A 55,263-nucleotide genomic window follows, 5' to 3' on the forward strand; every position below is an offset into this window, starting at 1 on the left:
CCAGCCCAGTCTTGTGCCGACAGGCCATGGGCGCGGCAATGCCGGGGATGTCAGGCTTCCACATATCGGCGCACTGGGCTGCGATCGCCTTTGATCTCAGCTCGACATGTCCGGAATGTAGCGGGCCCCGGGGCCTTCCTTGCCCAGCCTATCATCGGGATTGGCCAGCGCGCAGCGCTCGACGCTCAGGCAGCCGCAGCCGATGCAGATGGCCATTTTGTCCCGCAGCGCCGTCAGGGTTTCGATGCGTCGGGTGAGGTCGTCATGCCAGATATCGGCAAGACGTGCCCATTCCGCCGTGTTCGGCACGGTGTCCATGGGCAGATGCGACAAGGCCTTCTCGATCTCGGCCAGTGTGAGCCCCGCGCGCTGGGCGACTTTCACGATGGTCACCCGGCGCAACAGTTCGCGGCGGTAGATCCGGTGGTTTGCCGCATTCCGCTCCGACGCGATCAGACCCTTGCGTTCGTAAAAATGCAGGGTCGAGATCGGCACCCCGCTGCGGTGGCTCAGCTGTCCGATACTCAGATACGTCGCCGGCATGGCATCTCTTCCCAATTCATTGCTTGACCTCAACCAAGGTTGAGGCCGTATCCGAGGGCGAGTCAAGCAATCCAAAGTGCCGAAACCGGCCATATGGGCGAGGGTGGGCATGGTACTGCAAACGGGTCTTCTCTTTGTTCTCGGGCTCCTCTGGAGCCTCCGGTTGTCGGCCATCAAGGCGGCGGGCATGTCTGGCATTCCGGTGCATGTGGTCGTGACCCTCTCGGCTCTTGGCATAGCCCTGTTCTTCACGGGAGTGGCCCTGTTGCGTCGCGACTGGCCGCCGCTGGATCGCGGAACGCTCGGGTTTTACGGACTGAGTGGGCTGCTCGGCTTTCTCGCGCCCCTTGTCCTGGAAACGGCGGTTGGCCCGCACCTGCCAGTGTTTGTCTTCGTCGTCATCATCGCAACGATGCCCCTTTTCACCTTCGGTCTGGCGGCGCTTGTCGGACGCGAGAGGATGCGGGCCGGGCCCCTGATGGCCATCGCGCTCGGCTTTGTCGGCGCGGTGGCGATCCTGTGGGATGTCTCGCGCGGATCTTCTGTCGGCGCAACGCGGGGCGGATGGATCCTGGCAGCGTTCGGGGTGCCGCTCCTTTATGCGCTGAACACGGTGTTTGTCGCCACGCGTTGGCCGCGCCATGCAAGCCCGGTCAATGTCGCCCAGGCTCAGGCTCTGATCGTGGCTTTGGCGGCACTGATGGGGAGTGTTGCCGCAGGTACGACCGGCGCCTGGACCCTGGCGGGGCTGAACGCTCCGGCGCTGCTTCTCATCGTGATCGGCGAGGGCCTCGCGCTTGTGGTCTATCTCAGGATCACGCGAGATTACGGGGCCACCTACGTCTCCTTTGCCAATTACGCATCCATCGGTTTCGCGGCGGTCTTCGGGGCCGTGTGGTTCGGGGACCACCTGTCCGGGCTGACGGGGCTTGCTGCTTTGGCGATCATCGGATCCATCATTCTCTACCAGCGGCAGACCCGAGGGCCGGACAGCTCGGACCGCCCCGTGGCCGAGCGCGGGCGCTCCGATGGATAATCAAGCGCATCCCGACCCGGCAGAGGTCATCCGGGCGTGGCGAGAGAACCGCTGGCACCTCCTGTCTCAGGGCGCGCGGCAGGCCCGGTCCCGTGACTTCGTGCGCCTGTTTCTCTGGACCGCCCTGCCGATCACCGCGCAGGCGCTCATGGCGTCGTCCCGCACGGTCTTTGATGTGTTCATGACCTCCAGCCTTGGCGCCGAGGAGGTCGCGGTCGTGGGCTATGGCAGCCGGATCGTGTTTATCCTGATCCTGCTGGTGCTGGGGATTTGCAACGCGCGGGCGTAGTCATCGCGCAGTTCCACGGAGGCGGCGCGCGCGCGGGCCAAACACGCGGTCGGGACCACCATGCTGTTGTCCTTCGCGATCTCGCTTTTGGGCCTTGGCCTGATCATCCTGCTGTCCGGGACGCTTGCGCTCTGGTCGAGCGATGATCCCGCGCTCCAGAGGCTGACGCTGGACTATCTGCTGCCCGCCAGCGCCATGGTGCTCCCTTTCTCGGTCGGATTTGCCATCGCGGTGGGGCTGCGCAGCATCGGGCGGCCCGGTCTGGCAACCTGGGCGTCGGTCATCGGTCTGATCAGCAATGTCGTGCTGAACTATGCGCTGATCTTCGGCAATCTGGGCGCGCCCGCCCTTGGCGTGAGGGGGGCGGCCTATGCCTCGGCGCTGAGTTTCGTGATCGAGGCTGGGGTGGTCGCGGTCTGTGCGGTGCGGTTCTACGACCGCCACCTTTTCGCGCCGCGCAGGATCGCCGCCTACCTGAACAGGGACACGGTGCGGAAAATCCTGCGCATCGGGGTGCCGATTGCGCTTGGCTCTGCGGTCTGGGCCATCGGTATCTTCGTCTACAGCATCGTCTCCGCCATGGCGGGCACCGTGCCGCTGGCGGTGCTCGCGCTTGTGCTCTGGACCGCAATGGCGTCGCTCGCGATGAGCCTGCTGTTACTGGCCCTGACGCCAGCGCTTCTGACGCTCTATGCCGGTGCCGGGCCCGACGTCCTGAACGTGGCAGAGAGCGTGTTCACGGTGCTGGCGGCGGTCCTGATGTTCCGGGCGCTCAACGTCACGATGGTGGTGGGGATCCTGCGCGCTGGCGGCGACACGACCTCGCCCATCCTCATGGATCTGGCGGCGCAATGGTTTGTCGCGATCCCGCTCTCCTATGCTTGCGTCGTGGTGTTCGCGCTGCCCTTCCCATGGGTGTTCCTCGCCTTCAACAGCGAGGAAATTGCGCGACAGGCGATGGCTCTGGTCCGACTGCGCCAGTTCAAATGGCTGGCGCAAATCAGACCGAATCGATAGCGCAACGACCGGGTCCACGCGCCGGGCAGGCGGTCTCAACCTCTGCGCTGGGGCCGCTGTCGGCTGGTCTGGCCACCCCCGGCGAAACCTGGGATGCGACCCGCTCAGGGCGGCGTGCCGACCTGTGCGATCGGCGTGACCTTTGCATCCTCCCGGGCCCGGACGCGCCACTGACTGGGCGCCAGGCCGGTTTCCCGCAGGAACGCCCGGTTGAAATTCGACTTGGTGTTGAAACCGCTGTCCAGCATCGCCTCGGTGACGCTCGCCCCGGCGTCGATCAACGTGCAGGCATGCCGGATGCGCCATGAATTGATGTAGCGCGACACGTTGTTCCCGGTGGCCCGGTTGACCGCCGTGGACAAGCGCTTTTCCGGCAGATGCAGGCGGCGGGCGAGGCGGGCCAGCGTCAGGTTGGGGTCGAGATGCAACGGTTCCCGCCGAAGGAAGGCCTCCAGACGTGCGACAATCTCCACATCTTCCTGCTGGGTTTCGCGGGGGGGCGCTGCCGCGTCGGGCGCGGCGTCCCGCTCTGGGCCCTCCGCACCAGCGGCGGAGGGGCTGCCGCTGAGCATGCCCACAAAGAGCAGCACAAGAGAGTAGGACGCCGTGATCATCCAGCCCGCCCAGCCCGCATGGCCGGTCGCGAAGGCGATGGCGATCAACACATCGCTGATCGCCGATACGTTCAGCGCCCAGCCGAGGACCTGCCAGATCACCGCTGGAACGCGCTCGGCCTCGAGGCGCGCAAGGGGCATATCCGAGGTGCCACGCAGCTGGGCGAGTATCGCGATGCCGTAGCCTGCGAAGACGAGCGGCACCACGACGTCTGTGGTCTCGGGCGCGAAGACGCGGCAGAACAGGGTGAAGGCGGGCGCCGCCCCGTGAAACGCCATGGCGCGCGGCGAGAGGCGGCGAACCAGCGCATCCTGAAACGTGATCCAGGCCAGCGGCGGAATGAGGGTCGCACTGACTGGCAGGATCGGGCGCAAGACATCCAGACCATACCCCCCGACCAGGGTGACGAGACCGGATTGCACAGCGCAAGCCGCCAGAAAGGCCACCAGCAGAGGGCGCCTCCCGGACAGGAAGGAGCGCAGGGCAAGATAGCCAAGCACGAGGGCCACGAAAGCAGGGATCGGAAGCATGGGCATCTGGCGAGTATTGTCCGAAATCCCGATCGTGACGACCTGAATCCCGAAAACAGGACGCGGCAAGACGCATTTTCCAGCACCCGTTCCCCCAGCGTTCAAAAACGGAGGTTCCCATGAAACGCCTTGCTCTTCTTTCCCTGATGGCGGTGTCCCAGGCCGTTCCCGCAGCGGCAGACATGCTGCCCGGCTATGACCGGTTCGACCTGAGGGCCGACCATCGGGCGCGGCCCATCGCCGCCTCGATCTGGTATCCGGCAGCCGCCCCCACCTATCGCGCCCCGGTCGGCGATGGCCCGGTCTTTGACCCGAGCTTTGCCTATGTCGGTCCCGCGGTTGCCGAAGGTGCGCATCCGCTCGTGCTGCTGTCCCATGGGTCGGGCGGCAATGCCGATAGCCTCGGATGGCTCTCCAGCGGGCTGGTGGCGCAGGGCGCGATGGTCCTTGCGGTCGATCATCCCGGGTCCACCAGCGGGGACAGCTCACCGCGACGTTCGGTGGATCTCGGGGCGCGGGCGCAGGACCTGTCGGCCGCGCTTGACATGGTGCTTGCCGACCCGTCTTTTGCGCGCTTCGTGGATCGCGACCGGGTCTCTGTGGTCGGGTTCTCTCTGGGGGGGACGACGGCGCTGGGCATGGCAGGCGTGCGCTTTGACGGTGCGGTTCAGGATGCAAACTGCGCGACGGGCCCGGAGGCCGCGGATTGCGTGTTCTTCTGCCTTGGGGGCGTCCGGTTCGCGGATCATCCCGGATATGAGGCCGATGCGCGTGATGCCCGGATCACCCGGTCCGTGGCCATTGATCCCGGCTTTGGCGGGTCGGCTGACCCCCAGAGCCTGGCAGAGGCGCTGGCGGGGATCACGCTGATCAATCTCGGTGATGCTGACCGTCTTGGCGCCGCCGATGTCGGGCCCGGTGGCAACGCTCTGGCGCAGCGCCTTCCGGAGACGACCTATGTCGAGCTCGCACCGGCCAACCATTTCACCTTTCTGGGCACCTGCAAACCGGGGGCGGTTGCCCTGCTGGAGGAAGAAAGGATGACCCGATCTGCACTGATCCCGAAGGCGTGGATCGCGCAGCCATCCATGATCAACTGGTCGCGGCCATCGCGGCGGGCCTGAACCTTTGAGGGGCGTCGGGCACGCGGTCCGAACCTCGCGACCTCCGGACCGCGCGCCCGGAGGTCGCGGGAGCAGCGACCGATCCTCAGCCGCGCCCCGGCCCGTCAGCAAGGGTGCTCTGCCCGGCGACTTCCCTCCGGCGCGGGGCCCGAGATGGCTGGCGCTAGGACGGGGGGCTGTCCTGAGCGTTGGACTTTTCCATCAGACGTTTCTTCAGGGTGCCGATGACTTTCAGCGTGGTCGCGATGTCCTCCGCCGACATGCCCTCAGAGATCTCGTTCACCCAGGGAACCTGCAGGGCGACGGCATCCGCGAAGAGCTTCTGCCCCTTGGGAGTGAGCACGACGAGCTGGGCCCGCTTGTGATGGGGGTTCGGGCGAAACGCGACGATCTCTTCTTTCTTGAGCTCGTTCACGATGCGCTGAACCCCCTGTCGGTGAACCCCCATGGTGCGGGCATGCCAGGCGACGGATTCCGGTTGGTCCGCATAGGCGATCGCCCCCAGGATCTGCCAGCGGGCGCTGGTCAGGCCAAGCCCTTCGACGAGCCGATCACCCTCGAGTTGCAACCGGCCACTCAGTCGGAAGACATCCAGAATGAGCGTGGTCACCGCTGCGCCTGCCTCTGTCCACTGCTCTTCAGCCATGTCTGATCCATCTTTTATTTGACAATGTGTTGTCAAAGTGGTCATTTTCCGAAATTGACAACATGTCACCAATTATTGAGCTGCCCACGGAGCAAGACAGATGGTCACCTTCGAACCTCTCGATCCCGAGTTTCCGATCGAACACCAGCTGAGTGTCGAGACCGGTCCGGTGGTCCTGATCAACCTGTTCACCATTGATCCCGCCGATCAGGAGGCTCTGCTCGAGGCCTGGAAAGCGGATGCGCTCTATATGAAAAAACAGCCGGGCTATATCAGCACGCAGATGCATAAGGCTGTCGGCGATAGCAGCATGTACCTGAACTACGCCGTCTGGGACACGGTTGCCGACTTTCGCGCAGCGTTCTCGAACCCAGAGTTCAAACAGGCCCTCAGCCATTACCCCTCAAGCGCTGTCACGGCGCCGCATCTCTTCGAAAAGGTGGCCGTTTCCAATTGTTGCACGGCCTGACGTTGCCTTTTGCGAAAGTTCAGTCCTGAGGGTTCCTAGATGAAAACACGTATTCACGCAATTGCAGGCGGCATCGGCTTTGTGATGATCCTGCTGTTCTGGACAGCGACCGCGATCACCGAGCTCTTCGCACCCCACGAGACGGTCGCGGCGGTCAAGGCGCTTATACTGCAGGGCATGGTCATTCTCATTCCGGCCATGGTGATCGCGGGGGGCAGCGGCACCGTGCTGGGCAGGCACCGGACGGATGCCCTTGCGAGCGCCAAGAAAAAACGCATGCCCCTGATCGCGGTGAACGGATTGCTGATCCTGTTGCCCTCTGCGTGGTTTCTGGCGGGTAAGGCCGCCGCCGGAGAGTTCGACCGTGCGTTCTATCTGGTCCAGATCGTGGAACTGGTCTGTGGCGCCGCCAACCTGACGATGATGGGCCTGAACATCCGCGACGGTCTGACCATGACCGGACGGATTGGCGGAACGCGGGCCCGGTCCGCCGGGCCCGAGGATCCCGTCATCGAGGAGCGGCCTGCCGGACCGCTTGTGGCCAAGTCCGTTCCGAGGCTGACAAGCGTCGAGGGCGCCGAGATCGCGCCGCGCGCTGTCATGGCGCTCTGCCGTTGCGGGCTGTCGCAGAACAAGCCCTTTTGCGATGGCTCTCACACGGAGATCGCGTTCGACACCGAGCCCAGCCCGGATCGCACGCCGGATGGGATCAAGGTCTTCGAAAGCCAGCAGATCCATGTTCATTACAACCGGCTCCTATGCTCCCATGCTGGCGAGTGCGGGGCCCGTCTGAATTCTGTTTTCGACACCCGCCAGCGTCCCTGGATCACCCCCGACAATGGCACGCCGGATCAGATCAGAGATGTCGTGCGAGCCTGCCCCTCTGGCGCCCTGTCCTGGAGCCCACCCGGCAGCGCGGTGGCGCGGCACGAAATCGGCACAGATCCCGGCATCACCATTGAGCGCAACGGACCCTACCGTGTCACCGGTCTCCGGCTGGCCAGCGGTGCGCATGGCGAGGGCGCGTCGCCCGACAAGTATGTGCTGTGCCGCTGTGGTGCGTCCCGAAACAAGCCGTTTTGCGACGGATCCCACACAGAGGTCGCCTGGTCCGACAAGGCCGACCCCAAAGCCCCGAACACCCACCCGACATCCCAGGAGAGACCAAAATGAAGACCCTTGCCGCCATCTGTGCGTCCAACCTCTTGCTTGTGGCGCCCGCCTTTGCGGACATGCAGGAGATCGGACCAGGTCAGGAACTGGCCAAGCTCGTCTTTGGTTCGATCGAAGCCAGACCCAACGGGCTTGCCGATATGGGCGAGTTCACGGCATTCGGCAATGACATCTTTGTCTCGATGGATGCGGATGGAAGTAACACCATCACCTTCGATGAATTCACGGATTGGGACTTCGGCTTCACCTTCATTGCCGAGGACGAAACGCAGCAGCGCGCCTATGAAACCGCGCAAATGATCCTCTTTGCCTTCTGGGATCGTGATGGGGACGGCGAAATTGACAGCTCGGAATACCACAAGTCGATGATCGCGGATTTCCGAAGTGCCGATATCAATGGCGATGCCTTTCTGAGCGAGGAGGAGTTCCTCACAGGATACATCGTCAACCGGGCGTATCGCGCAGCATTGGCCGGAAAGTGACCTCGTTCAGGATCAGGCCGGCAGAGGCTCTGTCCGCCTGATCTTGCACGCGCCAGCAAATGGGCATCGCAATGAAAAGCACCTCGACCAGATACGGCACTGTCGCGATCACCATGCATTGGCTCTGCGCAGGTTTCATCCTTGTGCAGCTCGGCTCCGGGTTTCGCGCGGCCGCCTCCCTCGACGACGCGGCGAAAGAGGCGCTGCTGACACTGCACGCGCCCCTCGGCATGGTCATTCTGGTTCTGATGGTTGCGCGGGCTGTCTGGTGGTGGCTGGTCGACACCAAACCCGCGCCGGTCTCCGGTGACCCGCTATGGCAGACCGTCTCGGCCAAGGCGGTCCATGTGCTGTTTTACGTTGTGGTCATCGGAATGGGGCTGAGCGGACTGGGCCTGATGGTGGTCTCCGGTGTCGGGGCAATCCTGTCCGGACAGAGTGCTGCACCGCTCCCCGACTTCTCGCAGTTCCCGCCCCGCATGCCTCACGGGCTCGGGGCGCGTCTGATGCTTGGGCTCTTGGCGCTGCATGTCGGGGCGGCGCTCTATCATCACCTCGTCAAGCGGGATGGGCTGATCTGGCGGATGTGGTACGGCAAGGGGTAAGGGCGACTGTCCGAAACCCCTGCGGCGCGGGCCCTTGGCCTCGGGCGCGCCATCGCGCAGATGGGGACCGGCGCGACGCGTCACGCCACGGCGCCACCGCGGATCAGATCAGGAGCCGGGCGCGCGGTTATAGGCGATCTCGGCCCTGCGGCACTGGTCCCGGTCTTCTTCGAGATGCGCCTTCAGGCGGTCCATTGCATCCGCAGGCAGCCGCCGGCCCGCGCCCAAATGGGCGAGACACGCCGGGTCGTAATAGCGCACCGTATTCGACAGAACGAAAAGCTCGTCCATCAGGTCGAGTGTTCCCGCCGGTGAGGTGATATCGCAGACATTGTCTGTCCCGAGCCGCACAAACACACCCGCCGCCAGCAGGTCGAGCACCCGCGCGATGGAGTTATGGGTCGGCGCGGCGACCGGGCGGATCTGGCGCATGCTGATGGCCGCGGACGGGCAGCAGATCACGCCGATATTCAGCTCCGCGAGGTCTCGCGCTAGGCGATCGAACCGCGCGTCATCATAGGCCGAGGGAGAGATCACATGGATCAGCCAAATCCTCGGCTCGGCCCCGTCATGACCCCAGTGAGCCTCGCGAACGATCTCGATGACGCGCTCGGTCTGGTGCTCGCGGCTGTGGTTCTTCTGGTCGACATGGATGTGGACCTGTTTGTTCAGGTCCCGCGCCAGCGCGATGATGCGCCGGCAACAGGTGTCGAACCCGATATGCTCGGGGTAGTCGGCCACATCATCCCGCTCGGGCAGGGCACCGAGGAAATCCGCCTGCTGGGCAGCGGCCTCGATCAGCGCCCAGCGATCCGGATCGTCATCGCGAAACCCCAGTGGGGAGTAGGCGCCCACCCGGAAATCGATGCGCGGTCGCGTCCGGTCGCCGATCCGCAACAACCGCTCCATCGCCGACGTGCCGACGCGGTCCGTGGTCACGTCCACGACGCTATGGGCGTGGGTCGTGCCCAGGGCGGCCATCTTCATCACACAGCCTTCGACCCGCTCTTCGAGCGCGTCCGGATCATAGCAGGCGCTGTCATGGATCAGCGGGATCAGCGCGTGCTTTTGCGCGATGGCGAGCGCGGAATCCGACCCGGCCCCCAGAGCCCGCATGATCTCGAGCGTCGGTTGCAGCGTCTCGGCGCGGTCCAGATGGAGATGGGCGTTGAACATCCCACCCAGAGCCATGATCTCGGCATGCAGATCCGATAGAAAGGAGGTCTTGAAGTCTCTGTCCAAATCACTGTGTCCTTGATGGCCCCGCGCGGCTTGCCGGAGATGTCTCGTTATGCCCGTCGCGCGCGGTCTCATGGCTGAGGGGGCGCCGGGGGGGCTAGTGGCTCCATTTCTCCCAGAGGGTTTCGAACTCTCCGCGGTCCTGCGCCTCCGGAAGGATGTTCTTGCCCGCATGCGGATACCGGATCCGGGCGGCATGGGGGATCAGCTCCCCGATCATGTCGGCGCAGTCCTTGTGGCGGCGGCGGCGGCCATGGATCAGCTTGACGCTCTGACGATCCGGATCATGCGCGGCGCCCATCTCGGCAAAGAGCGGACGCCATTCCGGGTGCTTGATCAGACTGGAGGGGTCCACGGACACGATGGCATCGAAGGCGGCGCAATGGCCGGCATAGAGCACCGCGAGAGAGCCGCCACTGACGCCGACACCCGTCACGCGCTGATACCCGCGCTCGCGCACGAAGCGTTGTATATACGCGGCCATGCAGGGCACGTCCTCTCCGATGCCGGGTACGCCATGCAGGAACACGCGTTGCGAATAGTCCATGAACATCAGCAGATCCGTGCGCGCCACGTCCATCCCGGCGAGGAACCGATAGGTCGGCATGGACAGGCGCATCCGGTTGCCGGCGAACCCGACGATCAGGGTCTTGCCCTCGGGCGGGACCGTCGGGTCGCTGAAATAGAGGGCTGACGGCACGAGCACCTCGCGCTGCCAGCGGTTGATCTGCGCGTTGAGGTCGAGATAGCCCTTGGTATTCGTGAGCCGCTCCTTGAACTCGGCCTTCATCCGCAACCGCTCGATGAAGCCGAGGGTGCTGTGCGTCTCGTCGAGGTTGAGCTGTTCCAATGCCTCGGCGAGGGGCAGGACGTCTCCGGGGGCCAGATGGGTGAAGACGAAGTCGAGCTTGAGCTTGAGGTCCGAGCGCCCCTTCGTCTCGGAAATGAGTTGCCGCGCCTCGTCGAAATCGCCCGAGAAGATGAACTGCTCTGACAAAACGGCGCGCGTGACCTGATCCGCCTCGGTGTCGCGCGGCTCATCCTTGGGGACGAGCCCGTGATCCTCCAGCCGCTGGGCGATGTCGCGGATCGTGGTGAAATTCTCCACCACATCATCGGGCATCTGCGCATCGAGCACGGATTCCAGTTCCACCATGACGCGCACCGCAGACAGGGAATCGCCATCGAGGCTCGCGAAATCATCGTCGATGCCGACAGAGACCAGAGAGAGCTCCCGTTTCCAGATCTCGGCCAGCAGCAGTTCGAGCGGGGTTTGCGGGGCGCTTTGCGCCACGGGTTCCGCCATCTCGTCCTTTGCAGCCAAAGCGGCGAGGCGCTGGCGGTCAACCTTTCCGACCGGCGTCTTGGGCAGGGTGTCGAGGGGGATGATCTGGCGCGGGATCTTGTGCGGCGCCAGCCGTGTGGACAAAAACGCGCGCAGCTCCGCGATATCCCCTTCTGGTTCAAGCGCGACGGCGCAATGGATGTCCTCCCCCAGTCTCGCATGGGGCAGGGCGAAGGAGGCCGCCTCGCGGATCCCGGGATAGGCGCTCAGGGCTTCGTCCACCTCGGTCGGGCTGATCTTCTCGCCGCCGCGATTGATCATCTCCTTGGCGCGTCCGGTCAGGAAGAGGAAGCCGTCCTCGTCGAAATATCCCAGATCACCGGTCAGGAACCAGTCCCCGACAAAGGCCAGCCGGTTGGCCTCGTCATTGGCCTCGTAGCCGCCGAACACGTTCTCGCCGCGCACCGCGATCTGCCCGCGCGCGCCCGGTGCCAGGACCGCGCCCTCTGGTGACAGGATCGCGACCTCTGGGCCCGCGCTCTGGCCCACCGAGCCGGGTTTGTCCGGCGCGGGCGGCAACTGGGTCGAGGTGATGAGGGGGCCGGCCTCGGTCATGCCGAGCGTCCGCACGACCGGGACCTGAAACCGATCCTCCAGCTTGGCCTGCATGGCAGGCGACAAGGCGGCAGCGACGCAGCGCAGGAACCTCAACCCGGCAAACGGCGCAGGCTGCGCCTGTCGGGCGGCCTGCAGTTCAAGCTCGGCGAGCGTTGTCGGAACCCCCTGGAACCATGTCGCGGCGTGCTGGCGTTGCAGGGCAAAGAACTGCTCGGCATCGAAGCTGCCTGCGGCGATCACACGGCTGCCCGCCGCCAGCGGCGCAAGCAGCAGATCGACGAGCCCGCCGATGTGAAACTGCTCCCACATCATGAGGCAGCTGTCGTCCGGCGTGAGATGCAACGACCGGGCCACGTCGAAGGCCGAGCAGCAGACATTGCGCTGTGTCAGCGGCACGATCTTGGGCCGACCGGTGGATCCGGAAGTCATCAGCAAGAGCGCGACCTGATCCGGTGACGCGAGGGGCTGCGCGGGGGGCTCTGGACTTTCCGATGTCACCTCGCGCTGCGCGTCCACCCAGACAATCGGCAGAGAGAGCTGTCGCGCCGCCTCCGCCGCCGCGTCCTGCGCACCCCGTGGCAGCACCACCGCGTCGATCCCGGTGGCCGAGAACTCCCGGATGAATTCCGTGACGGTCATGGTCGGATTGAAGGGTGCGGCCACGGCCCCTGTCGTGATCGCCAGAAGCAGGACGGCCATGTCCAGACCGTTGGGAAACACCAGCCCATAGCGGGACGGTGCATCGGTCAATACCGGGCCAGCAGCCGCTGCGATGGCCTTCGCCAGCGCGGTCACCTCCTGCTGCAGTTCGCGGTAGCTCAGGGACCCACCATGGGGATCCAGCAGGGCCGGGGCGTCAGGCCGTTGCCTTGCCTGAAAGGCGATCAGCTCTGCGATGGTCCGGATGGCCGTGTCCTCGGTATCCTTCATGCCGAAATCTCCACATCCAGTCGGTCCAACCAGCGATGCCCGGGCCGCGCCATCCAGACGCGGTCAGGCGCGGAACTGATCCGTGGCCCGTCCGCAGGGAACAGGGCGCGCAAGGCCTGCACGATCTCGGCGCGCACCATGGCGCTGCCGAGGCACATATGCGCCCCGGCGCCGAAGGCCAGATGCTGGGGGCGCTGGTCGGCGGGGCGAAAGGCCTCCGGGTCCGCGAACACGGTTGCGTCCCGATTGGCCGAGGCGAGCCCCAGCAAAACGATCGAGCGCGCGCGCAGGGTCTTGCCGCCGATCTCGACCGCTTCGCGGGTGATGCGGCCCTGATACTGGCCCGGGCTTTCCAGGCGCAGGCACTCATCCACGAGCCTTGCGATGTCCTTGGTCGTGCCAAAAAGCGGCTCTGGCAGACGCGCCTGCGCGAGCAGGATGCTCAGGCAGTTGGTCAGTCCCGATTGCACATTGCCGATGCCATCGGCCGCCAGAAGCATGAGGTTGTCGGCCACCTCATGCTCAGAGACCGCCCCGTCCATATGCGCGACCAGCTCGGAGATCAGGTCATCCTCAGGTGCCGCGCGTCGCTGCGCCATCAAATCCATCACATGTTGCCGGAAGGCGTCGAGGCTCTGGTTGAGCCTGCTGAACTCATCGGCGTCGGGAATGGCGTGGAACAGTCGGAAGAAATCATTGCTCCAGGCGGCGATCTGCGGTGCGTCCCTGTCTGGAACCCCCAGCACGGCACAGATCGCACGGCTGGCGAAGGGCAGGGCGTAATCCGCGACCATGTCGGCTCTCTGCTGGGTCCGCAGACGCGCGGCGCAGGTCGTCGCAAGCGCCCCGAACCGATCCTGATGGCGCTGCGTGTGCCGCACGAAACTTCGCGCGAGCCAGCCGCGCAGCGCGCTGTGGTCCGGCCCATCCTTGAAGGCAATCAGGTTGTTGACCACATCGGCGGCCACGAATTTGGCCCTGTTGCGCGCATGGACCAGGGCAAAGGGGGCGGGCTGGTTGCTGAACCGGGGATCCTTGAGGCAGGCGAGCACGTCCTCATAGCGGCTGATGAACCAGAACCCCTTGGGGTTCCAGTGGACCGGGTCTCGGGCGCGCAGCCGTTCATAGACCGGGTAGGGGTCCTCGATGGTCGCCGCATCATCCGGCTCGAAACTCAGTGTGGCTGTGCCCTGCATCCATCCAGCACGCGCCCGCGACACCCTGTGACCTGCACTGGCCACCCTGACGTCACTGGCTCCGTGTATCCCTCACTCCCCGTCCTAGATTTTTATGGCATAGCGCGAAGCCCTTGTTAACACCGGATCCGGGCGAGCTATGCGGCGCGTGCGGGGGGCAGCGCGGGCCAAAGGGCTCAGGAACAGGGTGGAGGGCCGTTCGGGCAATCGATCAGGTAGCCCAAGCCGCCATGTGCCAGCCGCGTGGCAATCTCGGTCGAGCGTCCCTTGGCCAGCACGCTGCCATCGGGCGCGATCACCTGCCAGTCGGCCTGCAACAAGGCAATGTCTCCGACGATGACCTCGGACACAAGTGTGCTCTGGGTGGTCGGTGTCTGACCGAGGAACCCGGCAAAGACCGCACGCACACCGGCATGACCGATCCTCGGAGGCGCGTCCGGCGGAAAGAAGATCGTGCAGTCGGGATGGAAGAGCCCGGTGATGCCGTCCAGATTTCCGCGTTCGAGACAGGCGCTGACGCATTGGGCGATCTCGCCGGGACGTTGGGCGATAGGGGATGTGTTGGGATCTCTCCAGATTGGCGGCAAAGGCGCAGCGCGTGGCGCCCTGCGTGTCCTTTGCGAAGCCTCCCGGCAGGGGGGATTTCGCGCGGCTGCGGCGCAATTGCGCGAGGCCACAGCCTCGGTCAGCGAGGCGGTGCAGCGGTTCGAGGACCGGCTGGGCGTGCGGCTGTTCGAGCGCTCCTCTGGCTCCGTGCGGCTCACCCCGATCGGGGAGGCATTCTACGCCAAGAGCCTGCCCGCGATTGTCGAGCTTGAGGCAGCCCTGCGCGATCTCGATGACCAGAAGCATGAGGTGACCGGGGTCCTGCGCCTCTCGGCCCCCTATAGCGCGGGGCCCTTCTTTCTCGACGCGCTCGTGGCCCGCTTTGCCGAGGCTTATCCGGCGGTGGATGTGGAGTTGATTTTTGATGACCGAAAGGTCGACTTGCTGACCTCGGGGATCGATGCGGCGATCCGGTCGAGCCCGTTGCTCGGGCCGGACACCCATGCGGTCGCGGTCGGGCCGGAACTGGCCATGGCTGTCGTCGCCTCAACGGAGTATCTCGCCCGCCGCGGCAGGCCAGCCCATCCGCGGGACATCCTCGGTCACGACGCCCTTTGTTATGCTATTGGTCGCGGCGGGCGGATCCCTCTGGCCCGCGATTGTGGTGCTGGTCTTTGCCTGGGCGGGGGATGTGACGAGCTACGCGATCGGCGCGCGCTACGGTCCGCGCCTGACGCTTCCGTTCCTGCGACATCACAAGCGGCGGCGCGCCTGGCGCAGGGCCAGGACCGAGCTGGCCACGCGTGGCGCGGTCTTTGTCGTGGTGGCGCGGTTTCTCGGCCCGGTGGCCTGGGTCACCCCGTTTCTGGCGGGCAGTCTGAGCATGCCATGGCGGATGTTTCTGCCGGCCTCTGGCCTTGGGGTGGTCCTGGGTGTCGGGCAGTTTCTGATCTACGTGGCGCTCGGCGCGCAGGTTCTGGACCATGTGCTGCCCTTCATGGTGGATCACCTGGCGGTCATCCTGCTTGGCCTCTGCACCCTGCTCTCCGGGCTCTATATCTGGCGACGGAGCGAGCGGTCCTTTGCGGCGAAATGCCTGCAGGTCACGGGGCTGGCGGCCTTGGTCTTTCTCGGCTCCAACCTTCTCTACTTTTTCGTGCTGAACAGCCATGTGGGCCCGCTCCTGCCGCGTGACAGCTACCAATCCGCTTGCGAGGCGGCGGAGGGGCCCTTCACCGTTTATCCCGGGGAGACGGATCTGCACCTGCCGCAACCGGTCAATGTCATCCTCTATGACAGGGGCGGCGGGGCCGGGTTGATGGCGCATCTGGGCTGGCATCGCAATGTGACCTTCACCCATGACGAGATCGGGTTTCTCCGCTACCTGACGCTTCTGCTTCAGAGCACTCCGCCGATCTCCGAGCTCTATCTCGCGGGTGTTCCGGCGGATAGCGCGCATCAGATGCCCGGATCGCTCCGCGCGCGCGAGCATATCCGCTGGTGGGATATGGGGGCGGGGATCCATCTCGGTGCGATCAGCAAAGACGAGGAGATCGCGATCAAGTATTACAGCCATCTGCCGGTGCTTTTGCATGATATCGACCCCAAGGTGGACATGTCGCGGCACCTTCTGGCCCGGCAGGTGGCGCAAAGCACTGCCTATCAGGTGCTGGGCCATGCGCCCTTGGCTGCGGCGGTGCCGGACGGGGTGACGGCCGATTACGAAACCGATGGCAAGGTTCTGGTGATCGCCTGCAAGGGGGAGCAGGTCCCTCCGGACCTGTTGAAGTGCCTGCAGTTGGCAGGACGGGGCGCGCCCGGACAGCCCGCCAGCCATGGGGGCAGGGCCGCTGCGCGTGCGACCCGTAGCCTTCGGACGGCTAGGACCGGGGGGCGGGGACGCCGCCCCGGAGAAGCTTTTGAAAGGCCGCCGCAAGGGTCGGGGCCATCTCGGCATATTGGTCGCGAAACAGCATCTGCGTGCCCACAAAGGCGGCGTATTCGAGCCGGGCGAGTGTGTCCGCCTCTGACGCGGGCAGGGCAAAGCGCTGTTGGTACATCCCGCTCACATAGTCGATCCGCAGGGCGTCTACCTCCGCAAGGGCTGCGGCGGCCACGGGGTTCTGACTGGCGAAACTGCGCACGCCCATTTCCACGGCGGCATCGAGCCTTGTGGCCAGATCCGCCAGTCGGTCCGCCTTCTGCGCCGGATCGGGAACCGCCTCCAAAGCCGCGATGATCGGGCGCGTGTTGGTGTCGCGCCAGTGAAACACGAGGGCCTCGAAGAACTCCGACTGGTCCTCGAAATGGTGGTAGAAGGACCCAATGGTCTTGCCCGCCGCGCCCACCAGCGCGTTCAGTTTCAGCGCCTCGGGGCCATCGCTCGCCAGCCGCGACAGGCCAAAGGCCAGCCAGTCGTCTTTGCCAAACCGCTTGGTCTTTGATCCCGAGCTCGGACGCATCCAAACCTCATATCCTGCGTCACCATAACGAATTCTATGTTTCCGGAGAACAGCGTAGTCAACCGGGCAAGACCCGCCGCCCCCGGAGAGTGATGCGCCTGAAAGACCGACCCGTCGAAACGCTCGAATGCCATGTGCGCGACAACACGCTGTTGATCCCCGAGGATCTGCACGGCTTCGCCGATGCCCGTGCGATCATGACCCATGGCCGCTCCGGGATCTTTCACAAGCGTATTCGCAATGACATGGAGGATGTGGCGTTTTTCACCAATGCGCCCTGTCTCGCCTATCTGGCGCGGGGGCGCGAGACCTTCACCGATGCGGACGGGGGCGAGACGATTGTCGGACCCGGAGACATGCTGTTCCTGCCCCGCCACCAGCACATGCTGTCCGATTTTCGTAACGCGGACGGCCCGCTGGAGGCCTGGCTCTTTTTCTTCGATGCGCCGGTGATTGCCGAGTTCCTGCGCGTGGCCCGCCCGGCGCCCGTTCCGTCGGCGTCAGAGGGGCGCGCAGCGCTCTTTGCCGGGTCGGCCTGCCTCGATGCCTTCGTCAGGGCCCTGCCGCAGGTCTATGGCGCAATCACCGCCCCGGCTGCGCTGGTGGAGGCAAAGCTGCTGGAGCTTCTGATGTTGTTGCACCTGCAGGACCGGGGGCATCAGCTCCACGGTTTTCTCCTGCACCAGAGCCAGGACACCAGCCGCCGCAACATCCGACAGATCATGCGGGCCCATGCGCTCGATGATATGACCATCGCGGATTACGCCAAGCTCTCGGGGCGTTCGCTCTCGGCGTTTCAGCGGGATTTCAAGCGTGCCTTCGGGATGCCGCCGGGCACATGGCTGCGGCAGGCGAGGATGGACCATGCCCATGCGCTGGTCACACGCTCGGACAAGCCGATTGCCGAGATCGCCCATGCGGCGGGGTTCGCCGACAGCTCGCATTTCATCAGGCAGTTCAAGGCCAGTTTCCGCACGACGCCCAAGCAGCTTCGGCAAGACCTCAACCGGTGAGCCCGCTTTCCGACGCGGAAACCCGATTTTTGGGGCGCGCGTTCTATGGCTATGGCCCGCGTCGATGCACCCTCCGCGCATCCAGGACAGGAGGATAAGATGACCATCTGGGTGACCCTTGAGATGACCGTGAAGCCCGGGGCGTTCGACGCGCTCTCGACCTTTCTGCGGGCCAATCTGGCCAATGTGCGCGGCTTTGACGGTGCGCTGAGCGTGACGCTCTACCACGACGCGGAGACCCGCGCCTTTCTCATCCATGAGGAGTGGCTGAACCGCGATCACCATGCGGCCTATCTCGCCTTCATCGAGGAGCGTGGCGTGATGGCCGAGCTTCTGAGCTTCATGGAGGGGCCGCCCGAAGTCACGTATTACGACCGGCTGGTAATGTGATGGCGGCGCCGCAAGACCCGGACCGCCGGGACATCCTCAAGGGCATCGCCGCCGTGAGTTGCGTCGCCATGAGTTGCGCCGGTTGGCCCGCCGCGGCGCAGCCAGCATCGCCGGGTGTGTCGCACCGCCGGACCTGTCTCGGCTCCGAGGCGGATGTGGCGACGGTTCTGTCCGCGCTGCGGCGCTGCCCCGATTGCATCCGTGCAACCGCGTTGCGCGCGGCCGATGGCAGTTTTGTGATCTGGCAGGACTGGCGCGCGCCCGAGGCGGCGGGGATGTTCTGGTCCGGGCGCGCTGCGCTGCGTATCCAAACCCTCACACGGATGGAGATCTGATCCCGATGACCCGCATCCTGCGCTTGGCCCATGAGTATCCCTTTCCGGCGGATCGGGTCTGGCAGGTCGCAACCGATCTCGATCACCTGCGCAGCGTGACCGAGGGGATGCTGGCCTTCCGCGACCTCCCCTCGGGCCGGATCCATGCGGGGCAGGTGCTGGAGGTCGAGGTCTCGCTGTTCGGGCGTTTGCCCTACCAGCCCTATCGCATGACCGTTGAGGCGCTGGATGACGCGGCGATGTGGTTTCAATCGGACGAGACCGGCGCAGGGGTCACGGTCTGGCGTCATCGCTTGCAGGTGGTGCCGACAGAGACCGGCAGCCGGATCGAGGAGCAGATCGAAATCGGGGCCGGTCTGGCCACGCCGCTTTTCCTTCTCTGGGCGCTGGTGATGTACGAGGCCCGGCACAAGCCGCGCTTGCGCCTCCTCGACACCCTGACCAATGGCGGCGCCGATGCCTAGCTTTCTGGCCGTGCTCGCCGCGTTGATCCTGCTGCCGATCGGGGCGTTGCACCTGCTCTGGGCGACGGGTGTGAGTTGGCCCTTTCGCTCCGAAGCGCATCTCGCCCGCAGCGTGATCGGAACGCCGTTTGACCTGCCCCGCCCGCGCAAGGTCGCGCTGACACTGATGGCTGCCGGAGCGATCCTGATGGCGGGACTGATCCCTTTGGCCGTTGGCGGCCTGCTCGAAACCGGCGTTCCGGATCCTCTGCTGCGCTGGGCGTTGATGGCCGAAGCCGGTGTCTTCGTGCTGCGCGGCGGTTATGGCTACAGCCCGTTCATGGAGCGCGCGGCCCCGCTGGAGCCCTTTCGGCCCCTCAATCGCCGGGTTTTCAACCCACTCATCCTTGGCCTCGGGGCGATCTGCGTTGCGCTGCTGGCCCTGACCTAGGGGGCGCTCATGCTCAGTTTTGCCGCGATCTGTCTCGTTCTTGTCTCCGCCATGCATTCCTGGCTCGGAGGCCGCGACTTGATCGACCCGATCTGTCGGTTGCCGGATGTGCCGGTGATCCTGGGGAGCCGGCGCAATGCCGTGCTGACCCTGAAATTCGGCTGGCATTTCCTGTCGCTGATCTGGATGGTGCTCGCGGCGCTGCTGCTGCGGCTTGAGATGAGCGCGGCCGGGTTCCCGCAGCTTTCCCTGCTGGCCCTCGCCGCGCAATTCGGGGTTTGCGGGGCCATTGCCCTGATCGCGAGCTGGGGGCGGCACCTGTCCTGGGTGGTGTTCTTTCCTCTTGCGCTGGCGCTCGCGGCGGCGGGGTGGGGGCTGACATGATGGTGCTGTCCTACCGCCTCGCCGCCCGGATCACCGGGGGGGTGTTTGCTATGCTTTGCGTGACGCTGATCCTTGTGCCGGAGGTCATCCTCTGGCTGTTTGATCTGGCCGGTGCCGCCTCGGCAGAGGTGCTGGCCAAGCGCGCCGGGATCCTCTTCCTCGGTCTCACGCTTGTCCTGCTTCTGACGCAAGCCCATGGACCCAATCCCACCCGCAAGGCGGTGCAACAGGCGGTTGCCGTCATGCTCTGCGCCATGGCGGTTCTGGGCGCTGCGGAATGGCTGCAGGATGGGGTTGGCCCGGGTATCTGGCTGGCGATCCTTGCTGAGATTCTTCTCGCAGGGGTGCTTGCGGTTGCCAGATGATCGCGATCTAGCGGCCAGACGACCGGTCAGGTCGCATAGCGCGTGGGGCCGCGGCGGCGGATGTCCACGGGCTCGTTCAGGATCATCGCGTTATGGGCGCGCTGGTCACAATTGGCGCGGGGGCAGATCCGGCAGTTGATCCCGACCTCTGTGATCTTCGGATTGCTCTGCTGGAATTCATCCGCATAGCCGATCGCCTCCAGATGTTCGGTCCCGCAGCCCATGGCGATCGAGAGCCGCTTGTCTTGTGTATGCCGGGTAAAGCGCGGGCGGTTGACCGTGCGGGCAAAGACGAAGAAACGCCGGCCGTCGGGCATCTCGACAAATTGCGGGACGATGGCGCCGGGGGTCCGGAAGGAGGTGTGCACGTCCAGCCGCGGACAGGCCCCGCCATATTCGGCCAGATGGAAACCGGTGGAATTGAACCGCTTCGTGACATTCCCGGCCTTGTCCACCCGCAGAAAGAAGAAGGGCACGCCCTTGGCGGTCTCGCGCTGCAGGGTTGTGGCCCGGTGGCAGGCCTGCTCGAAACTGACGCCGAAGCGCAGGGACAGATGCGCAAAGTCATATTTGCTACGCAGAGCCTCGGCGAGAAAGAGGTCATAGGGCATGAGCACGGCGGCGGCGAAGTAGTTCGCCAGCTCCACCCGGCAGCGGTTCAGGCCTGCCGGGTCGCTCAGGTTCACACGTTCGAGGATCGTGTCGATCAGGTCGCTATGCTCGATCAGCGCGGTCATGTGAACGAGCTGAAAGGTGCGGTTGGGATGGTCGAGCCCTTCGGACAGGCGCAGCTCCTGCCGGACCTCGTCATACTCGCGCAGGGTGTCGGGCATCTCGGCGACGGGCACCAGCTCGGTCTTCACATCGAGCTTTTCACGTAGCCGCGCCTTGAGCGCGCTGTAGACGTCATCGCTGCGCACGGTCTTGCCGTCCCAGAACGCCTCGGCGGCTTCCTCCAGCTCGGGGAAATGGTTCTTGTTGTTGCGAAAGAAGTCATGGACCACTGCTTCGGGGGAGGCGCGCAACAGGCCGAGATCGGATTCGCTGGCATTGGCCAGGTTGAGCAGCTGGTCGGTATTGGCAAGGTACGAGCGATGCAGCTGCAGGAAGCTCTGCGCCACATCCGGACAATGGGCCAGCAGCGCCCGCAGCTGGGGCAGGTCCGGGCGGTTGGCCTCGAACAGCGGGTCCTGAAACATGGTGCGCAGGTCGCCGAGCGTCGCGGTATCCGCCTCTTCGGCGATGTCGCGCCAGTCCACGCCATAAGCCTCGAAAAGCCTGAGCAGCACCTGCACCGAGACGCTGCGCTCGTTCTTTTCCAGCATATTCACGTAGGAATTGCTGATCCCGAGCAGCTTGGCCATCTCTGCCTGGGTCTGCCCGGCCTCGTTTCTCAGGCGGCGCAGACGGGGTCCGATAAAGGTCTTCATCAGCCCTGTTAACATGAAGTTCACAGTTTCACAAATTATGAGTTTGTGAAGTTTCGCATTCACAGCAGGACCCGGTTGCCTTTGCAGCATCGCAATGGGCCGCGTTACGACCCTCTGCACAACGGAGGATTCACCATGCGAACTGGCCATACTCACCTCTTCATTCCCGGCCCCACCAATGTGCCCGAACCCGTGCGGCGGGCGATGAATGTCCCGATGCAGGACATGCGCGCGTCGGATTTCGGCGACCTGACCCTGAGCCTGTTCGAGGATATGAAACCGATCCTCGGCACCGAGACCGGCAAGGTCATGTTCTTTCCGGGCTCCGGTACGGGCGCGTGGGAAGCGGCGATCACCAACACGCTCAACCCCGGCGACAAGGTGCTCATGGCGCGGCTCGGGCAGTTCTCGACGCTCTGGGTCGAGATGGCCCAGCGGCTCGGGCTGGATGTCGAGGTTGTCGATGTGCCCTGGGGCGCAGGCACGCCGGTCAAGGAGTTCTCGCGCCTGCTGGGTCAAGACCGCAAGGACGAGATCAAGGCGGTCTTCGTCACTCATAACGAGACGGCGACCGGCGTGGCCTCGGATGTGGCCGCCGTGCGCCGTGCGCTGGATGAAAACTTCCACGACGCACTGCTCTTTGTGGACGGCGTCTCTTCCGTGGGCTCGCTCGCTTTCGAGATGGACCGCTGGGAGGTCGACCTCGTGGTCACCGGCAGCCAGAAGGGTCTGATGCTGCCCGCCGGGCTCGGCATTCTCGGTGTCAGCGAAAAGGCGCTGGAGGCCTCCAAGAGCGCGACCATGCGCCGGGCCTATTTCGAGTTCACGGATATGCTGAACATGAATGCCGGCGGGTACTTTCCCTACACGCCGCCGACGCAGCTCTTTCACGGGTTGCGGCAATCCCTGAACCTGATCAACGAAGAGGGCCTCGATCAGGTCATCGCCCGCCATCACCGTCTGGCCGAAGGCGTGCGCCGGGGCATTGCAGCCTGGGGGCTGTCCCTCGTGGCCGAGCATCACAGTCTCTACTCCGACACGGTCTCGGCGATCCGGGTGCCGAGCGATGTGGATGCCCGCGACGTGCTGCGCATCGCCTATGAGGAGTTCAACGCCTCCTTCGGCAGTGGCCTTGGGCCGCTTGCGGGCAAGGTCTTTCGGATTGGCCATCTGGGCGATCTGAACGAGGGGATGTGCCTGACCGCGCTCTCGATTGCCGAGATGTCGCTCTACCGTGCGGGCGCCTCGATCCAGCTCGGCCATGGTGTCAGCGCCGCCCAGGCCTGGTTCGCGACCCAGGGCGAAGCGCGCCCGGCCCTGCGGGTGGCGGCGGAGTAACCGCCCCCCCCCTCCGTCCACTCCCTTTTTCCGACCCCGAGGATTTCCCATGTCACATACCTTGCACCCTTTGCGTCACCAGCGACTGCAACGTTCCGAGCTGGCCGTGCCCGCCTCGAACCCGGCAATGATCGACAAGGCCGCCGACAGTGCCGCAGATTTCGTCTTTCTCGATCTGGAGGATGCGGTTGCCCCGCCCGAGAAGCTGCAGGCCCGCAAGAACGCGATCCAGGCCCTGAACGACATCGATTGGGCGGCCAAGGGCAAGACGGTCTCGGTGCGGATCAACGGGCTCGACACGCAGTACATGTACCGCGACGTGGTCGACATCATGGAACAGGCGGGCGACCGGGTGCACACCCTGCTCGTGCCCAAGGTCGGTGTGCCTGCGGATCTCTACATGGTCGACGCCATGGTCAATCAGGCCGAGCAGGCCGGTGGGCTGCAGACCCGGGTCGGGATCGAGGCGCTGATTGAAACCGCGCTGGGCATGGCAAATGTCGAGGCCATCGCGCAGTTCGGCGGACGGCTTGAGGCGCTGCATTTCGGTGTGGCGGATTACGCCGCCAGCATGCGGGCGCGCACGGTGAATATCGGCGGGCTCAACCCGAACTACCCGGGGGATCAGTGGCATGCCTCGATCTCGCGCATGGTCATCGCCTGCCGGGCTTACGGTTTGCGGGCGATTGACGGGCCCTTCGGCGACTTCAGCGACCCGGATGGCTACATCGCCGGGGCGCAGCGTGCGGCAGCCCTTGGATGCGAGGGCAAATGGGCCATCCATCCGAGCCAGATCGACATGGCCAATGATGTCTTCAGCCCGCCCGAGGCCGAGGTCGCCAAAGCCGAACGGATCATCACCGAGCTGCGCACCGCCGAGGCCGAGGGCAAAGGCGCCGCAAGCCTCGATGGCAAGATGATCGACGCGGCCAGCGAGAAGATGGCCCGCAACCTGATCGACACGGCCAATGCTATCGCGGCCAAGGCCGTGGCCGCCGAATAAGCCGCAGCTGGGAGGAGAAACCATGGATATTCATGAGTATCAGGCCAAGGAGATCCTGTCGGATCTCGGCGTGCCCGTCCCGCGCGGCGGCATCGCGTTCACCCCCGAACAGGCGGCGTTTCGCTGTCGCGAGCTGGGCGGTGGTCGCTGCGTGGTCAAGGCGCAGGTCCATTCCGGTGGGCGCGGCGAGGCCGGGGGCGTCAAGCTCTGCGACAGCGAGGAGGAGGTGCGCCGCTTTGCGGGCGAGCTGCTGGGCACGAACCTTGTGACCAAGCAGACCGACGCGAATGGCAAGCGCATCGACCGGATCTGGGTCGAGGAGGCCTCGCAGATCGATCGCGAGCTCTATCTCGGTTTCGTCCTCGACCGCAAATCCGAGCGGATCATGATCGTGGCTTCGGGCCATGGTGGCATGGAGATCGAGGATCTCGCCGATGAGGATCCCGACAGCCTGATCCGCATGGTTCTGGACCCGGCGGTCGGTCTGGCGGAGTATCAGGCCCGCGAGCTGGCCTTCAAACTGGGCCTCGCAGGGGCGCAGATCGCCGAGATGATCACCGTGCTCAAGGCTTGCTACCGGGCCTATCGCGACCTCGATGCGATGATGGTCGAGATCAATCCGCTGGTCGTGTGCAAGGATGCGTCGCTGGTCGCGCTCGACGCCAAGATGTCCTTTGACACCAACGCTCTGTTCCGGCGCGAGCAGGTCGCGAGCCTGCGCGATCCGGGCCAAGAGGATCCGCGCGAAAGCTTCGCCGCCGATCACGGGCTCGCCTATGTGGGCCTCGACGGGGATATCGGCTGCATCATCAACGGGGCCGGGCTCGCCATGGCCTCGATGGACATGATCCAGCTTGCCGGGGGGGAGCCTGCGAACTTCCTCGACATCGGCGGTGGTGCGAGCCCCGAGCGGGTCTGTCAGGCGTTCCGCACGGTCCTGTCTGATCCGAATGTCAGCGTGATCCTGGTGAACATCTTCGCCGGTATCAACCGCTGCGACTGGATCGCGAACGGGGTGATCCAGGCCTACAAGGATGTGGGCATCACGGTCCCGGTCGTGGTGCGTCTGTCGGGCACGAATGTGGAGGCCGGCCAGAAGCTGATCCGCGAGAGCGGTCTGCCGATCATCAGTGCCGACACCCTTGCCGAAGCCGCCGACGCCGCGGTCTCGGCCCGCCCCCATCCCATCGCTGCTGAATAGGAGGCCCCCATGGCTATCGTGATTGATGAGACCACCCGCGTCGTGGTGCAGGGCCTGTCCGGACGGATCGGCCAGTTCCACGCGCAGGAGATGATCGAATACGGCACCAAGGTCGTTGCCGGGGTCACCCCGGGCAAAGGCGGCACCAGCGTGCTGAACCGGCCCGTGTTCAACACCGTCCGCGAGGCGGTGGAGGCGACTGGGGCCGAGGCGAGCCTGCTCTTTGTGCCGCCCCCCGCCGCTGCGGACGCGATGATGGAGGCCGCCGAGGCGGGCATCCGCACCGCCGTCTGCGTGACCGACGGGATCCCGGCACAGGACATGATGCGGGTCAAACGCTTCCTCCGCCGCTTCCCGCGCGAGCGCAAGATGCGCCTCATCGGGCCGAATTGCGCGGGCATCATCAGCCCTGGCAAGGGCTTCATGGGGATCATGCCGCCGCATATCTACACCCCCGGGCGCGTGGGCATTGTCGGTCGCTCCGGCACGCTGGGCTACGAGGCCGCCTCGCAGATGCAGGGCATGGGCATCGGGATTTCCTCCTCCATCGGGATCGGTGGCGATCCGATCAACGGCTCGTCCTTCCGCGATATCCTCGAGCTCTTCGAGGCGGACCCGGACACCGATGCGGTGATCATGATCGGCGAGATTGGCGGCCCGCAAGAGGCCGAAGCCGCCGCCTATGTGCGCGATCACATGACCAAGCCGGTGGCCGCCTATATCGCCGGTCTGGCCGCGCCCAAAGGGCGGCAGATGGGCCATGCGGGGGCGATCATCTCGGCCTTCGGAGAGAGTGCGCAGGAAAAGGTCGCGCTGCTCAGTTCCTGCGGGATCGAGGTTGCGCCGAACCCCTCGGCCATGGGTGCCACCGTGGCGCGGATCCTGTCGCCCGACCGCTCGGCAGCGTGACAGCGCCATGGACGGATCCCAGACACACCTTGGCGCAGGGGCCGATCCGACCGTGGATCATCTGACGGATTGGGTGGGCCGCTCGGAAACCGTGACGGGCTGTGTGCCCCACGGCGTGGCCACGACCATCCATGCCACGCTGGCGCGCGCGGATCTGACCTGCCCGGGGCCGGGGGAGGTGTTGCCGCCGCTCTGGCACTGGTACGCCTTTCCGCCCGCGGTAGGCATGGCGGATCTCGCCGAAGACGGGCATCCCAAGCTCGGGGGCTTCCTGCCCCCGGTGCCCTATGAGCGGCGCATGTGGGCCAGCGGAGCGCTCAGCTTTCACGACGATCTGCGCGTCGGCGAAGAGATCGAGAAGACCTCGACCATCACCCGCGTGGATGAAAAGCACGGTTCCACCGGGGGCATGGTCTTTGTCGAACTGGCCCATGAGCTGCGCGGCGCAGGCGGGCTCGCGATCCGCGAGAGCCAGACCATCGTCTATTTGCCCATCGCGCCGCAATTCACACCGCCCCCGAAAAAGCCGGGCCTGACCGGGGAACTCGTGATCGACACTTACCAGCCTGTCTCGACCGCGCTGCTTTTTCGGTACTCGGCGATCACCTTCAATGCGCACCGGATCCATTACGATCTGCCCTATGCGCAACAGATCGAGCATTACCCCGGCCTCGTGGTCCATGGGCCCCTGCAGGCGAACCTGCTGATGGCCGAGGCCTGCGCCTGGCGGGGGCGGCGCCCGGACCGGTTCCGGTTCCGCGGAGTGCACCCGATGTTCCACGACAGTGACATGCGCCTCTGCGCGCAACAAAGCGGCGCGGGCCGCCTTGAGATGTGTACCACCGCCGATGGTGGCCACAGGGGCATGACCGCCACAGCCGAATGGGAGGAATGAGATGACCGGAATTCTGAACGGGATGCGCGTCGTGGAAAGTTCGGCCTTTGTGGCTGTCCCGCTCGCGGGGATGACGCTGGCCCAGATGGGCGCGGATGTGATCCGCTTTGACCGGCTGGAAGGCGGGCTCGATGCCGGGCGCTGGCCCTTGGCGCCTTCAGGGCAGAGCCTGTTCTGGGCCGGGCTGAACAAGGGCAAACGCTCCATCGCGGTGGATCTCAGCCGCCCCGAGGGGCGCGAGCTGGTCACCCGGACCATCGCCGCACCGGGCGAGGATGCAGGCATTCTGCTCACCAATCTGCGGGTGCGCGGCTGGATGGATTACGAGACCCTGCGCCAGCAGCGCGAAGACCTGATCATGGTCACCCTGCTCGGCGATCGCCATGGCCGTCCGCAGGTGGATTACACGGTGAACCCCGCGCTCGGCATTCCCGACATCACCGGCCCCGAGGGCCATGACGCGCCGGTCGCCAATGCCTTGCCTGCCTGGGATCTGATGGCGGGGCATATGTGCGTCTCATCGGTGCTGGCGGCCGAGCGCCACCGGCTCCGGCATGGGGCGGGGCAGGAGGTGGCGTTGACCCTCAAGGATGTGGCCGCCGCCACGCTTGGCCATCTCGGCATGATCGGCGATGCGGTGCTGAACGAGACCCAGCGGGGCAAATCGGGCAATGCGCTTTACGGCGCCTATGGGCAGGACTTCCTCTGCGCGGATGGCAAGCGCATCATGGTGATCGGTCTGACCGGGCGGCAATGGTCCGGGCTGGTCAAGGTCACGGGCACCGAGCACGAGATGGATGCATTGGCACGCCGCACGCGGCGCGATCTGTCGGATGAAGGCACCCGTTGGGAGCTGCGCGCGGAGATCACCGAGATCCTGCGCCCGTGGTTCGCGGCGCGCCCGGCAGATGTGATCGGCGAGATCTTCGAGGCGGCCAAGCTGACCTGGTCGCAATTCCGCACGGTGAAAGAGGCCGTGACCGAGGACCCGGATCTGAGCCCCGACAACCCGGTCTTCACCGAACTTGCGCAGGCGGGGCTCGGACAATTCCCGGTCCCGGGCCATGCGGCGGCCTTCTCGGAATACGCGCGCTCCGCGCCGCAGCCGGCCCCCTTGCTGGGCGAGAACACCGAGGAGGTGCTGAGCTGCGTCACGGGCCTCGACGACACCGAGATTGCGCATCTCTACGATCAGGGAATTGTCGGGGGCGGGCGGTCTGCCAAGCTCTATACCGCCGCCTGACACCGCGTTTCTTCTGCCTGACCCCGGGCCTCGCCGCCTGCGCCGCTTCCTTCGGCGCGGGCGGCTTTTTCATGTTGGTCGGTGGGTGCAGGGCGTCTGCCCAATGGGCTGAAACACCGGTGGCCGGGGGCGGCGAAGGCGATGCCGTGACCAAGAGAATCGCACCCAGTCCCGCTGGCGAATCGTTTCAGCCTGACGTTTTTTTGCAGGGAAAATTCCCATAAGTTACTGCAGGATCAATGATTTTCATATTCTAGAGGTACGCACCTCAAAAATATGTAGACCTGAGGTGCGTACCTCAGATAGCGTGACAGCATGCCGCGATTCGTCCTTGGGCTTGGTGGCAAAAAAACGGGAGGAATGAATGTCATATTCAAAACTGGCAACGGCCAGTGCCATTGCACTTGCGGCCACAGGGGTCGCGAACACGGCGCAAGCCGAGGATCTGACCCTGTGCTGGGCCGCGTGGGATCCGGCCAATGCCTTGGTCGAGCTGTCCAAAGAATTCGAGGCCCAGTCGGGCCACAGCATGAACTTCGAGTTCATCCCATGGCCGAATTTCGCAGACCGGATGCTCAACGAGCTGAACTCCGGCGGCAAACTCTGCGATCTGTTGATCGGGGACAGCCAGTGGATCGGCGGGGGTGCCGAGAACGGCCATTACGTCAAGCTGAACGACTTCTTCGAGGCCGAGGGCATCTCGATGGACGACTTCGCACCGGCCACGGTCTATGCCTATTCCACATGGCCCAAAGGCACGCCGAACTATTACGCGCTGCCCGCGATGGGGGATGCGAATGGCTGGTTCTATCGCAAGGACTGGTTCGAGCGCGAGGACATCCAGGCCGCCTATAAGGAAGCCACGGGCGAGGACCTGCGCGAGCCGCAGTCCCAGCGCGAGATGCTGCAGATTGCGCAGTTCTTCCAGGGGCGCGAGATCGACGGCAAAACCGTCTATGGCGCGGCGATCTTCACCGAGCGCGGCTCGGAAGGGATCACCATGGGGGTGACCTCGGCGCTCTATCCGTGGGGGTTCAAGTATGAAAACACCCCGGGATCTTACGACATGGAAGGGGCTGTGAACTCGCCGGAGGCCGTCGAAGCGCTTGAATTCTATAAGGAGTTCTACGCGACCGCGACCCCGCCGGGCTACACGAACTCCTATATGGGTGAGAGCCTCGATGCGTTCAAATCCGGTCAGGTCGCCATGGCCATGAACTGGTTCGCGTTCTTCCCGGGTCTTTATGCGGATCCCTCCACGGGCGGCGACAAGATCGACTTCTTCGTGAACCCACCGCAGAACCAGGCCGGCTCGACGCTGGGCGGGCAGGGGATCTCGGTGGTCGCCTATTCCGACAAGCAGGATGCCGCGCTTGAGTATATCAAGTGGTTCGCCGATCCCGGTGTGCAGGCAAAATGGTGGGAGCTGGGCGGCTATTCGGCCCATAACTCCGTGCTGAACGATCCGGGCTTTGTCGACAGCCAGCCCTTTGCCGGGGACTTCCTCGAGGCGATGGGCGCTGTGCAGGACTTCTGGCAGGAGCCGGCCTATGCCGAGCTGTTGCTGGCGATGCAGAAGCGCGTCCATGACTACGTGGTCGCCGATCAGGGCAGCGCGAAAGAGGCGCTCGACAAGCTGATCGAGGACTGGACCGAGGTCTTCGAGGACGAAGGCAAGCTCTAACTCCCCGCCGGGTGCGCGATCCCGTCGCGCACCGGCACCCCCTCGCGCCGGGACCCCCCGGTCCCGGCGTATCTTTCCAGGACACAGGCCAATCACATGTCTGACCGGACAATAGATCGCGTTGCGGCGGCAACGCCCACTCCAGTTGCGCGCAAAATCAAGGGTTTGTCGGACCGGGCCATCGCCTGGATCTTCGTGGCCCCGACGATTTTCCTCTTGCTGGCGATCAACATCTTCCCGCTGATCTGGACGATCCGGCTGAGCTTTACCAACTACAAGGCCAACCGCATCAACCGCGAGCCCGAGTTCATCGGGTTGCGCAATTACGAGCGGATCCTGACCGATAGCGACATCTGGCTGAACATGCAGGCCACGGCGCATTTCCTGTTCTGGACGATCTTCTTTCAGGTCCTGATCGGGTTCACGTTGGCTTGGCTGATCAACAAGAAGTTCAAGGGCAACGACCTGTGGACGACGATCATCGTGCTGCCGATGATGTTGTCGCCGGCGGTGGTCGGCAACTTCTGGAAATTCCTCTACCAGCCGCAGATCGGCCTGTTCAATTACATCGTCAGCTTCTTCACCGGCAAGGACCCGTCGAGCTTCGAAATGCTGGGCAGCGTCAATCTCGCGCCCTGGTCGATCGTGATCGTAGACACGTGGATGTGGACCCCCTTCGTGATGCTGATCTGCCTCGCGGGGCTGCGATCAATCCCCGATTACATCTACGAGGCGGCCGAGATCGACCGCGCCTCGAAATTGCGGCAGTTCTTCACCATCACGATCCCCATGGTCCTGCCCTTCCTGATGCTGGCCGTGCTGTTCCGCGGGATCGAGAACTTCAAGATGTTCGATCTGGTGGTGCAGCTTACGGGGGGCGGGCCCGGCTCGGTCACCGAGCTCACCTCGATCAACCTCAAACGCGAAGCCTTTGAGAAGTGGCGCACGGGCTATGCCTCGGCCTATGCGATCATCCTCTTCGTGACCGTCTTCGGCCTCGCCAGCATCTACGTCAAAGCCCTGAACAAGGTAAAAGAGAGATGAGCGGGTATTCCATCACCGAACCCTCCAACCGAACCAAGTGGTTCGCAGGGACGCTGGTCATCCTCTATGCGCTGATCACGATGATCCCGCTGGTCTGGATCGGCTTCACCGGGTTCAAGAGCCCTGCGGACGCGATCAGCTATCCGCCGAAATACATCATCGGCAGCGAGAGCGAGGCCGGGTTCCAGCCCACGCTGGAAGGCTATGTGAACCTCTTCACCACGCGGACCCGCCAGACCCAGGAATTCCTCGAGGCGAACCCGCCCGAGAACTGGGCGGATGAGATCGTGCGCAAATACGACATGGTCATCGTCGGCCCGTCGAAGTTCGGCGAGCGCTTCATGAACTCGGTGATCATCGGGTTCGGCTCCACCTTCCTGAGCATCTTCCTCGGCACGCTGGCCGCCTATGCCTTCAGCCGGTTCAAGATCCCGTTGGCCGATGACCTGCTGTTCTTCATCCTCAGTACGCGGATGATGCCACCCATCGCGGTCGCGATCCCGATCTTCCTGATGTATCGAAATCTCGGGCTGTCGGACACGCATCTGGGCATGATCCTGCTCTATACGGCGGTGAACATCTCGCTCGCAGTGTGGCTGCTGAAAGGGTTCATCGACGAGATCCCGCGCGAGTATGAAGAGGCCGCGCTGATCGACGGCTACACACGGTTTCAGGCCTTCTACAAGGTGGTGCTGCCCCAAGCGGCGACGGGCATCGCCTCCACTGCGATCTTCTGCCTGATCTTTGCCTGGAACGAGTATGCCTTTGCGGTGCTTCTGACTTCGGCGACGGCACAGACCGCACCGCCTTTCATCCCGACGATCATCGGCATTGGCGGTCTCGACTGGCCGGCTGTGGCGGCGGGGGCCACGATCTTCCTCTTGCCGGTCATGATCTTCACCATTCTGTTGCGCAAGCACCTGCTGCGCGGGATCACATTCGGAGCCGTCCGCAAATGAGCAAGTTCTTCAACGGCCTTCTCCGGCTGCGGCGCGGCCCATGGGAGATGCTGGCCACCATCATCATCGCGCTCGGGGTGTTCATGCTGATGCAGCCCTTCGCGATCTGGGCCTTCACCTATTCCTTCATCACAACTTTGATCGGCACGGTGATGTTCATCATCGTCAGCCATTTCCCGGAGTAAGCATGGCGCAGATTGTCATCAAGAACCTCAAGAAGCAGTTCGGGGATTTCACCGCCGTCCGCGAGAGCTCGTTCACCATCGAGGATGGAGAGTTCTTCATGCTGCTCGGCCCCTCGGGCTGCGGCAAGACCACGACCCTGCGGATGATCGCAGGGCTGGAGCTGCCGACCTCGGGCGAGATCTTTCTCGACGGCGAAGAGATCGCGCAACGCGCCCCCTCGCAGCGCGATATCGCCTTCGTCTTCCAGATGTTCGCGCTCTACCCGCATATGAATGTCTACAACAACCTCGCCTATCCCCTGAAAAGTCAGGGCATGCCCCGGGCGCAGATCCGGACCAAGATTGACGAGGTGGCGGGCATTCTCGGCATCACCGACATCCTCAAGAAGCCCGTCGGGGGCCTCTCGGGTGGGGATCGCCAGCGGGTCGCGCTGGGTCGCGCCATCGTGCGGGAACCCAAGGCGTTCATGATGGATGAGCCGCTCGGCGCGCTCGATGCCGAGTTCCGCGAGCATATGGCCGAAGAGCTCCGGGCGCTCCATGACCGGATGGGGGCGACCACGGTCTACGTGACCCATGACCAGCTCGAGGCGATGCAGATGGGCGACAAGATCGTCGTGATGAACAACGCCGTGGTCGAGCAGTTCGGCACCCCGCAAGAGATCTATGACAAGCCCGCGACCATGTTCGTCGCCGATTTCATCGGCTCGCCCTCGATGAACTTCCTGAAGTTCCACGGCAAGGTCGGGACCGGCGATGCGGAGGTCGCGATGCATGCCAACAGTTTCGCCGTGCCCCTGACCCGCGAGCCTTTCGAGGGGGATATGGCCTTTGGCGTGCGCCCCGAGCATATCCGGCTCGCCGATGATGCGCCCTTCCGGGCCGAAGTGCTGGCAAGCGAGTATCTCGGCACCACCCAGATCGTCACGCTGAACACGGCAGCGGGCGAGGTGAAGGCCCGGGTCGATGCCAAGCAGGTTGCCAAGACCGGCGAGACCGTGGGCCTCGCCTTCAATCCCGGGACGGTCACGCTCTTTGACCGGCAATCGGGCCGGGCCCTGAAATCCGAACTGAATGAGGGCGTGCTCCATGGCTGAGGTTTCGCTCAAGAACGTGTCCAAGGCCTTTGGCAAGACCCAGGCCGTCTCGGATATCTCCATGACCATCGAGAATGGGGCGTTCGTCGTGCTCCTCGGGCCCACGGGGGCGGGCAAGACCACGACCCTGCGCCTGATCTCGGGGCTGGAAAAGCTCGATGCGGGCAGCATCCATATCGGCGGGCGCGATGTCGGCGATGAGACCCCGGCACAGCGCGACGTGGCGATGGTGTTTCAGCAATACTCGCTCTATCCGCATATGTCGGTGCGGGACAATCTGGCCTTCCCCCTGCGCTCGCCCATCCTCAAGACGCCCGAGGATGTGATCGCCCAGAAGGTCCAGAAGATCGCTGAAGTGCTGCAGATTCCGCACAAGCTCGACAACAAGGCGACGGAGCTCTCGGGCGGCGAGATGCAGCGCGTGTCGATCGGGCGGGCGCTGGTGCGCGATCCGGCGATCTACCTGATGGATGAACCGCTCAGCTCGCTCGACGCCAAGCTGCGCGCGGATCTCCGGGTGGAGCTCAAGCGCATCCATGCGGATCTCGGCTCGACACTTCTCTATGTCACCCATGACCAGATCGAGGCCATGACCATGGCCACCCATATCGGCGTGCTCGAGGAAGGGCGGCTCGTGCAATACGGCACGCCCAAGGACATCTACGAGAACCCCAGCAGCATCTATGTCGCCAGCCGCCTTGGCCTGCCGCGGATCAACATCCTGCCCTCGTCGCTCTTTCCCGGCAGCCACAAGGGCCCGAGCATCGGGTTGCGCCCCGAGAATATCCGGCAGGGCGACGGGATTGCCGCGACCGTCCTGAGGTCCGAGCATCTGGGGGATCAGACCCGGCTCCATCTCGAGGTCGAGGGCCATGCGATCACCACGCTCACGGATCCGCATCAGGATTACGCAGCCCATGAAACGATAAAAATCAGCCCGCAAAATCCACTCTATTTCGACGCCTCTGGCGCGCGGGTCGTGTAAGGGAGGACCACCATGGCTCAATTCATCAATGCCAAAGAGGATCTGGTCACGGAGGCCCTGGACGGGGTGCTCGCCGCTGCGGGCGGGGCGCTGTCGCGGCTCGACGGGTATCCGCATATCAAGGTCGTGTTCCGCTCCGACTGGGACAAGTCCCGGGTCGCGCTGGTCTCGGGCGGGGGCTCGGGGCATGAACCCGCCCATGCGGGGTTCGTGGGCGAGGGGATGCTCACCGCGGCGGTCTGCGGCGAGGTTTTTGCCTCCCCCTCGGTGGAGGCCGTGCTGGCCGGCATTCTGGCCGTGACCGGCGAGGCCGGGTGTCTCCTGATCGTCAAGAACTACACCGGCGACCGGCTGAATTTCGGGCTCGCCGCCGAGCGGGCCCGGGCGCTGGGCCGCAAGGTCGAGATGGTCGTGGTGGATGACGACATCGCCTTGCCGGACCTGCCGCAGCCGCGCGGCGTGGCGGGCACGCTGTTTGTGCACAAGATCGCCGGGGCCATGGCCGAGCAGGGCGCGGATCTCGACACGGTCACGGCGGCAGCAAAGGCCGTGATCGGCAAGGTCGCCTCGATCGGGATGAGCCTTGATACCTGCACCATTCCCGGCTCCAGCAAGGAAAACCGGATCGGGGCAGGCAAGGCCGAGCTGGGGCTCGGCATCCATGGCGAGCCGGGGGTGGAGCAGGTCGATTTCTCCACCGCCATGAGCGCCATGGGCACCGTGGTCGACAAGCTGCGCGGCCATGCCGAAGGGCAGGCCGTGGCCATCGTGAACAATCTCGGCTCGACCACGCCGCTCGAGATGTCGGTGCTGACCCATGCCCTGACCGAGGCCGGGCTGGTGGACCACCTGATCGGGCCCGCGCCGCTGATGACCTCGCTGGACATGCATGGCTTCTCGGTCTCGATCATGGCGGTGACCCCGGCAGAGCTGGCCGCGCTTGGCGCGCCGGTGCCCATGCCCGCCTGGCCCGGCATGGCGCAGGTGGTGACGCCTCCGGTCGTGCCGCTGCCCGATGGGCTCACCCCGATCGAGCCGATCCCCTCGCAGAACCCCAAAACCCGCGAGATCATCCAGAAGGTCACCGACCTGCTGATCGCGTCCGAGGCCAAGTTGAACACGCTCGACGCCAAGTCCGGCGATGGGGACACCGGCAGCACCCTGGCCACGGCGGCGCGGGCGCTGCAATCGAGCCTCGACCGGATGCCGCTTGCGGATCTGACGCAGCTTTTCCCGGCCCTGGGCAATGAGCTGAGCCAGACCATGGGCGGATCGTCCGGCGTGATCCTCGCGATCTACTTCAACGCCGCGGGCGATGCCTGCGCCAATGGTGCGACCGTGCAAAAGGCGCTGGTCGATGGTTTGACCCGTGTCAGCCAGGTGGGCGGGGCCTCGGTCGGGGACCGCACCATGATCGACGCGCTTGCCCCGGCATTGGACGCGCTGCCGAGCGGGATCTCTGCCGCCGCTGCAGCCGCCCGCACCGGCGCCGACAGCACCGCCGCCATCCATCGGGCCAAGGCCGGGCGGGCGGCCTATGTGCCCGAGGAAAACCTGCGGGGCCACAATGATCCGGGCGCAGAGGCCGTGGCGCTTCTGTTCGATGCGCTAGCCAGAGAAATGGTGACCTAAACTGAGCAAGCCGCGCCTCACAATCGTCGCAAAACCAACGGTCAATGACATTGCCCGGGTGGCTGGCGTGAGCCTTGCGACCGTGGACCGGGTGCTCAACGAGCGCCCGGGCGTCCGCTCCGTGACGATCAAGAAGGTGCAGGCGGCCATCGACAAGCTCGGCTATGTGCGCGACACGGCGGCGGCCAACCTTGCGCGGCAGAAGACCTACCGCTTTGCCTTCGTACTGCCGGATTGGAAGGGGCAGTTCCTCGCCAGTCTCGAGCGGGGGATCGCCGAGACGGTGGTGAATGCGCGCCATGACCGCACCGAACTGCGGACGATCCGGGTGCCGAACCACGACCATACTCAGCTCGCCAAGACCCTGTCCGAGCTGAGCCCGGACGAGATCGACGGGCTCGCGATCATGGCCAAGGAGACCCCGCTGGTGCGCGATGCCATCGCCGATCTGCGCAAGCGCGGGATCCCGGTCGTGTCACTTGTTTCGGACCAGCCGAACTCGGATCGGGACCATTTCGTCGGCATCGACAACGTGGCGGCGGGCCGGACGGCGGGCACGCTGCTGGGGCGGTTCACCGGCGGGCGGCAGGGCAAGGTGGTGGTGGTCATCACCAACAAGCAATCGCGCGACATGATCGAGCGGCGCCATGGCTTTGACCAGATCGTCAGCGCCGAGTTTCCCCATCTTGAGCCCTTGCCCAGCGTCGAAGGGCAGGAGGATCCGGCCCATACGGAAAAGGTCACGCTGCGCGCGTTGGAGCAGAACCCGGATGTGATCGGCGTCTATTCCGTGGGGGCCAGCGTGCAGGGCATCGCCCGCGCCATCACGGCGGCGGGCCTGCCCGTGCGTCCGGTGCTGATCGATCACGAGCTGACCGAGAATTCCGCCAGCCTGCTGCGTGCGGGCGTGGTGGATGCGGTCATCACCCAGAACACGGGGCATCTCGCCCGCAGCGCCCTGCGCGTGCTGCGCGCCAAATGCGACAAGACCCCGGTGATCAAATCGCAGGAGACAATCCGGATCGACATCGTGATCCGCGAGAATCTGCCATCGATGGAGTAAGCATTTTAGGGAGGAATGCGGATGAAAACGATCAAGGGACCGGCGCTGTTTCTGGCGCAGTTCGCGGGGGATGAGGCGCCCTTCAACTCGTGGGACGCGATCACGAAATGGGCGGCGGATTGCGGCTATGTCGGGGTGCAGGTGCCCAGCTGGGATGGCCGCCTGATCGATCTGGCCACCGCCGCCGAGAGCAAGGATTACTGCGACGAGTTCAAGGGCGTGGCGGCGGCCAATGGCGTCGCGGTGACCGAGCTTTCGACCCATCTGCAGGGGCAGCTGGTCGCCGTGCATCCCGCCTATGACACGGCCTTTGACGGGTTCGCCGCCGAAGAGGTGCGCGGCAATCCCGCAGCGCGGCAGGCCTGGGCGGTCGATCAGGTCAAAAAGGCCCTTTCAGCCTCCCGCAATCTCGGCATCGGGGCGCATGCGACCTTTTCCGGCGCTCTGGCATGGCCCTATGTCTATCCGTGGCCGCAGCGCCCCGCGGGCCTGATCGAGACCGCCTTTGACGAGCTCGCCGCGCGCTGGCGTCCGATCCTCGATCACGCCGAGGACTGCGGGGTGGATGTCTGCTACGAGATCCACCCGGGCGAGGACCTCCATGACGGGGTGACATACGAGATGTTCCTCGAGCGGGTGGATAACCACGCGCGGGCCTGCATGCTCTATGATCCGTCCCATTACGTGCTGCAATGCCTCGATTATCTGGACAATATCGACATCTACAAGGACCGGATCCGGATGTTCCACGTCAAGGATGCGGAGTTCAATCCGACCGGGCGGCAGGGGGTCTATTCCGGCTATCAGAGCTGGGTCGACCGGGCCGGGCGGTTCCGTTCGCCTGGCGACGGGCAGGTGGATTTCGGTGCGATCTTCTCGAAGCTCACGGCAAATGGGTTTGACGGCTGGGCCGTGGTCGAGTGGGAATGCGCGATCAAGCATCCCGAGGATGGCGCGCGCGAGGGCGCGGCCTTTGTCCGCGATCATATCATTCGCCCGACCGAGGTGGCCTTTGACGATTTCGCCGATGGCGGCACGGATGAGGCGGCCAACCGCAAGATGCTGGGGATCGACGGATGACGGATCGTATTCGGCTGGGCATGGTGGGCGGCGGCAATGACGCCTTTATCGGGGCCGTCCATCGCATCGCCTCGCGCATTGATGACCAGTATGAGCTGGTTGCGGGGGCGCTGTCCTCGACACCGGAAAAGTCCCGCGAAAGCGGCGCGGCGCTCGGACTGACGCGGGTCTATGACGACTTCAAGCAGATGGCGATCCGCGAGGCCCGGCGCAAGGACGGGATCGAAGCGGTCTCGATCGTCACCCCGAACCATGTCCACTACGCAGCGTCCCGCGAATTCCTCAAGCGGGGGATCCATGTCATCTGCGACAAGCCCCTGACCTCGACGCTGGCCGATGCCAAGAAGCTGGTGAAAGCGGCCGAGGCCTCTGACGCGCTCTTTGTGCTGACCCACAATTACACCGGTTACCCGATGGTGCGGCAGGCCCGCGCCATGGTCGCTGCCGGCGAGATCGGGGCGGTGCGCGTGGTGCAGGTGGAGTATCCGCAGGACTGGCTGACCATCGAGCAGGACTTCAAGCAGGCCGAGTGGCGTACCGATCCCGCGCGCTCGGGCGCCGGAGGCTCCACGGGGGATATCGGCACCCATGCCTATAACCTCGCCTGTTTCATCTCGGGGCTTGAGGCGAGCGAGCTTGCCGCCGATCTCGACGCCTTTGTTCCGGGACGGCGGGTGGATGACAACGCCCATGTGATGCTGCGGTTCAAGGGCGGGGCGAAGGGGATGCTCTGGTCCAGTCAGGTCGCGCCGGGGAACGAGAACGCCCTGCGGATCCGGATCTATGGCGAGACGGGCGGGCTCGAATGGGCGCAGGAGGATCCGAATTACCTCTGGCACACGCCCTTTGGCGAGCCCAAGCGCCTGATCACCCGCAATGGGGCCGGCGCGGGCGATGCCGCTGCCCGGGTCAGCCGCATCCCGCCGGGCCATCCCGAAGGGTATCTGGAGGGGTTTGCGACGATCTATTCCGAGGCCGCGCAGGCCATTCGCGCCCATCGCAAGGGTGAAGCGGCCCCGGCGGATGTGGTCTATCCGACAGTGTCCGACGGGCTGAAAGGCGTGCAATTCGTGGATGCCTGCGTGCGCAGCTCGCAACGCAATGCGGCTTGGGTCACGCTCTGACCTTGCACCCGATCCGCGTCTGCCCGGGACCGGGCGGGCGCTGCTTGGTCTAGAACCGTTCGCAGAGGCTTTGCGCCATTTTCTGCGCGGGGTGCTCCCCTGAGCCCTGTCGCCAAAGGGCCAGATGTCCGGGGCTATCCGGCATTTGCGCGGCATGGACCGTCTCGCCGGTCTCGATATTGGAGAAATAGGTGACGCAGCGCCGTCGCACCGGACGCCAGTCGGCGCGCGGGTCAAGACGCTGCGCAGCCTGCTCGAAGAGGCGCGTATAGCTCGGAAAATAGAGCAGCCCCACCGCGTTGAAATCGCTGCCCGTGCAGGGATGCAACTCCAGCTTCGGCGTGCCAATGCGCGGGTCGGCCCGCTGGGCCTTGGCGAGCGCGCTCGAACGCTCTGCGAAGCCGTCCGGGGCTTGCGGCAGGACCGGCAGCAGGTAGGGGTTCGCCCGGCACACGCTGGCATTCACGCCCTGCTCGAGATGGGTCACGAAGGTCGAGATCAGGCGCATCCGCGCGACCTTCTGCCCGCCGATGACGAGCCTGTGGACCGATTGCAGGCGGCTCCTGGCGACCGCCCACAACTCGGAACACAGGGTCGTCTCGGATCCGAGCGCTGCCGCCTCCGGATCCAGTTGCTCGAACTCCGTCGCGCAGAAGGCTGCGTAGATCTGACGCCCCGCCGCATCCCGAAACACGGTGCTGTGCTGACCGACGGCATCGGCAATCAGCTGCCAGTGCACATCGCCCAGATGGCGCAGCCACCAGTCCTCTGCGAGACCGCGATAGGCCAGCTGTGCCATGCCGAGGGTCAGGCGCGTCTCGCGCCGGACCGGGCCGGGATGCAGGAACGGCGCCGCGGTCATGACGCGGCCTGAAGCGCCTGTTTGGATTTCGCGAAGATGGCATCGGCAAGATAGCCCGCATCCTCGTCAATCCCGAGAAACCGCCCGGAACCCCAAGTGTTCAGCCAACCCAGACCGATGAAATAGAAGCCGTCCTGCTTGCAGATCCCGCGATCGAATTGCGGGCGGCCCTGGGCGTCGAAGACATTCACATCGATCCAGCTGTAATCCGGGCGGAAGCCGATGGCCCAGAGGATCGAGGTGATCCCCTCGGCGGCGCAATCGATCTCGGTGATCTCCTGCTCCGGCCGCCACATCTTGGCAAAGGGCGGCTCCTCGGGGGCGTCGATCCCGGTCTCGGCGATATAGGCGTCGATGGCCGTGCGAATGCCGAGATAGCTGCTGTCGGCATCGTCGAGATTGGTCTCTAGATCCGGCAGGAACGAGATCTTGGTGCCCTCCATCCCGCTGACCGAACCATAGAGCGACACGCCTTCGGTGGCGAATTTGCGCAGGTCGATCTCATGCCCGCCATCGCGGCCGGTCATGTAGTGGTTGGTCTTGGTCAGGGCGTGATGGGGGTCCGGGTGCCGGGCGATGGTGATGTCATAATGGCCCATGTCATAGAGCCAGTCCGTGGCATCCCGCCCGCGATATTTGCGCGGCGAGCGCGGGGCCGGGCCCACGGCGAGATGCACGTCCCGGCCTTCGAGATGCATATCCTCCATAAGCTGCACGCCGGACTGCCCCGTCCCGACAATCAGCGTGGCGCCGTCGGGCAACTGGTCCGGGCGGCGATAATCGACGGAATGGATCTGCCGGATCGCCGGGTCGAGCTGATCTGCATAGGGCGGCACGATCGGATTGTCATAGCCGCCCGTGGCGATCACCACCTGATCGGTGGCGTAGTTGCCTTGGCTGGTGTCGACCAGATACCCGCCGCCGGGCCGCTCGGCGATCCGGGTGACCGTGCAATGCTCCATGATGGGCGGCGCGAATGTCTCGGCGAAAGCGTCGAGATAGTCGGTGATCTCTTCCTTGACCATGAACCCGTCCGGATCATCGCCCGCATAGGGGAAGCCGGGCAGGCGGCATTGCCAGTTCGGGGTCACCAGACAGAAGCTGTCCCAGCGGTTCACGCGCCAGGAATGGAACTTCTCGTGCCGCTCCAGAACCACATGCTCGAGCCCTTTCTGGGCGAGGTAATAGCTGACGGAGAGGCCGGCCTGACCGCCGCCGACGATGACAACAGGGATATGTTCGCGATGAGCCATGGATGGGTCCTTATGAGATCGTGAGGCAGACAACATCTGCCGGCGGTGAGAAGCTGCGCAGGGTCCGCTCGATCTGGGCGAGCTGGGCATCGGCGCTGGTGCAGCGGAAGCCGTATTTCGCCTCGACCCGCAGGCTGGCCTGTTCGAGGGCGGTTCGGCAGCGTGCGGTGAACTCTTCGAGCGGATAGGCCGTGCCCGCGCTCAGATGGTCGCGGATCACGGTTGAGGGGGAATAGAGCTCTTCGGTCCGGCCGTCGGGCCATCGCACGGTGAAGCGGGTTTCAGGCATGGCGAGGCTCCGGCGATGTCAGGTTGAGATAGGGGGTGCGGGCATAGTCCCAGAACGGGGCGGAGCCTTCGCGGCTGGTCAGGTGCACCGCCGTGGCCTCGGTGACATCTCCGCAGGGGGTGGCCGAGATGCCATGGCGGTGGAAGGCGGCGCAGACCGCGTCCGCATCCCTCGCCTGTGCGGTCAGCAGAAAGCCGAAGCTCGGGAAGCTGCGCAGCCAGCGGGCCATGTCGACGCCCTCCGGGCGGGGCAGGGCCTCCAGCTGGATGTCGATCCCGACGCCTGAGGCCTCCGCCAGCATGAGGGCAGTGCCCGCGATGCCGCCCTGGCTGATATCCTTGCCACTGGTGACCAGCCCGGCTTCGGCGATCTCCGGCAGGATCGAGAGCGCAGCGCGCAAGGCGGCGGGCGGCGTTGTGAGTGCGGCGTTCCAGTTGTCGAACGGCTCGCGATAGCTGCCGCGCAGATCCGTGGCACAGATCAGCACATCGCCCGGGCGCGCGGTGAAACTTGAGATCACCTTGCGGGCATGTCCCAGGATCGAAACCGAAAGCTGCAGCGCCTCGGTCCGTAGATTGGTATGCCCGCCGACAATGGGCACGCCATAGGCCTGTGCGGCGGCTTTCATCCCGGCCAGCACGGGCTGGGCCTGTTCGGCGCTGGGCGCCCAGATCGCGTTGGTCACCGCCCGGGGGCGGCCGCCCATGGAGAGGATGTCCGAGATGTTCACCATCACCCCGCACCAGCCCGCGAACCACGGATCGGCCTCTACGAAGGCGTTTATGAACCCTTCGCAGGCAAAGAGGTCATGGCCCTCCTGACCCGGCAGCACGGCGCAATCATCACCGGGCTGACCCGTGCTCTGCGCCGTCAGGCCCAGGGTGCCCGTGCTCTGGGCGATGTCGAGCTTGCTGCGGATCGAGGGGTGATCGCGCAGGTCCCGCACGATCTGACGCAGGGGGAGATGGGGTTTCATCACCTGCGCCTCCGCGTCGGCGACAGGGTTTTCCAGCCGATGAACGGGTCCGGGATGGGCGGATAGGCGGCAAGGTCTGCCTGCATCTCCATATGGGGGACGCCATGCACCTCGATCTCGCGCAACGGGGTCCAGTGGAGACGTTTGAACAGGTTCACATTCTGCATCTGGACCTGCGCGAGGAACCGGTCGCAGCCCCGGCCATGGGCGGTGCAGACCGCGAGCCGGATCAACTCGGCCCCGAGACGGCCCATGCGGCGGTGGCTCTCGGCCACGGCCAGTCGCGACCCGCGCCAGACGCGCGGGCTCTCTTCATGGATGCGCACGGTGCCCACCACCTGATCGGCCTCCGAGGCCAGCGTGCTGATCGCGGCCAGGGGCGTGGCGATGGCATCGATCGCATCCCGGTCATCGGTGGCGAAGATCCGTTGTTCCTCGACAAAGACCCGGTGGCGCAGCTCGCGCACCCCGGCCAGCTCCCAGGGTTGGGCGGCGGCGCGGATGATGAAGTCGGGCGACAGAAAGGCGCGGGCGTTCTGGAAACTCATGACACCCTCAGCTTTTCGTAGACCGACAGGGCCGAGCAGGCGCCGCATTTGGCGCAGCCCGCCTTGGCGCTTTCGGCGCTCATCCCCGCGCGCAGGATCATCCCCGACAGGGGCCTCAGGATCTGTGCCATGAAGTCCGAGCTGGGGGCCGGATGGCTTTCCAGCGGCGTGCCCGAGACCGGCACGAAGGGCACCACAAAGGGATAGACCCCGATCTTGCAGAGCTCCTGCGCGGTGGCGAGGATCGCCTCCGGCGTGTCGCCGAGCCCGGCGAGGATATAGGTCGAGACCTGCCCCCGGCCAAAGACAGCAACAGCGGCGCGGAAGCTGCTGAAATACTTCTCAAGGCTGACCTGCGCCTTGCCGGGCATGATCCGCGCGCGCACCTCGGGCGTCACCGCCTCCAGATGCATGCCGAGCGCGTCGACCCCGGCCTCGGCCATGCGCTCATGCCAGACGTCATCCTCGGGCGGCTCGCATTGGGCCTGAATCGGCAGGTCCACGGCGGCCTTGATCGCGGCGGCGCTGTCGGTCATCACCGCAGCCCCCCGGTCCTTGCCCGCCGGGGTGCCGGTGGTCATCACCATATGCTTGACGCCGTCGAGCTCCACCGCGGCCTTGGCGACCTCGGCCAGTTGTTGCGGCGTCTTGTGGGCGATGGTGCGCCCGGCGGCGAGCGATTGCCCGATAGAGCAGAACTTGCAGGTCTTCTTGCGGCTCTCATACCGGATGCAGGTCTGCAGAACGGTGGTGGCCAGCACGTCCTTGGAATGCAGCGTGGCGATCTTGCTGTACTCGATCCCGTCTGCGGTCTTGAGATCGTAGAACCGCGGGCGGGTCGGGAACCGGACCTTGCCGAGGGGGACGCCGGATTTCGTGACCTCGGCCAGCCCGTCCGCGCCCGGAGCCTGTACCAGATAGGGACTGTCAAAGGCGGGGGCCGTATGGACCGGCACCATGACGGTACTGCCGCCCAAGGTCACGGCCTTGTGGTCGGTCGGACCCGCGCCGCCACGGCGGCTCTCCATCCCGGCGGTGGGATCGACCAGCCGCATGCCCCGGGTCTGCAATTCGTTGATCAGGTCGGCTTCAGACATCTTCGACCTCCGTCTCGGACTGGGGCACGAGACCCTGGGGCGTCTCGATCCGGTGGACCGGCTGGGCAGGGCGCGCATCATGCACCAGATGCAGAAGCTCGGGCCGCGCATAGTGGCCGACACTGTCCATCATCCGCTTGCGCTTGGTCACAAGGCGCATGTCGAGATCGGCGATCAGAATGCCTTCCCCCTCGGTCAGGGGCGGGACCACGTGGCGGCCTTCGGGCGAGATGATGCAGGTCATGCAGCCATCGCGCAGGCCTTTCTGCAGCTTGGGGTCGGGCGAGATGCTGGCAATCTGCTCTTCGGTCAGCCAGCCGGTGGCGTTGACCACGAAAGCGCCTGCCTCCAGCGCGTGATGGCGCATGGTCACCTCGATCTGCTCGCCAAAGATCGGTCCCACAAGGCTGCCGGGGAAATGCCCCACATGGATCTCTTCATGCTGGGCCATCAGCGCATAGCGCGCGAGCGGGTTGTAATGCTCCCAGCAGGCCAGCGCGCCGATCCGGCCCAGCTTGGTCTCCACGACCTTGAGGCCGGCGCCATCCCCTTGGCCCCAGATCATGCGCTCATGATAGGTCGGGGTGATCTTGCGCCGCTTCAGCACCAGCGAACCATCGGCATCAAAGATCAGCTGCGTGTTGAAGAGCGAGCCGTTGTCGCGCTCATTCACGCCCAGCACGATCACGACGCCCCGTTTCAGCGCGGCATCGGCCACCGCTTGGGTTTCCGGCGAGGGGACGACGACCGCCTCTTCATAGAGACGCAGATGTTCGGCCCCCTGCAGCATGGGCGGTTGGACAAAGGAAAAATAGGGGTAATAGGGCACGAAGGTCTCGGGAAAGACGATCAGCTCGGCGCCCTTCTCGGCGGCTTCGGCGATGGCGTTGAGAACCCGTTCGATCGTGCCCGCACGGCTTGTCAGATCCGGGGCGATTTGCACGGCGGCGGCACGCACCATCCGGCTGGGGTCGGCATCAGGCATGAGGGCATCCTTTCAGGCGCGACAGGCGACGCCGTTGCCGCCCGGGAGGGTTGGTGGGGGATCGAGAGGCCGGGGCAACGCCGTTGCCGCCCCGGCCGAGGCCTGGGTCAGAGGGTCCAGGTATCGAGGATCAGGGCATTGTCGCGCACATGCAGCAGCTTGAGGTCGAGCACATCCTGCGGTGCGATCGGCGTGATCCCCGGCAGGAGAGACGGCTCCCCATGACCCATCAGCATCTGGAGCGCGAAGCGGCAGGCATAGACCTTGCCGCCTTCCTTCATGAACTTCGTCAGGTTCGCGGCATAGTTCTGCGCGCCGGGGAAGGCCTCGTCGCCCAGGGTCGGGAAGCCGCGCTGCACGCCCAGCGACACGCCGGGACCATAGAGCAGGACCGAGGTTTCGAACCCTTTGCGCTGCAGGCGGATGGCCTGAAGGATGTTGACCAGCCCGATGGAGCCTTCGAAGGCCACGGTGTGGAAGGTCACGAGGGCTTTCTGGCCCTCCTCGGCCTGGACGTCCTCAAAGACCTTGTGTTCGTAGTCTACGAAAAAGTCTCCGTCCTTGTGAGCGGGGGTTGTGACTTCTGGCATCGCATTCTCCTGTCATGCGCTTTTGGGTTTCACCTAGCTAGGCGCGGCGATCAGGAGTGGGCTATTGATGCATACAATTTTGCAGGTAATGCAATTGTATTGATTGTACGAATGTGCTGAGCGGATGGGCGTAGATCGAACCGGTTGTTCGAAAAATGGGCGATCATATGCTCAAGAGGCCGATTTTAGCGCCAGATAGCACTTGCAGGATTGTCTACATAATATGCATACAATAAGGGTTTTGCTGTCAAATCCCCGAGGTGTCTGATGCAGAACTGGCCCCAGCGAATCAAACAATCCGGTCGTCCCCGCTATCTGGCGATCGTGGACTGCATCGCGCAGGACATGAAGGATAGGGTGCTGTTGCCCGGGGATCAGCTCCCGCCGCAGCGCCAGCTCGCCGATATCATCGGCGTGAATTTCACCACCGTGTCGCGCGGCTATACCGAGGCGATCAATCGCGGGCTCATCGCGTCCCATGTGGGGCGTGGCACCTTCGTTTTGCCGCAAAAGAGCCTGAGCAGCAGTGACGAGCGGCGGGCGCTGGCCAATGACCTGACCATGAACGCCCCGCCCGAGCCGACCGATCCCGAACTGTTGGAGAGGATGCGGGCCGGGCTCTCGGCGGTGTCCGACGATCTGGTGCATCTCTTGCGCTATCAGGATCCGGTCGGGGGCAGTGTCGACAAGGAGGCCGCCTCGATCTGGCTGTCGATGCGGGGTCTGGTGCCCAATCTCGAACGGATCGCGGTCACGCCCGGGGCCCATGCCACGATGCTCGCAATCCTGACGGTCTTGGCCCGGCCGGGCGATTGCGTCCTCTGCGAGGAGATCACCTATGCCGGGTTCAAGAAGATCTGCACCCAGCTCGGGCTGAAGCTGGTCGGGTTGCCCATGGATGCGGATGGGGTGCAGCCGGATGCGCTGGAGGCGGCCATCGCCGAACACCACCCGCGTGCGCTCTATCTCAACCCGACCCTGCACAATCCGACGACCATGATCGTGCCGCAGGACCGCCGGCTCGAGATCGCCGAAGTCATCCGGCGACACAACCTGCCGCTGATCGAGGATGACGCCTATGGGTTCGTGCTGCCGGATGCGCCGCCGCCCATGGCGACCAGTGCCCCGGAACAGACCTGGTATATCGGCGGGCTCGCAAAATGCATCGGGGCGGGTCTGCGTCTGGCGTTTACGGTCACGCCCACGGCGCGGGCGGCCTTCGCGCTGGAAAACGGGATCCGCGCTGCTTCGGTCATGTCCTCGCCGGTCTCCATGGCGCTGGCCACGCGCTGGGTGCTGGACGGGACGGCGGACCAGATCCGCCGTTTCATCCGCAGCGAGACGAAGCTGCGGCAGGAGATTGCCGCTGAGCTCGTCACCGAGGCGGCGTTCATCGCCAAGCCCCACGCGTTCAACATCTGGCTGCGTCTGCCGGGGGGCGTGACCAGTGCTTCGCTGATGGCGGCGATGTCGAACCACGAGATCGGCATCACGCCCGAAAGCGCCTTTCGTATGTCCGTGGGGGAGGATCGCTTCGTGCGCATCTGCCTTGGCGGGCGCATCCCCCGCGAGACATTGCCCCAGACGCTGTCACATCTGAACAATCAGATCTGGCAATTGTCCCAGTAGGTGCGCGGTCTCCGTGTCGGGGCTGGCATTGCGGTCGCGACAATCTGCATACACTATGGCGGCATTGACCGGAGGAGATGCGCCATGGCGCCTGAGACGGAGAAACGCGCCTGGCTGCCGAAGGTGCAGAGGACGGACGGGCCGCTCTATCTCTCGATCGCGGAGGTCATCGCCGAGGACATCCGCAGCGGTGTCCTGACACCGGGGCAACGCCTGCCGCCGCAGCGGGCCCTGGCCAAGGCGCTCGGCGTCGATTTCACGACCGTGAGCCGGGCCTATGCAGCCGCAGCCAGACAGAATCTGGTCGAGGGCCGGGTCGGGCAGGGCACCTATGTAAAGCCGCGGATCTCGGAGGGGGGCGGGCGCGCCGCGCCGGACCGCACTGTGGATATGAGCATGAACATGCCGCCGCGCTTCGACGATCCGAGGCTGGTCCAGCAGATGTGGGGCAGTTTCCACCATCTGGGGCTCGAGAAAGGCGACAGCTTTCTGATGCGCTACCAGCGCCCCGGGGGCAGCGCCGAGGATCGCGATGCCGCGCGGGGCTGGCTCGAGGCGCAGTTTGGCCTTGAGGGCGCGGCGCAGGTGGTGCTCTGCAACGGGGTGCAGGGGGCGCTGCTCTCCATTCTCTCGCTGCTGGCCAAGCCTGGCGACACGCTGTGTTGCGAAGCGATTACCTTTCCCGGGTTTCTCGCGGTGGCGAAGTATCTCGGGCTCAACCTCGTGCCGGTCGAGATGGATGCCGAAGGCCTGCGGCCCGACGCGTTGGAGGCGGTCTGCGAGACCCACGGGCCAAAGGCGCTCTATACGATCCCGACGCTGCACAATCCGACCACGGCAACGCTAGGCCCCGAGCGTCGTCAGCGGATTGCCGAGATTGCCCGCAAACACGGTCTGACCGTGCTGGAGGATGACGCCTATGGCGCGCTGGCCGCCGATGCTCCACCGCCTCTGGCCCATTACGCGCCAGAGCGGACCTGGCATATCTGCACCACGTCGAAATGCCTCGCGCCGTCCCTCCGGGTCTGTTTTGTCACGCCGCCGCAAGGTGCCTCGAATGAAGGGCTCAAGCGCGCCATTCGGGCAAATGGCGGGGTTGTCTCGCCGATTTCAGCGGGGCTGGTGACGACCTGGCAATCCTCCGGTCTCGCGGCGCAGATCACATCGGCCATCCTGGTCGAGACCCGCGCGCGGCAAGCGGCCTTTGCGGAGGCCGTGCCGGGCATCCCCCTGCGCGACGGGGCGTTTCATGTCTGGATGCCCCTGCCGGAGGGGCAATCGGCGACCGATCTGGCATTTGCCCTGCGCGGCAGCGGCCTCGGGATCCTGCCGGGGCAGGCCTTTGCCTGCGGCGCGCCGGTGAACGCAGTGCGGATCGCGCTGGGCTCTCCGGATCGGCTGGGGGATTTGCGCCGCGAATTGCGCGGTCTTGTCGAGGCGTTGCAGAACCCCGGAGAGGCCGCGTGGATGGCGGTCTGATGCCGCCGGGTCCTAAAACCCGTGCAGACGTTTGGCCCATTGCAGGCCGATCATCGCCCCCTTGAAGCGCGGCAAAAGCGCAAGCGAGAGCAGGATCACCCCCACGGACACCGTCAGAGCCATGGTGAGCGCCGATGGCTGCCAGATCGACCACATGAGATGCATGGCGAACCCGGCCAGATGGCCCACGATGAGGATCGTCACATATGCGGGTCCGTCATCGGCCCGGGCATGGGTCAGATCGAGGTCGCAGGCCTCGCACCGCGCATTCACCTTCAGGTAGCTGTGCAGGACTTTGCCCTCGCCACATTTCGGGCAGCGCATGCGGAACCCGCGCTTGAGCGCTTGTCGGGTGTTCCGGGCGGGGATGTCGTGCTCGATCGCTTCCACAATGGGCTCCTTCGCGTAAGCAATATGCATACAAAAGGCATATAAGGCGATTCTTGATTGGGTGCAATGCGGGCATTGATTTGCTTGGCAGACCCTTCTCTGCGGCATTTCGGGTGATTAGCCCCTCCTAAACTTGCAGACAATTCTCGACCCGGCACGGCTCGGGGAATATTGAGTGTATATTGTATGCAGGTCTCGCACTGGCGCGCCAAAGTGCTCTTTCGGAAAAGCTGCAGGATGATCGCGCCGCAAGCGAGCATCCTGCGTCCCGCTCAGCGCGGTCTTGGCATCTCTGCCCTGACCGGGTTGCCGCTGGTGTGCATCAGCGGCCCGATCCGGGGGGGCCGCACGTCCAGTCCCCACGGTGCCCCGCATATGCGTCCGCGACGGGCAAACTCTGTCATTCGAGATCCGACAAGGTGTCGTGCAGGGCTTCGACACGCTCGAGATGGCCGCGATTGTCCTGGCCGCTATGGGTGGCCACGCTGAGCACGAGGGCCCGCAGGATTGCCATGGCGCCGACATAGGAATCGAAGGCCTGGCTGGTCTGGACCGTCGAGGTCAGCGTCCAGCGTGCAAAGGCCGGGGCAGCGCGGATGCTGGTATCCGTGATCAAGAGGACGCTTGCCCCGGTTTCGGCGGCCACCTTGACCAGATCGGTGAAGGCTGCGGGCCTGCGGCGCAGCCCCATGAACACGGCCACATCTCCGGCGCGAAGCTGGGCAAGGTCCTCGGCCATGGATTGTGCCGGGGCCGCCATGAGCGAGGTGTTGGGCCGGAGCTGCGACAGGCCCGCCGCCAGATACTGGGCGAGGGCGTGGCTGTTCCGGAACCCGGCAATCTTCACCATGCGGGCCGCGCCGATCGTCTCTGCGATATCGCGCAAGGTGACCGGGTTCAGCGCAGAGAGCGTGGAATCGAGGACGGCGATCTCCTCTTGCAGGATAGCCGAGAGGAACTCGGACCCCGGTGTGGCGCGGGAGGCTGTGTGCAGCGGGGATCCCTGCATCTGCAAACGACGCGAGGCCTGCCTTGCGGCGTCAAAGGTCTCGAAGCCGAGCCGTTTGAAGAACCGGGTGACCGTGGCATTGGACACGCCGGAGCGTCGCGCGAGCTCTGTCGCGGTGTGGGCTGCGAGATCCCCGGGATATTGCAGCAGCACGTCCGCAATGCGCCGTTCCTGCTCGGGCAAGTGGTCATAGGCCCCATGAATGCGCAGACTCAGGGATTTTGACGGGGATTCTGCTGGGTTCTTGGGCAAAGCGACTCCGCATATATGAAAAATTCTTTTCACTGATTGATATGCGGCGAAACTGCGATTTCGGTCAAGGGACCCTGTCACCCCGTCCCGGAGACCTCAGCCCATGGCGTCGATCGCTGCCACCTCCAAACGCTGGAGCCTGCGGGTGAACTGGGTGGTGGAGCGTGTCTGCGTCGCGCTGCTGGTCCTGCTGGTGCTGGATGTGTGGCTGGGGGTTCTGCTGCGTTACGTGATCCCGCTGCCTTTGACCTTCACCGAAGAGCTGGCCCGCTACCTGATGATCTGGATGGCGCTTCTGGCTGTATCCTCGGGGATTGCGCATCGCGAGCATATTGGCGTCGAGTTCGTGTTTGTCCGCCTGCCTGCCGGGGTGCGCCGGGGGCTGGCGGTGGCCTTCGACGTGGTGGGCTTCCTCTTTTTCTTTGCCCTGTTCTGGTACGGCCTCGGCTTTGTCGAGCGCGGGATGACCCGGCTCACGATGATCTACGCGGTGCCCAAGGGATATGCCTTTGCCGGGGTGCCGCTCGCAGCCGCGCTCGCCTGTATCCAGCTGTTGCTGATGGGCATTCACGACGCCCTGTCAGAGCGGCCGGTCGAGGCGACAGGTGCCTCCATCGCGGGCATGGGGGACGAGTGATGGGGATGCTCCTCGTACCGGCCGCCTTTTTCGGCTTCCTCGCGCTGGGCCTTCCGGTGGGGATCGCCATCGGCGTTGCCGGGATGATCGGGATCCTCGATATGGGGCCGCGCTTCATGACCATGGCCCCGGACCGGGTCTTTGCCGGTCTGGACCTCTTTCCGTTTCTCGCCATGCCCTTCTTCATCCTTGCGGGCGAGATCATGAACCGCTCGGGCATCACCCAGGGGCTGGTCAAGCTCGCCGAGGCGCTGGTGGGCTGGCTGCGCGGGGGCATGGCGCATTCCAACATGGTGGCCTCGGTGATGTTCGCCGGGATCACGGGCTCGGCCACCGCCGATGCCGCGGCGTTTGGCAACACGCTGGTGCCGGCGATGCAGCGGGCGGGGTATAGCCGCCCCTATGCCTGTGCCGTGACCGCCGCGGGCTCGATCATCGGGCCGACCATTCCGCCCTCGACCCTGGCGATCATCTACGGATCGATCATGGGGGTGTCGATTGCGGGCCTCTTCGCCGCCGGGATCCTGCCGGGGCTGCTGATCTGCGTGGTCTGCATGGCGATCATTGCGCTGACCGCCCGGGTCAAGAACCTGCCCAAGGGCGAGGGCGGGCCCAGCCTCTGCGCGGTCTGGGCCGCTTTGAAAGAGGGTGTGCTCGCGGTCCTGCTGCCGATCTTCATCCTTGGATCGATCCTGGGGGGCTTTGCCACGCCGACCGAGGCGGCGGCCATCGCCGTGGCCTATGCGCTCTTTGTGGGCGGAGTGCTCTACCGCGCGCTGAGCTGGCAGGACCTCTACGAGGTTGCGGTGCGCACGACCCGGATCACCGGTGTGATCTTCCTCATCATCGCCTCGGCCACGATCCTCGGCTGGTGGATGACCTTCAACCAGATCCCGCAGGCGGTGGCCGAGGCGATGTTGTCGATCTCGGACAATCCCAATGTGATCATCGGTCTGATCCTCCTGCTGATCCTCGCCATCGGGATGGTCATGGATATCAACGCGACGCTGATCATCCTCGCGCCGGTGCTGGCGCCGCTGACCCTGCTGATCGGGATGGATCCGGTCCATGCCGGGATCATGATCATTCTCGCGCTGAACATCTCGCTCATGACGCCCCCGGTCGGGGCCTGCCTGTTCGTGCTGGCCTCGGTCACTGGCGAGAAGGTGGAATCCATCACCCGGGAGCTCTGGCCCTTCATCCTCGCCGAGGTCCTCATCCTCGTGCTGGTGGCGTTCTGGTCCGATCTGACGCTTTTCGTGCCGAGACTGCTCGGCCTCTGACACCTCACAGACCAACAGGAAAGGAAATACATATGTCCCTGATCAAACCTCTCGCCGCGGCGGCCGCGGTTGCATTGCTCGCCGGACAGGCGGTTGCGCAGGATGTCACCATCCGTCTGGCGCATCTCAACCCGGCAGATCCGTTCAAGAGCCATTCCGGCGCCATGACGGCTGTGTTCAAATCCCTGGTCGAGGCCAATTCCAACGGCGCGATCGAGGTGCAGCTCTTCCCCAACGGTCAGCTTGGCAAGGATGCCGAAGTGCTCGATCAGGTGCGCGCGGGGCTGGTGGAAAGCACGATCTCCTCTTCGGGCGGGCTGGCGCAGCACTATCCGCTGGTCGGCGTCTTCGACATCCCCTTCGCCTTTCCCAATATCGGTGTCGCCAGTCGGGTGATCACCAAGGACAGCGCCTTTGGTGAGAAATTCGTCGGGGATATTGAGGACAAGACCGAGCTCAAGGTATTGGGCCTGCTCGATTCCGGCGGGTTCTTTGCCTTCACCAACTCCAAGCAGCCGATCACCTCGGTGGAGGATATGGACGGGCTGCGGATCCGCACCATGACCCTGCCCACCCATGAGGCGATGATCTCGTCCCTCGGGGGCCAGCCGACACCGCTGCCCTGGGCCGAGGTCTATACCGCGCTGCAGACCGGCGTGGCGGATGGCCAGATGAACCCGATCCCGATCATCGCCTTTGCGAAGTTCAACGAGGTGCAGGAGTATCTGTCGATCACCAACCACGTGATCACGCCCTATATCTGGACCATGAACGAAGCCTTCTTCGACAGCCTCTCGCCAGAGCATCAGACCCTGATCAGCTGGGCCGCCGAGGTCGCAACCGAAGCCGGGCGCTCCATGAACCGCGTGATCGAGGCCTCCGAGACCGGTCTGCCCGCGCTGGCCGAGAACATGGAGGTCAATGTGGTCTCCGGCGAGGAACTGGCCAAGTTCGCCGAGGCCGCCCAGCCCGCGGTCCGCGCCCTGATCGAAGAGCAATATGGCGCCGAGGGCATCGCCATGCTGGAAACGATGCTGGACTCCGTGGCCGCCGCCAAGGCGGAGTTCTAAGCTGTCACGGAACAGGCCGGGCGCTGCGTGCGCCCGGCACCCCGACGACGATTGACGACACTTCCACGACGGGGGACAGGCCCCTGTCGTTCCTGCGAGGACCGCATGACCACGGAAATTCGCCGCGCGACAGGCCGCGCCGACGACTTCACCCTTCTGATCAATCCGCTTGCCGCGAAGGATCACCCCTGGACCGATGCGCAGGATGCCATCCTGAATGACCGGGCTTTGGCGACGGCCCGGGACACGATCGGATCCTGGCCGGGCTATGCCGAGACACCGCTGGTCTCGCTGGACCAGATGGCTGCGCAGGCCGGGGTGGCTGCGATCCATTACAAGGACGAAGGCCCGCGCTTTGGCCTGCGCAGTTTCAAGGCGCTGGGCGGGGCCTATGCGGTGGCGCGGCTCCTGCAGGCGCAGGTCGCGGACACCCTCGGGCGCGCGGTCGAGATGTCCGAGATTGTCGGCGGCGCCCATCCCGAGATCGTCGCGGGCATCACAGTGTGCTGCGCCACGGATGGCAATCACGGACGCTCCGTCGCTTGGGGCGCGCAGACCTTCGGCTGCCGCTGCGTGATCTTCATCCACGCCACCGTTTCGGAGGGCCGCAAGACCGCGATCGAGGCCTATGGCGCCGAGGTGCGCCGCTGCGTCGGCAACTACGATGACAGCGTTCGCGAGGCGCAGGACACTTCAAGCCGCGAGGGCTGGTTCGTGGTCTCGGACACGTCCTATCCGGGCTATCTCGAAGTCCCGAAAGACGTGATGCAGGGCTATGAACTAATGGCGGCGGAGGCCTTCGATCAGTTGGAGGCCCCGCCCACCCATATCTTCCTGCAGACCGGGGTTGGTGGCATGGCCGCCGCCGTTGCGGCCCTTGCCAAGCGACGCTGGCAATCGGCGCGCCCGACCATCGTGCTGGCCGATCCCGACAAATCCGCCTGCTGGCTCGACAGTTACCGCGCTGGAGAGCCGCGCGCGGTCGAGGGGGATCTCGACACGCTCATGGCGGGGCTGGCCTGTGGCGAAGTGTCGATGCTGGCTTGGGAGGTGCTCCGGGATCACGGCGATGCGGTGATCGCCCTGACGGATGCGGCGGCCGTGGCCTCCATGCGGGATCTTGCGGATCCCTTGCCCGGTGATCCGCCCATCGTGGCGGGGGAAAGCGCGGTGGCCGGTCTGGCCGGGATGCGCGCGGTGTTGTCCGATCCGGATGCCACGGCCGCGCTTGGCTTGGGCGTCGGGGCGCGGGTGCTCGTCTTCGGGACCGAGGCGGACACGGACCCGGTTGTCTACGAAGAGCTGGTCGGCAAGAGCGCTGATACCGTCCGGCTGGCGGGCTGATGACCGCCCCTTCCATTTCCAGCCCCCGCCTCATGGCGCGGCTGCGCCGCATGGGCGAGATTGGCGCGCTGGAGGGCGGGGGCGTGTGCCGTCTGGCCCTATCGGACGCGGACCGCGAGGGGCGGGACCAGTTTGTCGCCTGGCTCGAGGCGCTGGGGCTCACGGTCCAGATCGATGTGATCGGCAATATCTGGGGGCTGCGCCCGGGTCTGGAGGAGGGGCCGCCCGTGATGATCGGCTCCCATATCGATACGGTCGCGACCGGCGGGCTCTATGACGGGACGCTTGGGGTGATGGCGGGGCTTGAGCTGGTCGAGGCGCTGAACACGGCGCAGATCCAGACACGACACCCGATCGCCGTCGCGGCGTTCACGAATGAAGAGGGCGCGCGCTTCGCCCCGGATATGATGGGGTCCGGCGTCCATCAGGGCGCGCTGGATCTGGCCGAGATGCGCGCGACCCGCGCCACGGATGGGAGCGCCGTGCTCGGCGACGAGCTTGACCGGATCGGC

55 protein-coding genes and 3 pseudogenes (1 of these 58 running past the window's edge) are annotated in these 55,263 nt (G+C 65.0%); 39 read left to right on the top strand and 19 right to left on the bottom strand.

Annotated features, from left to right (window positions below; genetic code table 11):
• Positions 1-96 precede the first annotated feature (96 nt).
• Positions 97-543, bottom strand: a complete 447-nt coding sequence (gene soxR, locus ACP150_RS10015) for a redox-sensitive transcriptional activator SoxR (protein ID WP_424966467.1) — start codon at positions 541-543, stop codon at positions 97-99.
• Positions 544-652: 109 nt separating this feature from the next.
• Here soxR and ACP150_RS10020 point away from each other — a divergent pair, with 109 nt between their 5' ends.
• Both ACP150_RS10020 and ACP150_RS10025 read left to right on the top strand, forming a co-directional pair.
• Entirely contained in the window at positions 653-1,579 is a 927-nt protein-coding gene (locus ACP150_RS10020; protein ID WP_424966468.1) for a DMT family transporter, read from the top strand.
• Positions 1,572-2,885, top strand: a pseudogene (locus ACP150_RS10025) (MATE family efflux transporter). The gene ACP150_RS10020 and the pseudogene ACP150_RS10025 overlap by 8 nt, the downstream one beginning before the upstream one ends.
• A gap of 104 nt (positions 2,886-2,989) precedes the next feature.
• Here the strand turns inward: ACP150_RS10025 and ACP150_RS10030 are convergent.
• Positions 2,990-4,099 (bottom strand): helix-turn-helix domain-containing protein, encoded by a 1,110-nt coding sequence (locus ACP150_RS10030; protein WP_424966469.1) that lies wholly within the window; start codon positions 4,097-4,099, stop codon positions 2,990-2,992.
• Positions 4,100-4,149: 50 nt separating this feature from the next.
• On the opposite strand from ACP150_RS10030, the gene ACP150_RS10035 reads away from it, so the two are divergent.
• Positions 4,150-5,154 (top strand): alpha/beta hydrolase family protein, encoded by a 1,005-nt coding sequence (locus tag ACP150_RS10035; protein WP_424966470.1) that lies wholly within the window; start codon positions 4,150-4,152, stop codon positions 5,152-5,154.
• 163 nt (positions 5,155-5,317) lie between these two features.
• On the opposite strand, the gene ACP150_RS10040 is transcribed toward ACP150_RS10035, so the two are convergent.
• The gene (locus ACP150_RS10040) at positions 5,318-5,800 is read right to left on the bottom strand and encodes a MarR family winged helix-turn-helix transcriptional regulator (protein WP_424966471.1); all 483 of its coding nucleotides are present in this window, start codon (positions 5,798-5,800) and stop codon (positions 5,318-5,320) included.
• A gap of 100 nt (positions 5,801-5,900) precedes the next feature.
• Here ACP150_RS10040 and ACP150_RS10045 point away from each other — a divergent pair, with 100 nt between their 5' ends.
• The 4 genes from ACP150_RS10045 to ACP150_RS10060 all read left to right on the top strand — a co-directional run bounded on the left by ACP150_RS10045 (position 5,901) and on the right by ACP150_RS10060 (position 8,529).
• Positions 5,901-6,269 (top strand): antibiotic biosynthesis monooxygenase family protein, encoded by a 369-nt coding sequence (locus ACP150_RS10045; protein ID WP_424966472.1) that lies wholly within the window; start codon positions 5,901-5,903, stop codon positions 6,267-6,269.
• Positions 6,270-6,308: 39 nt separating this feature from the next.
• A complete protein-coding gene (locus ACP150_RS10050) occupies positions 6,309-7,442 on the top strand; it encodes a CDGSH iron-sulfur domain-containing protein (RefSeq protein WP_424966473.1) in 1,134 nt (377 codons plus the stop codon).
• Positions 7,439-7,924, top strand: coding sequence for a signal transduction protein (locus ACP150_RS10055; protein ID WP_424966474.1), 486 nt, complete (start codon positions 7,439-7,441; stop codon positions 7,922-7,924). The genes ACP150_RS10050 and ACP150_RS10055 overlap by 4 nt, the downstream gene beginning before the upstream one ends.
• Positions 7,925-7,995: 71 nt before the next feature.
• Positions 7,996-8,529, top strand: a complete 534-nt coding sequence (locus ACP150_RS10060; RefSeq protein WP_424966475.1) for a cytochrome b — start codon at positions 7,996-7,998, stop codon at positions 8,527-8,529.
• Between the two features lie 108 nt (positions 8,530-8,637).
• Here the strand turns inward: ACP150_RS10060 and ACP150_RS10065 are convergent, their stop codons facing one another.
• The 4 genes from ACP150_RS10065 to ACP150_RS10080 form a co-directional block, all read right to left on the bottom strand.
• Positions 8,638-9,771 (bottom strand): amidohydrolase family protein, encoded by a 1,134-nt coding sequence (locus tag ACP150_RS10065; protein ID WP_424966476.1) that lies wholly within the window; start codon positions 9,769-9,771, stop codon positions 8,638-8,640.
• Between the two features lie 94 nt (positions 9,772-9,865).
• Positions 9,866-12,601 (bottom strand): non-ribosomal peptide synthetase, encoded by a 2,736-nt coding sequence (locus ACP150_RS10070; protein ID WP_424966477.1) that lies wholly within the window; start codon positions 12,599-12,601, stop codon positions 9,866-9,868.
• Positions 12,598-13,797 carry a cytochrome P450 gene (locus tag ACP150_RS10075; RefSeq protein ID WP_424966478.1) on the bottom strand — a complete coding sequence of 400 codons (1,200 nt, stop codon included), beginning with the start codon at positions 13,795-13,797 and terminating at the stop codon, positions 12,598-12,600. Before ACP150_RS10075 ends, ACP150_RS10070 begins: the two co-directional genes overlap by 4 nt.
• A gap of 176 nt (positions 13,798-13,973) precedes the next feature.
• The gene (locus ACP150_RS10080) at positions 13,974-14,384 is read right to left on the bottom strand and encodes a YybH family protein (RefSeq protein ID WP_424966479.1); all 411 of its coding nucleotides are present in this window, start codon (positions 14,382-14,384) and stop codon (positions 13,974-13,976) included.
• Between ACP150_RS10080 and ACP150_RS10085 the strand changes: the two are divergent.
• Positions 14,278-14,949, top strand: a pseudogene (locus ACP150_RS10085) (LysR family transcriptional regulator); the annotation flags it as partial. The gene ACP150_RS10080 and the pseudogene ACP150_RS10085 overlap by 107 nt on opposite strands.
• A 13-nt stretch (positions 14,950-14,962) precedes the next feature.
• A pseudogene (locus ACP150_RS10090) lies at positions 14,963-16,021 on the top strand (LssY C-terminal domain-containing protein); the annotation flags it as partial.
• 202 nt (positions 16,022-16,223) lie between these two features.
• Here the strand turns inward: ACP150_RS10090 and ACP150_RS10095 are convergent.
• A complete protein-coding gene (locus ACP150_RS10095) occupies positions 16,224-16,805 on the bottom strand; it encodes a TetR/AcrR family transcriptional regulator (protein WP_424966579.1) in 582 nt (193 codons plus the stop codon).
• Between the two features lie 92 nt (positions 16,806-16,897).
• Between ACP150_RS10095 and ACP150_RS10100 the strand changes: the two genes are divergently transcribed.
• The 7 genes from ACP150_RS10100 (at position 16,898) to ACP150_RS10130 (ending at position 20,186) form a co-directional block, all read left to right on the top strand.
• A complete protein-coding gene (locus tag ACP150_RS10100; RefSeq protein ID WP_424966480.1) occupies positions 16,898-17,818 on the top strand; it encodes a helix-turn-helix transcriptional regulator in 921 nt (306 codons plus the stop codon).
• 99 nt (positions 17,819-17,917) lie between these two features.
• Positions 17,918-18,208, top strand: a complete 291-nt coding sequence (locus ACP150_RS10105; RefSeq protein ID WP_424966481.1) for a putative quinol monooxygenase — start codon at positions 17,918-17,920, stop codon at positions 18,206-18,208.
• Complete coding sequence (locus ACP150_RS10110; RefSeq protein WP_424966482.1) at positions 18,208-18,543, top strand: hypothetical protein; 336 nt, start codon at positions 18,208-18,210, stop codon at positions 18,541-18,543. Before ACP150_RS10105 ends, ACP150_RS10110 begins: the two co-directional genes overlap by 1 nt.
• Positions 18,544-18,548: 5 nt before the next feature.
• Positions 18,549-19,007, top strand: coding sequence for a hypothetical protein (locus ACP150_RS10115; RefSeq protein ID WP_424966483.1), 459 nt, complete (start codon positions 18,549-18,551; stop codon positions 19,005-19,007).
• Complete coding sequence (locus ACP150_RS10120) at positions 19,000-19,437, top strand: DUF3995 domain-containing protein (protein ID WP_424966484.1); 438 nt, start codon at positions 19,000-19,002, stop codon at positions 19,435-19,437. Before ACP150_RS10115 ends, ACP150_RS10120 begins: the two co-directional genes overlap by 8 nt.
• 9 nt (positions 19,438-19,446) lie before the next feature.
• Positions 19,447-19,821, top strand: a complete 375-nt coding sequence (locus ACP150_RS10125) for a hypothetical protein (RefSeq protein ID WP_424966485.1) — start codon at positions 19,447-19,449, stop codon at positions 19,819-19,821.
• Positions 19,818-20,186 carry a hypothetical protein gene (locus ACP150_RS10130; protein WP_424966486.1) on the top strand — a complete coding sequence of 123 codons (369 nt, stop codon included), beginning with the start codon at positions 19,818-19,820 and terminating at the stop codon, positions 20,184-20,186. The genes ACP150_RS10125 and ACP150_RS10130 overlap by 4 nt, the downstream gene beginning before the upstream one ends.
• 26 nt (positions 20,187-20,212) lie before the next feature.
• Here the strand turns inward: ACP150_RS10130 and ACP150_RS10135 are convergent, their stop codons facing one another.
• The gene (locus ACP150_RS10135) at positions 20,213-21,616 is read right to left on the bottom strand and encodes a helix-turn-helix domain-containing protein (protein WP_424966487.1); all 1,404 of its coding nucleotides are present in this window, start codon (positions 21,614-21,616) and stop codon (positions 20,213-20,215) included.
• Positions 21,617-21,751: 135 nt separating this feature from the next.
• On the opposite strand from ACP150_RS10135, the gene ACP150_RS10140 reads away from it, so the two are divergent.
• From ACP150_RS10140 to ACP150_RS10215, 16 genes are all read left to right on the top strand, one after another.
• Entirely contained in the window at positions 21,752-22,954 is a 1,203-nt protein-coding gene (locus ACP150_RS10140) for a pyridoxal-phosphate-dependent aminotransferase family protein (protein WP_424966488.1), read from the top strand.
• Positions 22,955-23,003: 49 nt separating this feature from the next.
• Complete coding sequence (locus ACP150_RS10145) at positions 23,004-23,957, top strand: HpcH/HpaI aldolase/citrate lyase family protein (RefSeq protein WP_424966489.1); 954 nt, start codon at positions 23,004-23,006, stop codon at positions 23,955-23,957.
• 22 nt (positions 23,958-23,979) lie between these two features.
• Complete coding sequence (locus ACP150_RS10150; RefSeq protein ID WP_424966490.1) at positions 23,980-25,158, top strand: malate--CoA ligase subunit beta; 1,179 nt, start codon at positions 23,980-23,982, stop codon at positions 25,156-25,158.
• A gap of 9 nt (positions 25,159-25,167) precedes the next feature.
• Entirely contained in the window at positions 25,168-26,067 is a 900-nt protein-coding gene (gene sucD, locus ACP150_RS10155; RefSeq protein WP_424966491.1) for a succinate--CoA ligase subunit alpha, read from the top strand.
• 7 nt (positions 26,068-26,074) lie between these two features.
• Positions 26,075-26,962, top strand: coding sequence for an FAS1-like dehydratase domain-containing protein (locus ACP150_RS10160; RefSeq protein WP_424966492.1), 888 nt, complete (start codon positions 26,075-26,077; stop codon positions 26,960-26,962).
• Position 26,963: 1 nt separating this feature from the next.
• Positions 26,964-28,205, top strand: coding sequence for a CoA transferase (locus ACP150_RS10165; RefSeq protein WP_424966493.1), 1,242 nt, complete (start codon positions 26,964-26,966; stop codon positions 28,203-28,205).
• A gap of 364 nt (positions 28,206-28,569) precedes the next feature.
• Entirely contained in the window at positions 28,570-29,889 is a 1,320-nt protein-coding gene (locus ACP150_RS10170; protein ID WP_424966494.1) for an ABC transporter substrate-binding protein, read from the top strand.
• Between the two features lie 96 nt (positions 29,890-29,985).
• A complete protein-coding gene (locus ACP150_RS10175; RefSeq protein ID WP_424966495.1) occupies positions 29,986-30,933 on the top strand; it encodes a carbohydrate ABC transporter permease in 948 nt (315 codons plus the stop codon).
• Positions 30,930-31,892: a carbohydrate ABC transporter permease gene (locus ACP150_RS10180; RefSeq protein ID WP_424966496.1), complete on the top strand. Its 963-nt coding sequence runs from the start codon at positions 30,930-30,932 to the stop codon at positions 31,890-31,892. Before ACP150_RS10175 ends, ACP150_RS10180 begins: the two co-directional genes overlap by 4 nt.
• Positions 31,889-32,077, top strand: a complete 189-nt coding sequence (locus ACP150_RS10185; protein WP_424966497.1) for a hypothetical protein — start codon at positions 31,889-31,891, stop codon at positions 32,075-32,077. Before ACP150_RS10180 ends, ACP150_RS10185 begins: the two co-directional genes overlap by 4 nt.
• 2 nt (positions 32,078-32,079) lie before the next feature.
• A complete protein-coding gene (locus ACP150_RS10190) occupies positions 32,080-33,174 on the top strand; it encodes an ABC transporter ATP-binding protein (RefSeq protein WP_424966498.1) in 1,095 nt (364 codons plus the stop codon).
• Positions 33,167-34,159 (top strand): ABC transporter ATP-binding protein, encoded by a 993-nt coding sequence (locus ACP150_RS10195; RefSeq protein ID WP_424966499.1) that lies wholly within the window; start codon positions 33,167-33,169, stop codon positions 34,157-34,159. The genes ACP150_RS10190 and ACP150_RS10195 overlap by 8 nt, the downstream gene beginning before the upstream one ends.
• Positions 34,160-34,171: 12 nt before the next feature.
• Positions 34,172-35,791 carry a dihydroxyacetone kinase subunit DhaK gene (locus ACP150_RS10200; RefSeq protein WP_424966500.1) on the top strand — a complete coding sequence of 540 codons (1,620 nt, stop codon included), beginning with the start codon at positions 34,172-34,174 and terminating at the stop codon, positions 35,789-35,791.
• A 49-nt stretch (positions 35,792-35,840) separates the two neighbouring features.
• On the top strand, positions 35,841-36,854 hold the full coding sequence (locus ACP150_RS10205) for a LacI family DNA-binding transcriptional regulator (protein ID WP_424966575.1): 1,014 nt from the start codon (positions 35,841-35,843) through the stop codon (positions 36,852-36,854).
• Between the two features lie 21 nt (positions 36,855-36,875).
• Positions 36,876-37,934: a sugar phosphate isomerase/epimerase family protein gene (locus ACP150_RS10210; protein WP_424966501.1), complete on the top strand. Its 1,059-nt coding sequence runs from the start codon at positions 36,876-36,878 to the stop codon at positions 37,932-37,934.
• Positions 37,931-39,058, top strand: coding sequence for a Gfo/Idh/MocA family protein (locus tag ACP150_RS10215; protein WP_424966502.1), 1,128 nt, complete (start codon positions 37,931-37,933; stop codon positions 39,056-39,058). Before ACP150_RS10210 ends, ACP150_RS10215 begins: the two co-directional genes overlap by 4 nt.
• Before the next feature lie 49 nt (positions 39,059-39,107).
• Here ACP150_RS10215 and ACP150_RS10220 read toward each other — a convergent pair whose 3' ends face one another.
• The 8 genes from ACP150_RS10220 to ACP150_RS10255 form a co-directional block, all read right to left on the bottom strand.
• Complete coding sequence (locus tag ACP150_RS10220; protein WP_424966503.1) at positions 39,108-39,920, bottom strand: Pnap_2097 family protein; 813 nt, start codon at positions 39,918-39,920, stop codon at positions 39,108-39,110.
• Complete coding sequence (locus ACP150_RS10225) at positions 39,917-41,173, bottom strand: MSMEG_0569 family flavin-dependent oxidoreductase (protein WP_424966504.1); 1,257 nt, start codon at positions 41,171-41,173, stop codon at positions 39,917-39,919. The genes ACP150_RS10220 and ACP150_RS10225 overlap by 4 nt, the downstream gene beginning before the upstream one ends.
• Positions 41,174-41,183: 10 nt before the next feature.
• Positions 41,184-41,462, bottom strand: a complete 279-nt coding sequence (locus ACP150_RS10230; RefSeq protein ID WP_424966505.1) for an MSMEG_0570 family nitrogen starvation response protein — start codon at positions 41,460-41,462, stop codon at positions 41,184-41,186.
• A complete protein-coding gene (locus tag ACP150_RS10235; RefSeq protein WP_424966506.1) occupies positions 41,455-42,438 on the bottom strand; it encodes a sll0787 family AIR synthase-like protein in 984 nt (327 codons plus the stop codon). The genes ACP150_RS10230 and ACP150_RS10235 overlap by 8 nt, the downstream gene beginning before the upstream one ends.
• Entirely contained in the window at positions 42,438-42,986 is a 549-nt protein-coding gene (locus ACP150_RS10240) for an MSMEG_0567/Sll0786 family nitrogen starvation N-acetyltransferase (RefSeq protein WP_424966507.1), read from the bottom strand. Before ACP150_RS10240 ends, ACP150_RS10235 begins: the two co-directional genes overlap by 1 nt.
• Positions 42,983-44,083, bottom strand: coding sequence for an MSMEG_0568 family radical SAM protein (locus tag ACP150_RS10245; protein WP_424966508.1), 1,101 nt, complete (start codon positions 44,081-44,083; stop codon positions 42,983-42,985). Before ACP150_RS10245 ends, ACP150_RS10240 begins: the two co-directional genes overlap by 4 nt.
• Positions 44,076-45,068: a Nit6803 family nitrilase gene (locus ACP150_RS10250; RefSeq protein WP_424966510.1), complete on the bottom strand. Its 993-nt coding sequence runs from the start codon at positions 45,066-45,068 to the stop codon at positions 44,076-44,078. Before ACP150_RS10250 ends, ACP150_RS10245 begins: the two co-directional genes overlap by 8 nt.
• Before the next feature lie 107 nt (positions 45,069-45,175).
• Positions 45,176-45,658 (bottom strand): MSMEG_0572/Sll0783 family nitrogen starvation response protein, encoded by a 483-nt coding sequence (locus ACP150_RS10255; RefSeq protein WP_424966511.1) that lies wholly within the window; start codon positions 45,656-45,658, stop codon positions 45,176-45,178.
• A gap of 267 nt (positions 45,659-45,925) precedes the next feature.
• On the opposite strand from ACP150_RS10255, the gene ACP150_RS10260 reads away from it, so the two are divergent.
• Together ACP150_RS10260 and ACP150_RS10265 are read left to right on the top strand one after the other, a co-directional pair.
• Positions 45,926-47,287 carry a PLP-dependent aminotransferase family protein gene (locus ACP150_RS10260; protein WP_424966512.1) on the top strand — a complete coding sequence of 454 codons (1,362 nt, stop codon included), beginning with the start codon at positions 45,926-45,928 and terminating at the stop codon, positions 47,285-47,287.
• Between the two features lie 84 nt (positions 47,288-47,371).
• Complete coding sequence (locus tag ACP150_RS10265; RefSeq protein WP_424966513.1) at positions 47,372-48,766, top strand: PLP-dependent aminotransferase family protein; 1,395 nt, start codon at positions 47,372-47,374, stop codon at positions 48,764-48,766.
• A 12-nt stretch (positions 48,767-48,778) separates the two neighbouring features.
• On the opposite strand, the gene ACP150_RS10270 is transcribed toward ACP150_RS10265, so the two are convergent.
• Both ACP150_RS10270 and ACP150_RS10275 read right to left on the bottom strand, forming a co-directional pair.
• Positions 48,779-49,090, bottom strand: coding sequence for a DUF983 domain-containing protein (locus ACP150_RS10270; protein WP_424966577.1), 312 nt, complete (start codon positions 49,088-49,090; stop codon positions 48,779-48,781).
• Positions 49,091-49,556: 466 nt separating this feature from the next.
• Positions 49,557-50,417 carry a MurR/RpiR family transcriptional regulator gene (locus tag ACP150_RS10275; protein ID WP_424966514.1) on the bottom strand — a complete coding sequence of 287 codons (861 nt, stop codon included), beginning with the start codon at positions 50,415-50,417 and terminating at the stop codon, positions 49,557-49,559.
• A gap of 103 nt (positions 50,418-50,520) precedes the next feature.
• On the opposite strand from ACP150_RS10275, the gene ACP150_RS10280 reads away from it, so the two are divergent.
• The 5 genes from ACP150_RS10280 to ACP150_RS10300 all read left to right on the top strand — a co-directional run.
• The gene (locus ACP150_RS10280) at positions 50,521-51,054 is read left to right on the top strand and encodes a TRAP transporter small permease (RefSeq protein ID WP_424966515.1); all 534 of its coding nucleotides are present in this window, start codon (positions 50,521-50,523) and stop codon (positions 51,052-51,054) included.
• A gap of 5 nt (positions 51,055-51,059) precedes the next feature.
• Entirely contained in the window at positions 51,060-52,337 is a 1,278-nt protein-coding gene (locus tag ACP150_RS10285) for a TRAP transporter large permease (protein WP_424966516.1), read from the top strand.
• Positions 52,338-52,369: 32 nt separating this feature from the next.
• Positions 52,370-53,407 carry a DctP family TRAP transporter solute-binding subunit gene (locus ACP150_RS10290; RefSeq protein ID WP_424966517.1) on the top strand — a complete coding sequence of 346 codons (1,038 nt, stop codon included), beginning with the start codon at positions 52,370-52,372 and terminating at the stop codon, positions 53,405-53,407.
• A 105-nt stretch (positions 53,408-53,512) separates the two neighbouring features.
• A complete protein-coding gene (locus ACP150_RS10295; RefSeq protein WP_424966518.1) occupies positions 53,513-54,751 on the top strand; it encodes a diaminopropionate ammonia-lyase in 1,239 nt (412 codons plus the stop codon).
• A protein-coding gene (locus ACP150_RS10300; protein ID WP_424966519.1) for a Zn-dependent hydrolase crosses the window boundary here: on the top strand, positions 54,751-55,263 show its 5' end (the start). The gene runs 726 nt beyond the window's last position; the window shows 513 of its 1,239 coding nt (coding positions 1-513); its start codon is at positions 54,751-54,753; the stop codon falls past the right edge of the window. The genes ACP150_RS10295 and ACP150_RS10300 overlap by 1 nt, the downstream gene beginning before the upstream one ends.

The organism is Dinoroseobacter sp. S375, from assembly GCF_049800775.1.
GTDB lineage: Bacteria > Pseudomonadota > Alphaproteobacteria > Rhodobacterales > Rhodobacteraceae > Dinoroseobacter.

Bases quoted from the DNA above. Each gene is read 5' to 3' on its own strand.
- ACP150_RS10185 (WP_424966497.1), top strand. From the start codon at position 31,889: ATGAGCAAGTTCTTCAACGGCCTTCTCCGGCTGCGGCGCGGCCCATGG.
- ACP150_RS10265 (WP_424966513.1), top strand. From the start codon at position 47,372: ATGGCGCCTGAGACGGAGAAACGCGCCTGGCTGCCGAAGGTGCAGAGG.
- ACP150_RS10260 (WP_424966512.1), top strand. From the start codon at position 45,926: ATGCAGAACTGGCCCCAGCGAATCAAACAATCCGGTCGTCCCCGCTAT.
- ACP150_RS10255 (WP_424966511.1), bottom strand. From the start codon at position 45,658: ATGCCAGAAGTCACAACCCCCGCTCACAAGGACGGAGACTTTTTCGTA.
- ACP150_RS10020 (WP_424966468.1), top strand. From the start codon at position 653: ATGGTACTGCAAACGGGTCTTCTCTTTGTTCTCGGGCTCCTCTGGAGC.
- ACP150_RS10075 (WP_424966478.1), bottom strand. From the start codon at position 13,797: ATGCAGGGCACAGCCACACTGAGTTTCGAGCCGGATGATGCGGCGACC.
- ACP150_RS10035 (WP_424966470.1), top strand. From the start codon at position 4,150: ATGAAACGCCTTGCTCTTCTTTCCCTGATGGCGGTGTCCCAGGCCGTT.
- ACP150_RS10055 (WP_424966474.1), top strand. From the start codon at position 7,439: ATGAAGACCCTTGCCGCCATCTGTGCGTCCAACCTCTTGCTTGTGGCG.
- ACP150_RS10150 (WP_424966490.1), top strand. From the start codon at position 23,980: ATGGATATTCATGAGTATCAGGCCAAGGAGATCCTGTCGGATCTCGGC.
- ACP150_RS10175 (WP_424966495.1), top strand. From the start codon at position 29,986: ATGTCTGACCGGACAATAGATCGCGTTGCGGCGGCAACGCCCACTCCA.
- ACP150_RS10060 (WP_424966475.1), top strand. From the start codon at position 7,996: ATGAAAAGCACCTCGACCAGATACGGCACTGTCGCGATCACCATGCAT.
- ACP150_RS10195 (WP_424966499.1), top strand. From the start codon at position 33,167: ATGGCTGAGGTTTCGCTCAAGAACGTGTCCAAGGCCTTTGGCAAGACC.
- ACP150_RS10115 (WP_424966483.1), top strand. From the start codon at position 18,549: ATGACCCGCATCCTGCGCTTGGCCCATGAGTATCCCTTTCCGGCGGAT.
- ACP150_RS10170 (WP_424966494.1), top strand. From the start codon at position 28,570: ATGTCATATTCAAAACTGGCAACGGCCAGTGCCATTGCACTTGCGGCC.
- ACP150_RS10095 (WP_424966579.1), bottom strand. From the start codon at position 16,805: ATGCGTCCGAGCTCGGGATCAAAGACCAAGCGGTTTGGCAAAGACGAC.
- ACP150_RS10240 (WP_424966507.1), bottom strand. From the start codon at position 42,986: ATGAGTTTCCAGAACGCCCGCGCCTTTCTGTCGCCCGACTTCATCATC.
- ACP150_RS10245 (WP_424966508.1), bottom strand. From the start codon at position 44,083: ATGTCTGAAGCCGACCTGATCAACGAATTGCAGACCCGGGGCATGCGG.
- ACP150_RS10130 (WP_424966486.1), top strand. From the start codon at position 19,818: ATGATGGTGCTGTCCTACCGCCTCGCCGCCCGGATCACCGGGGGGGTG.
- ACP150_RS10120 (WP_424966484.1), top strand. From the start codon at position 19,000: ATGCCTAGCTTTCTGGCCGTGCTCGCCGCGTTGATCCTGCTGCCGATC.
- ACP150_RS10280 (WP_424966515.1), top strand. From the start codon at position 50,521: ATGGCGTCGATCGCTGCCACCTCCAAACGCTGGAGCCTGCGGGTGAAC.
- ACP150_RS10140 (WP_424966488.1), top strand. From the start codon at position 21,752: ATGCGAACTGGCCATACTCACCTCTTCATTCCCGGCCCCACCAATGTG.
- ACP150_RS10045 (WP_424966472.1), top strand. From the start codon at position 5,901: ATGGTCACCTTCGAACCTCTCGATCCCGAGTTTCCGATCGAACACCAG.
- ACP150_RS10070 (WP_424966477.1), bottom strand. From the start codon at position 12,601: ATGAAGGATACCGAGGACACGGCCATCCGGACCATCGCAGAGCTGATC.
- ACP150_RS10135 (WP_424966487.1), bottom strand. From the start codon at position 21,616: ATGAAGACCTTTATCGGACCCCGTCTGCGCCGCCTGAGAAACGAGGCC.
- ACP150_RS10050 (WP_424966473.1), top strand. From the start codon at position 6,309: ATGAAAACACGTATTCACGCAATTGCAGGCGGCATCGGCTTTGTGATG.
- ACP150_RS10180 (WP_424966496.1), top strand. From the start codon at position 30,930: ATGAGCGGGTATTCCATCACCGAACCCTCCAACCGAACCAAGTGGTTC.
- ACP150_RS10210 (WP_424966501.1), top strand. From the start codon at position 36,876: ATGAAAACGATCAAGGGACCGGCGCTGTTTCTGGCGCAGTTCGCGGGG.
- ACP150_RS10295 (WP_424966518.1), top strand. From the start codon at position 53,513: ATGACCACGGAAATTCGCCGCGCGACAGGCCGCGCCGACGACTTCACC.
- ACP150_RS10145 (WP_424966489.1), top strand. From the start codon at position 23,004: ATGTCACATACCTTGCACCCTTTGCGTCACCAGCGACTGCAACGTTCC.
- ACP150_RS10220 (WP_424966503.1), bottom strand. From the start codon at position 39,920: ATGACCGCGGCGCCGTTCCTGCATCCCGGCCCGGTCCGGCGCGAGACG.
- ACP150_RS10230 (WP_424966505.1), bottom strand. From the start codon at position 41,462: ATGCCTGAAACCCGCTTCACCGTGCGATGGCCCGACGGCCGGACCGAA.
- ACP150_RS10270 (WP_424966577.1), bottom strand. From the start codon at position 49,090: ATGCGCTGCCCGAAATGTGGCGAGGGCAAAGTCCTGCACAGCTACCTG.
- ACP150_RS10100 (WP_424966480.1), top strand. From the start codon at position 16,898: ATGCGCCTGAAAGACCGACCCGTCGAAACGCTCGAATGCCATGTGCGC.
- ACP150_RS10160 (WP_424966492.1), top strand. From the start codon at position 26,075: ATGGACGGATCCCAGACACACCTTGGCGCAGGGGCCGATCCGACCGTG.
- ACP150_RS10110 (WP_424966482.1), top strand. From the start codon at position 18,208: ATGGCGGCGCCGCAAGACCCGGACCGCCGGGACATCCTCAAGGGCATC.
- ACP150_RS10285 (WP_424966516.1), top strand. From the start codon at position 51,060: ATGCTCCTCGTACCGGCCGCCTTTTTCGGCTTCCTCGCGCTGGGCCTT.
- ACP150_RS10225 (WP_424966504.1), bottom strand. From the start codon at position 41,173: ATGGCTCATCGCGAACATATCCCTGTTGTCATCGTCGGCGGCGGTCAG.
- ACP150_RS10200 (WP_424966500.1), top strand. From the start codon at position 34,172: ATGGCTCAATTCATCAATGCCAAAGAGGATCTGGTCACGGAGGCCCTG.
- soxR (WP_424966467.1), bottom strand. From the start codon at position 543: ATGCCGGCGACGTATCTGAGTATCGGACAGCTGAGCCACCGCAGCGGG.
- ACP150_RS10215 (WP_424966502.1), top strand. From the start codon at position 37,931: ATGACGGATCGTATTCGGCTGGGCATGGTGGGCGGCGGCAATGACGCC.
- ACP150_RS10105 (WP_424966481.1), top strand. From the start codon at position 17,918: ATGACCATCTGGGTGACCCTTGAGATGACCGTGAAGCCCGGGGCGTTC.
- ACP150_RS10235 (WP_424966506.1), bottom strand. From the start codon at position 42,438: ATGAAACCCCATCTCCCCCTGCGTCAGATCGTGCGGGACCTGCGCGAT.
- sucD (WP_424966491.1), top strand. From the start codon at position 25,168: ATGGCTATCGTGATTGATGAGACCACCCGCGTCGTGGTGCAGGGCCTG.
- ACP150_RS10040 (WP_424966471.1), bottom strand. From the start codon at position 5,800: ATGGCTGAAGAGCAGTGGACAGAGGCAGGCGCAGCGGTGACCACGCTC.
- ACP150_RS10165 (WP_424966493.1), top strand. From the start codon at position 26,964: ATGACCGGAATTCTGAACGGGATGCGCGTCGTGGAAAGTTCGGCCTTT.
- ACP150_RS10250 (WP_424966510.1), bottom strand. From the start codon at position 45,068: ATGCCTGATGCCGACCCCAGCCGGATGGTGCGTGCCGCCGCCGTGCAA.
- ACP150_RS10190 (WP_424966498.1), top strand. From the start codon at position 32,080: ATGGCGCAGATTGTCATCAAGAACCTCAAGAAGCAGTTCGGGGATTTC.
- ACP150_RS10290 (WP_424966517.1), top strand. From the start codon at position 52,370: ATGTCCCTGATCAAACCTCTCGCCGCGGCGGCCGCGGTTGCATTGCTC.
- ACP150_RS10125 (WP_424966485.1), top strand. From the start codon at position 19,447: ATGCTCAGTTTTGCCGCGATCTGTCTCGTTCTTGTCTCCGCCATGCAT.